The organism is Mycobacterium sp. IDUB_37 (assembly GCF_055419245.1).
The window spans coordinates 467,266-522,946 of sequence record NZ_JBVAXG010000001.1 but is presented as its reverse complement, the minus strand read 5'-3'; the positions used below and the strand labels follow the sequence as shown (position 1 = coordinate 522,946).

Genomic DNA, 55,681 nt, shown 5'->3' with positions numbered 1-55,681 from the left:
CCTGTCCTGCGAACGGTGGACAAGCGAGCGGACCATCCCAGGCCGCCGGCGTTCTTTGCCATGATCAACGCATGTTCCGGCTGATGTTCGTCTATCCCTGCATCGCACCGAACACGGGCAATGCCATCCGGACCGCGGCTGCCACCGGCTGCGAGCTACATCTGGTCGAGCCGCTGGGATTCGATCTGTCCGAACCCAAACTCCGTCGCGCCGGGCTGGACTACCACGACCTGGCGTCGGTCACCGTGCACGCGTCACTCGAGCGGGCGTGGGCGGCGCTGCCGGCCGTGCAGGTGTTCGCGTTCACCGCCAAAGCCACGACATCGTTCAGTGACGTCGAGTACCGGCCCGGCGATGTCTTGATGTTCGGTCCCGAACCCACGGGTCTGGATGCCGAGACGCTCGCCGACCCCCACATCACCAAGCAGGTGCGCATTCCGATGCTGGGTGGCCGTCGTTCGTTGAATCTGTCCAACGCGGCGGCGGTCGCCGCGTACGAGGCCTGGCGACAACACGGCTACGCCGGCTCGATTTAACGCAGGCTGGCCCGCAGCCATTCGGTCGATTCCGGCTCGACGGAGTCCAGTTGCAGTCCCGCAGCACGCAATTCGTCGATGAGTTGAGCCACCGAAAGGAATTGGAATTCAAACGGCTGGCTCCAAATTTGGCCGTCGATTTCCAGACCGAACTCGCCGGCGACCGCACCCTGGCGATTGTGGTGAATAGTCATGGTCTGCACGGTGTTCCCGCTGACCATTCGGTGGTGACCTTCGATTCGCAGTTCGAACCAGCGCGGCGATCTCCATTGCATGATGGCGGTACCGGTCGGTTTGAGGTGGTGCGCAGCGGTAGCCAAGGTGGCGCGACGAATATCGGTGTCCAGGTAGCTGAGCAGGCTGCCCGCCATCAGCACGGCATCGAATTTGTCCGGCAGCCGCAACTCTTCGAATCGGGCACGCACCGTGTGGGCTGCCCGCACATGGGCCAGCATGTCGGCGGACTGGTCGACCGCAGTGACTTGATGCCCCAGTTCGGCCAGCGGGTTCGCCAACCGGCCCGCACCCGCACCGAGGTCCAGCACCGAACTGTTGGGCGCCAACAGGCCGTCGATCAGTTCTAGATCCGGACTGGCCGGCAGCCGTGAAAAGATCTCGACCGAACTTCCATCATCGGACATCGCATTTGCGGACGGCACGCAACGATTTATACCCGCAAATACAGAAATCCGGCTCGTGCGGGGCACGGGCCGGATTTCAGGGATGGCATGCATTCGGGGGGCTGGGGTGCATGCCACCGGTGTTGTCAGGCGGCGACGTCTTCGACGACGAAAGACGGCATGGTGTAGGCGGCTTCGACCTCTTGGAAAAGAATCTCGTGGATCATGATTTCTCCTTTTGGGATCTGGGGTTTCGGGTGAGGCTTTGTTGTCACTTAGATTGCCCAACTCGATGCCTACCCGGTATCCCCCAAAAGGGGACGTCAGGGATGAATTCGTCTGTCCCCCGAATGGCGGACAAGTGCGTAGCCGAACCAGTGACTCAGTACCCGACCAAGTTCGTCGATATCGGGGGCCGACAGCGACGACGCCCAGGCCACGTAACCGTCTGGACGTATCAGCAGCGCCGTCGCCACGATGTCTCCGACTGGGCGTCCCGCGGCCACGGTGATACCGTCGGCGCCTGCCAATGCGGACGCGACTGACGCGCCGTCGGTGAGATCGACCAGCAGCGGTCTACCGTCGCGGGCGTACTCGGCAATGCGTTGGGTCCCGTGCTCGTTGGCGACGGCGAAATCCGGCACCCATCGGCCGACCAACGGGTGCTGATCCGCATCCGTCGGGTACCGGGTGTCGGCGCCGGACACCAGGTCGCCGAGGTGACCGACGACGCCGGGCTGCGTCAGCAGTTCAGCGAAAAGCTCACGCAGGGCGGTGATTTCGACACCGGGGCGGATCAGGGCCAGCTGGGCCCGGCTGTGCATGATCAACCGATCGGCCACCGGCCTGCGCTCGGCCTCATAGGTGTCGAGCAACTCGGCATCCACCCGGCCGTCGAGCACCGCCGCCAACTTCCAGCCGAGGTTCACCGCATCCTGCAGACCCAGATTCAGCCCCGGTCCGCCCAACGCGAAATGCACATGCGCGGAGTCGCCGACCAGAATCACCCGACCTACCTTGTAGCGTGCCGCGATCCGGGAGTTCATGCCACGGAACCATCGCAAATCCGGCGCAGTTCCGGGCAATTCGGCCCTCAGCGGCACATGGCCGCCGATTACGCGCTGGATGCTCTGCTCGTGTTCGGACAGCGTCAGCGGCGAGTCGGCATCGGCCTCGGCATCGGGGTGCTCACGTGGCGTGCCGTCCAATTCGATGGTGAACGCCACCGACTGACCCGCCATCACGCCCCAGGCAAAAATGCCGCCATCGGTCCGCAGTAGTTGCCGAGCGGGCAAGGCACCCGCTCCCGGGACCTGCAGCGCCCCGCTGACCGGATCGACCCAATCATCGGGCGGCAGTACCCCGAATGCCATCCGCTCGACCACGTCGTACGACGAAGTGCCATCGAACTCGATGCCAGCCAGCTTGCGCGTCAGACTGGTACCGCCGTCGGCACCGACCAGGTATTGGGCTGACAGATCGTAGCTGCCACCGGGACCCGCTACCCGCACCGTGACGCCATCGGCGTCCTGCTCGAATCCGGTGAGCGAATGTCCCCAGCGGATGTCGACGCCGCACTCGTGTGCGCGAGCCACCAGCACCTGGATCAGCCTGGGCTGTTCGACGTGCAGAATGAACATTTGAGGATCGTCCAGCCTCGAAAAATCCAGCCCGAAGGCCGCGAAGCTGGAGCCGGGCACCGGTTGCGGCGGGTCCGTGGTCGCCGCGAGTTCAGCGAACAGGCCGCGGTGGTCGAGAATCCGAACCCCTTGTCCGACAATGCCATTGGCGCGCTTGTGCGGGTTGGGCCCGGGAAGTGGGTCCAATACGACGGGCCGGTGACCTGCGATGCCCAGTTCGCAGGCCAACATAAGCCCGTTGGGGCCGGCACCCGCGATCACGACCTCGGCCATAGTTACCAAGAGTTCCAGTGCGTCAGGCTTTCGGCCGGCAGCCGCTTGGCCGGGCGGAAGTCGGTGCCTTTGGTGTAGGCGATCGGGAAGAGCCCGCCCTGGCTGTACTGCTCGTACGGGATGCCGAGGATGTCGGCCACCTTGCGCTCGCCATCACCGAGCAGATGCAGCGTCGTCCAGCAGGAGCCCAGCCCGCGTGAGCGCAGCGCAAGACAGAAGCTCCACACGGCCGGGTGCAACGACGCCCAGAACGACACACCGCCCAACGGGGACTGCACTTCCCGGCCTTCGATGCAGGGAATCAACAGGACCGGCGCCTCGTGCATGTGCTCGGCAAGGTAGCCCGCCGAACTACGCACCCGCCCCATCTGCTCGCCGCGAGCGTCGCCCTCGGCGTACTCGGGTGCCGGCGAGCTGAGGTAGGGGCCGGCATTGGCCAGGTAGACGTCTCCGATGGCCTTCTTCTGCTCCGCGTCCTCCACGAACACCCACTGCCAGCCTTGCGAGTTGGAACCGGTCGGGGCCTGCAGCGCCAGTTCAAGGCATTCCATCAGCACTTCGCGGGACACGGGCTTGTCGAAATCGAGGCGCTTGCGCACCGAGCGGGTAGTGCTCAGGACTTCATCGACGGACAGGTTGAGTGTCATAGGTGGAGGCTACCTTTGAGTTCATGAGCATCGAACTGACAGAAGAGGTTTCCAGCAGGCTCACCTCCGATTACTTCGGCTGGCTGACCACCGTCGCCAAGTCGGGGCAGCCGGTGCCGCGGCTGATCTGGTTCTACTTTGACGGCACCGATCTGATCGTCTACTCCGCGCCCGGCGCGGCCAAGGTCGCACACATCAAGGCCCATCCCCAGGTCAGCGTGAATTTGGACTCCGATGGCCAGGGCCAAGGGATCATCGTCATCGGCGGGACGGCAGCGGTGGATGCTACCGGTGTGGACTGCCGCGACGACGAACCTTATTGGGCGAAATACCGCGAGGCCGCCGACAGAGAAGGCCTGACCGACATGATGGGCGACTTCAGCGCCCGGCTGCGAATCACGCCGACGAAGGTGTGGACCACGCCGACTGGCTAGTCGTGGTCGGTCGAGATCGAGACCGTCCGCCAGTTATCGATGTCCGCTTGCAGCGCAACGATTTTGGCTTCTACCGCCGAGACGCAGTCGGTGCCCAGCAGCAGGTGCACCGGCGGCTCGGCGGCGGCCGCGATGTCAACTATTGCTGCGGCGGCCTTGATCGGGTCACCGGGCTGTTCGTGGTTGAGGTCGGCGGCGTGAACGCGCACCGCACCGGCGGTGGATTCGTAGTCGGCGATGATCGTTTCTTCGGTGCCCAGGCTGGATGCGTCGAGGAAGTCGGTGCGGAAGTAGCCCGGTTCGACGATGGTGACCCAGATGCCGAGCGGCTTGACCTCCTTGGCCAGCGCTTCGCTGAAGCCTTCCAGCGCGAACTTGGTTGAGCAGTACACGCCCCATCCGGGCGAGCCGAGCAATCCGCCGATCGAGCTGATGTTGATGATGTGGCCGGACCGTTGCCGGCGCATCACCGGCAGTACCGCGCGCTGCATGGTCAGGGTGCCGAACACATTGACCTCGTAAACGGCACGCACCGAGGCGTCCGAGGATTCCTCGACGGCTCCGAGCAGTCCACGGCCGGCGTTGTTCACCAGCACGTCGATCCGCCCGAAGGCGTCGACGGCGGCTTGAACCGCCGCCGCGGCTTGATCACCGTCGGTGACGTCGAGGTCGACGGCAAGCAGGGCGTCACCGGCATCGGGGAACGCGCTGTGGATCTGCCCGGCCCGACGCGCGGTCGCGACCACCCGGTCGCCCTGACTCAGGATCTTGCGTGCGATCTCGAGCCCGAATCCACGCGATGCTCCAGTGAGAAACCAGACCTTTGAAGTAGGCACCCGTCCTACTCTGGGGCCGCTACCGCTTGGTGTCTACTCACCGCGTAGTTCTCTAGCAAGTTCAAAGGAACTCGCGCCTCCCGCCATGGCTGTTGTCGATGCCAGGCGGGTCTAGCGTTGTACCACCTTTGGAACGATAGCGACAAGGACGCCGTAATAGTCGCCATGATCAGTGTGGTGGTGGCGGCGTCCATGCATGTAACGCTATGGGCAATGAGCTGCGCAAACATCGCGCGGCGGAGTGATTTGATGTCCCTCTTACGGGGGATGGGCTAGACCAATGGCTCGGGCCCGCGGCGCCGGCTGAAGCCGAGCTTGCGACCCGAGCTAGCGAAAGTCCCGGGACTTCGAACCGACCGCCAGGCTGATGCGGCCCAACCGCTCGGCCACGACAGTGATTGCCCCACTGGCGTTTTGCACCTGCCCACGAATCAGCAGCGCCGGCGCGGTATGTGCCAGCTTGCGATGCCGCGCCCACACCCCCGGAGTGCAGAGCACATTGACCATCCCGGTCTCATCCTCGAGGTTGACGAACGTCACCCCCTGAGCGGTCGCGGGCCGTTGTCGATGGGTCACCGCCCCGGCGATCAGCACCCGGTCACCATCGGGCACCAAGCCCAACTCGGCCGCGGGCACCACTCCCATTGCATCCAGGTCTGCTCGCAGGAACTGGGTCGGATAACTGTCCGGGGAGACGCCGGTGGCCCACACGTCGGCCGCGGCCAACTCCAGCTCGCTCATCCCCGGCAGCGACGGGATGTGTGACGAGGAGCCCACCCCAGGCAGCCGATCCGGCCGCTGCGTGGCCGCCGCCCCCGCGGCCCATAGCCCTTCCCGTCGGGACATCCCGAAGCAGCCCAACGCCCCAGCAGTTGCCAACGCTTCGGTCTGCGGCACGGAAAGCTGAAACCGGGTCGTCAGATCCAGCAGAGATCCGAACGGGCCGTTGACTTTCCGCTCGTCAGCCAGTTTTCCGGCAAGGTCGTCGCCGATATGACGGACCGCGCCCAGCCCTAGCCGCACCTCGGTTCCGGTGTTCTCCAAAGTCGCGTGCGCCAGGCTGGCGTTGACGCACGGGCCGTGCACCAGCACCCCGTGCCGTCGCGCGTCGGCCACCAATGATTGCGGCGAATAGAAACCCATCGGCTGAGCGCGCAGCAGTGCGGCACAGAACGCCGCCGGGTGATGCAGCTTGAACCACGACGAGTAGAACACCAGCGACGCAAAGGACAGCGCGTGACTTTCGGGAAAGCCGAAGTTGGCGAACGCCTCCAGCTTTTCGTAGGTCCGCTCGATCACCTCCTTGTCGGCGCCGTGCAACCTGTGCATGCCGTCGTAGAAGCGGTCGCGTAGTCGTCGCATGCGTTCGGTCGAACGCTTGGAACCCATGGCACGCCGCAACTGGTCGGCCTCGGCGGCCGAGAAGCCGGCGCAGTCGACCGCCAGTTGCATCAGCTGTTCCTGAAAGAGCGGCACGCCCAGCGTCTTTCGCAGGGCAGACTCCATGGACGGATGGTCATAGACGACGGGGTCGATGCCGTTGCGACGCCGGATGTACGGGTGTACCGATCCGCCCTGAATAGGACCGGGTCGGATCAACGCGACCTCTACCACCAAGTCGTAGAACACCCGGGGCCGCAACCGCGGCAGCGTCGCCATCTGGGCCCGCGACTCCACCTGGAACACCCCGACCGAATCGGCCCGCGACAGCATCTCGTACACCGCGGGCTCGGAGAGGTCGAGTCGGGCGAAGTCCACCTCCAGGCCTTTGTGTTCGGCCACCAAGTCTCTGGCGTAGTGCAACGCCGAGAGCATGCCCAGCCCCAGTAGATCGAACTTCACCAAACCGATTGCCGCGCAATCGTCTTTATCCCACTGCAGAACGCTGCGGTTCTCCATCCGCGCCCACTCCACCGGGCACACATCGGCGATCGGCCGGTCGCAGATCACCATGCCACCGGAGTGAATTCCCATGTGCCGAGGCAGGTTCCGGATCTGGTTGGCCAGGTCGACGACACCTTCCGGGATGCCCTCGATGTCGGCGGGCTGCCCAGACCAGTGGCTGATCTGCTTGCTCCACGCATCCTGTTGCCCCTGCGAGAAACCCAGCGCGCGCGCCATGTCACGCACCGCGCTACGACTCCGGTAGGTGATGGTATTGGCGACCTGGGCCGCGTAGTCACGTCCGTACTTGTCGTAGACGTACTGGATGACGTTCTCCCGCAGATCCGACTCGATGTCGATGTCGATGTCGGGTGGCCCGTCGCGGGCGGGCGACAAAAACCGCTCGAAGAGCAAGTCGTTGGCCACCGGATCGACAGCGGTCACCCCGAGGGCGTAGCAGACCGCGGAATTGGCCGCGGACCCTCTCCCCTGACACAAAATGTCGTTTTCCCGGCAAAACCGGGTGATGTCGTGCACCACCAGGAAGTAGCCCGGAAATTTCAGTTGCGCAATCACTTTCAATTCGTGCTCGATCTGGGCATAGGCTTTCGTGGCACGCCCGGCCGGCCCGTAGCGGTCGGCGGCGCCGATCATGGTCAACGAACGCAGCCAGCTGTCCTCGGTGTGCCCGTCCGGCACGTCAAAGGGTGGCAACTGCGGCGCGATCAAAGCCAGACCGAACGCACACTGCTCGCCGAGTTCGGCGGCCGCCGTCACCACCTCGGGACGGTGGGCGAACAGCCGGGCCATCTCCTCACCGGACCGCAGGTGCGAACCGCCCAGCGGGGCCAGCCATCCCGCAGCGCCGTCCAGAGACTGCCGGGCCCGGATCGCTCCCATCGCCATGGCCAGCCGGCGACGGGACGGATCAGCGAAATGCGCTCCGGTGGTGGCGACGACACCGACACCGAAATGCGGCGCCAACTCGGCCAGTATCGCGTTGCGTTCGTCGTCGAGCGGTTGGCCGTGATGAGTCAATTCGATGCTGACCCGCCCGGCGCCGAACCGGTCCACCAGGTCGGCCAGCGCCTGCTTGGCCGCTTCCGGACCGCCGTCGGAAAGTGCTTGACGCACAGTCCCTTTCCGACATCCGGTGAGAATGTGCCAGTGTCCGCCGGCTTCCTCGGTCAACACGTCGATGTCGTAGCGCAGCTTGCCTTTCTCACCGCCGGCCAGATGCGCTGCCGCCAACTGCCGGGACAACCGGCGGTACCCCTCGGGCCCGCGGGCCAACACCAACAGATGCGGCCCGGGCGGGTCCGGGTGCTCGGTGCGGGCAACCGACGACAAAGACAACTCGGCACCGAACACGGTGCGCACGCCTAGCTCCACCGCCGCTTCAGCGAAACGCACCGCCCCGTACAGACCGTCATGGTCGGTCAGTGCGATGGCACGCAGATCCAGCCGGGCGGCCTCCTCGACCAACTCCTCCGGCGTACTGGCCCCATCCAGGAAGCTGTACGCGGAATGCGTATGCAGCTCGGCATACGCGATGGACGAACGGCTCCGCTGCCCACGTGGTTCCGCGGTGTAGGTGCCGCGCTTCTGCGACAGCGGACCATCCTCAGCGGGGCCGGCCGGGACCTCCGTCCCGGCATGGCGCGGCTTGCCTTCGAGAACCCGCGCCATCTCGGCCCAGCTCGGCGGTCCGTGGTGCCAACCCATGCCCTAGTCTATCGAACGTTTGTTCGATAAACTAGGGCATGGGTGACGAGAACAGCTTCTGAACAGTCTTAAAACGCACGTGCAACAATTTGCGGCCAACACCGCCGCGAGTGTCATCGCCGCAGTTAAAGCCATCTTTAAGTAGAAAACATGTTCTTAACCTGCCAGACCTACCGCCGTGCAAGCTGCACCCCGATACTGGTACACATTAAAAAAAGCAGTGGGGGCCGGCAATGACGAAGCAACTGACCACGACGGACACCGGGATCTTCGGAGCAGCAGATTCGGATCAGCACTCGAGCATGGCACTAGGCGCGGTCGCCGTCGTCAACGGTGCTGTCCCCGACTACGAACTCATCAAAGAACTACTGGCAGAACGGTTTCAGCCCAGCTTCGAGCAGGCCTGTGACGTCACCCGACACGTGCAACGGGTGGCGCTCCCGGCGCCCAGTGACGAGGCGGAACTTTTTCAGGCCATCGCATACGCACTGGAACGCCCGCTCGATCTCGATCGACCACTGTGGGAGTGCTGGATCATCGAGGGTCTCAAGGACAATCAATGGGCGGTCTTGATCAAGATCCACCACAGCATCGCCGGCGACATCTCGGCCGCCCATCTGCTGACCCGACTCTGCGACGACGCCGAAAGTGACACCTTCACCAATAGCACTGCCGCCAAGCAGATTTCATCTCCGTCCGGCGACGGGCCGAGCTGGACCGACACCCTGTTGCAGGCTCCGGTCGGCGTGCTCAAGGCTGCGACGCGCGTCGTCACCGGCACCGCCACCAGTCTGGTCACCGCGGCCGGCGTGATGTGGCCGGCGGCCGATCCGGCGACCACGATGCGTCGCTACCGCACGGTGCGTATCCCCCGCGCCGCCGTCGACAGCGTGGCGCGCAAGTTCGGCGTCACCACCAATGATGTTGCGCTCGCCGCGATCACCGAAGGATTCCGCAGCGTCCTGGTGCGCAATGGCGAGCAGCCGCGCGCGGACTCCCTGCGCACCCTGGCACCCGCACTGCCTTACCTCCCCGTCGAACACATCGACCCGATTCGGCAACTACGCGCGGTGCACAGCCGGAGCCGAATCGAACACACCACTCAGCCAAGCAACGGATTCTCCCCGATCGATCTGTGCACCAAGGCCTTTCAGGCGCTGACCCGGTTGCGCCGGCAAGACATCGTGACGCTGGCCACCAACGCCCCCGGTCCGAGACAACGATTGCGGCTGTTGGGCCAACGCATGGATCGGGTGCTGCCCATCCCGCCGACGGCTCTGCAGCTGAGCACCGGGGTTGCCGTGCTCAGCTATGGCGACGAGTTGGTATTCGGCATCACGGCCGACTACGACGCCGTCCCCGACATGGAGCAGCTCGCCGCCGGCATCGAACTGGGGATGGCTCGCCTGGTGGCGCTCAGCCAGGATTCGGTCCTGCTGTTCGACCGCCGACGCAAGCGCCCGTCCCGCGCATTGCCGAACAACGCGATTCGGTGGCGGCCGTCAGCACCGCCGGTACGCGTGCGGCACTGACCCCCGACCCGACGACTAGAGATTCCCACCGTGAGAGGGTGGGACCATGTCGCTCACCATCGACCCACGCCGCCACGACGCGGTGCTGCTCGACGCGGCGTTGACCTCGTCCCCCGGTAGCAAGGCAGCATTTGTTGCCAGATTGCACGACGCCCGCGTCGGCACCGAAGCATTCGCCTCCGACGTCGGCTACCGGGCCGCCCTGCTCCAGACGGCCGGGCACCTGGCCGTGCTGCCGGGGCGGTGCGCCGTCGTTGCGTCGAGTGCGTCGTCGGCAACCGCCGCACGCGAGGCGGGATTCGCTTTGGTGATCGGGGTCGATGCCGGACACTCGGCGTCGGCTGGCGCCGACGCCGTGGTCGCCGACCTCAGCGAGATCGACGTACGAACGGGCGACCTCAGGATGTCCGAGCTTCCGGATGCCTTGCAAGCCCTGACCCTTGCCGCCGGCTTTGCCGTCCGGGCACCCGCGGTGTTCTTCGACTTCGACGGCACCCTGTCGGACATCGTGAATGATCCGGATGCGGCCAGACCCGTCGCGGGTGCGGCCGAAGCACTGCAGCGGCTGGCGGCCCGCTGCCCGGTCGCCATTCTGAGCGGCCGCGATCTCTCCGATGTCTCCAAGCGCGTCGGGCTGCCGGGCATCTGGTACGCCGGTAGTCACGGATTTGAACTGACCGCGCCCGACGGCACGCACCACCAGAACGAGGCCGCAGCGGCGGCCATACCGGTGCTGGAAGAGGCCGCGGCCCAGCTGCGCGAACGTATCGGGGCGATTCCCGGGGTTGTGATAGAACACAAGCGCTTTGGCGTGGCCGTGCACTACCGCAACGCCGCGCGGGACAGGGTCGGCGAGGTAGCCGCAGCGGTGCGCGCCGCCGGCCAGCGGGATGCGCTGCGGGTGACAACTGGCCGCGAAGTCATCGAGTTACGCCCGGACCTCGACTGGGACAAAGGGAAAACACTGCACTGGGTGATCGACCATTTACGTGGCGAGGGATCCACCCCGCTGGTCCCGATCTATCTGGGCGACGACATCACCGATGAGGACGCCTTCGACGCCGTACGCGATGGTGGCGTGCCAATCTTGGTGCGGCACAACGATGATGGCGATCGGGCCACCGCCGCGCTGTTCGCCCTGGACAGCCCCGCCGATGCTGCCGAGTTCACTGATCGACTGGCCGGCCAATTATCTGACGCAGGCGTAAATTAGGCAGCAGCACTTCACTTCTGGCGCAGTCGGCCAAAATGTCGCGAGCGGCTCGCGATGAGCGATACGCTCCCCGTCAGCCAATCGGGAGGCTGCCATGTCGGTTGTATTAGCGAGTCCGGAATTGGTGGCCGCTGCGGCCGCCGATTTGGCCGAAATCAGATCAGCGATCGGCGAAGCGACCGCGGCAGCGCTGGCCCCGACGGTGCAGGTGCAAGCGGCCGCCGCCGACGAGGTGTCGGTGGCCATCTCTGCCCTGTTCGGCGCCCACGGCCAGGCCTATCAGGCATTGAGCGCACAGGCCGGCGGCATCGGCGGCAGCGCTGGCGCCGGTCTCGGAGCTTCCGGCAGCGGCGGCGCCGGTGGGGGGCGGCGGCATCGGCGGTACCGGCGGTACCGGTTCGACGACGGGCTTCGGCGCAGCTACCGGTACAGGCGGCAGCGGTGGCGGCGGTGGCTCGGGTGACGCCGCTGCCGGTACCGCCGGCGGAATGGCCGGCGCCGGCGGGGGCGGCGGAGCGGGCGGCGCTGCCCGGGGACAGGCCGCTGTGGCTGGCGGCGGCGGCGGGGGCGGCGGGGCCGCGTCCGCCGGAAGCACTGCCGGCAACGGCGGCAATAGCGGCAATGTTGCGAACTTCTCCACCGCCCTGCCGCCCAGCGGTGGCACCGGCGGGACAGGTGGCAACGGGACCGGCGGCGGGGGTGGCGGGGGCAGCATTCTCAGCACCATTGCCGGCACCGGCGACGGCAACGCCGGCAACAGCGGCGCCGCCGGCGGCGCGGGCGGGCTCGGTGCCAATGCCGGCCCCGTTGGTAGCCCGTTCGGCAACGACGGGGGTTCCGGCGGCGGCATCGGTAAGGGTGGAGGCGCCGGCTCGCAAGGCTTCCTGAGCGGCAGCGCCGGCGAAGACGCCTAGTACCCGCCAACTCCCAATAGCCAGGGGCGGTGGGCCTGGAACGACGGCTGTGCCAGTCTTGAAGTTTGGGCGCCTGAACCCGAGCGGATAGGAGTGCGCGCTATCAGCAAGCTTGGCTTCTGGAGCATCGTCATGCTCGGAATCAATGCGGTCATCGGCGCAGGTATATTCCTGACGCCCGGTGCGGTCATCAAGCTCGCGGGTCCCCTAGCGCCAGTCGCCTACATTCTGGCCGGCGTCTTCGCCGGAATCATGGCGCTCGTCTTCGCGACGGCGGCAAGATACGTCAAAACCAACGGCGCCTCGTATGCCTATACAACGGCCGCGTTCGGTCAGCGGATCGGAATTTATGTCGGCGTCACGCACGCCATCGTCGCGTCCATCGCGTGGGGAGTTCTGGCATCGCTGTTCGTCGCAACGCTCCTCAAGGTGCTTTTCCCACAACGGAATTACGCCAACGACAGCGAGCTTTTCAGCGTAAAGACGCTGACGTTCCTGCTCTTCATCGCGGTCCTGTTGATCGTCAACATATTCGGCAACCGGGTCATCGAGTGGGCCAACGGAATCTCAACCGTGGGAAAGATGTTCGCGCTCTCCCTTTTCATCGTCGGCGGACTCTGGATCGTCGCCACCGGGCACGTCAACAAATATTCAGTGTCGGCTTCGGCGGAGGTTTTTCATCCGGCCCCCTACGCACTTTTCGGCTTCATTGAGATCGGGCAGAGCGCTCTCTCGGGGTTGGTCCTTGCCGTCATGGCGGCCCTGTACGCGTTCACCGGATTTGAATCGATCGCCAATGCCGCCGAGGAGATGCAGGATCCGGACCGAAACCTGCCGCGCGCCATACCGTTGGCGATTCTCGGCGTAGGCACCGTCTACGTGCTTGCCGTCGTGGTGGCGATGTTGCTGGGGTCGGACAAGGTCGTCAAATCCGGCGACACTGTGAAACTGGCTGCGGCGATCGACAACAACGCCTTCCGAACCGTCATCGTCCTGGGAGCGCTGGTCTCGATGTTCGGCATTAACGTCGCCGCATCCTTCGGCGCCCCGCGGCTATGGACCGCACTTTCGGACACCAAGACCTTGCCGGCGCGCCTGTCGCAGAAGAACCGATTCGGTGTCCCCATAGTCGCTTTCGCTATCACCGCGACTTTGGCCCTGGCGTTTCCCCTGGCCCTGCGGTTCGACATCGAGAGCCTCACCGGACTGGCCGTCATCGCCCGGTTCATCCAGTTCATCATCGTTCCGATCGCACTTATCGCACTGGCGCGGGACCAATCCGGAAAACACGCCGCCGTGAAGCGAAACACGTTCACCGACAAAGTGTTACCGGTGGCTGCCGTGCTGATCTCTGCCGCGCTCGCGGTGTCCTTCGACTACCGCACGCTTATCTTCACGGCGCACGGCGACGCCAACTACTTCTCGATCGTCTTGATCGTGCTCACCTTCGTCGTGGTGCCGGCAGCCGCCTACGTGCACTACTACCGGACCAACGACGATCAAGACTGGACGTACTCGACCTCACCGTCGTCGAGCACCAACCGCGGCCCCTGACCCTCGGCCCCGGAAGCCTCAGTCCGGAACAGCGCTTTGCCGGGCTCGGTCCGCCAGATCAGCGTCGAGAGCGTCTCGCCCGGGAACACCGGTTTGGTGAACCGGGCCGCGATCGAGGTGACGTTGGCGGCAACACCGCCGCCCAACTCGGCAACCAACGCACGCCCGGAGACCCCATAGGTGCACAGGCCGTGCAGGATCGGCCTGGGAAACCCGGCCAGGTTCGTGGCAAACCACGGATCACTGTGCAACGGATTGCGGTCACCGGACAGCCGATAGATCAGTGCCTGGTCCTCGCGGGTGGGCAATTCGATGCGGGCATCGGGCTCACGGTCGGGGAACTCCGGTGCCGCGGCCCGCTCCCCCTTTTCGCCACCGAAGCCACCTTCGCCGCGGATGACGAGGTTAGTGAGCGTCTCGGCGATCAGCGTTCCGGTGTCGGGATCCTTGCCCAGACCGCGCAGCATCAAAATCGCGTTCTTGCCCTCGCCCTTGTCTTGAATGTCGACGACTTCGGAGGACACTGACAGCTTTCCCGCTGCCGGCAGCGGCGCGTGCAGCCGAACGGTCTGCGAGCCGTGCAGCAGCATCGCCCAGTTGAAACTCCCGACTTTGCCCGCCGCCCCGAACGCCGGGCAGCAGATCACCGCGTAGGTCGGCAGCACCTGCTGCGGAATTTCATGGCTGTTCTCGGTGGTGAACGCCAGATCCTCGAGTCCGGCGCCGACGCCGAGCGCATAGAGCAACGTGTCCCGGTCGGTCCACTCGAACAACTGGGGCTCAGTAACGGCACCTACGGCACTCGGGTCAATCGCCATATGCGTCTCCTCACGATTGAGATGTTCGTATCTTTTCTGCAGTTAACCATCGCAAACTCTTCCCTCCGACGGTGTCGGCAGGGCAGGCTATCGCCATGGCGAAGCGAACCATGACTTGGAAGGCCTTTACAGGCTCGGCCGTGCTCCTCGCGGCGGCACTACTGAGCGCTTGCGGCGGTAGTAGCCCCGACGCACGCAGCATCACCGTGACCTTTATCCGGAATGCGCAGTCTCAAGCCAACGCCGACGGGATCATCGACACAGCGGTGCCGGGTCCGAGCCTCACCACCGACGGAAAGAACCAGGCGCAGCAGCTCGCCCATTCGGGTGGACGCGGCGACTTCGACGCCATCTACTCCTCCCCCATGGCTGCCGACCAGCAAACCGCCGGGCCATTGGCCACCGAGGTGGGCCGCCAGGTCGAGGTCCTCGCGGGCGTGCAGTCCCTCAACGCCGGTTGGTACAACGGCAAGCCCGAGTCGATGGCTAGCTCGACCTACATGCTGGCGCCGGTGCGCTGGGTGGACGGCGACATCGACACCAGCATCCCGGGCTCGGTGAGCGGTGCCGATTTCAACTCTCAGTTCACCACTGCCATCCGCAAGGTTTACGACAGCGGCAAGAACAAGCCGGTCATCTTCTCCCAGGGCACCGCGATCATGGTCTGGACGCTGATGAACGCCCAGAACGGCAAGCTCACCCTGCTGAACAGCCATCCGCTGCCCAACGTCGGCCGCGTGGTCATCAAGGGAAATCCGGTGACCGGTTGGTCGCTGGTCGAGTGGGACGGCGTCAAGAGCTTCACCTGAGCGTGCTGCTCACACCGCTCGCTCAACTCGGCACCATCAAGCTGCAGATTTGTCTGACTGCTCACAGTGGTTGACGGGGCCCGCGCGGGCGGGCCACGATGGGCTACATGCGGTATGTCGTTACCGGCGGTACCGGGTTTATTGGCCGCCGAATCGTGTCTCGTTTGTTGGACTCCCAGCCCGATGCGCAGGTGTGGGTGCTGGTTCGGCGCCAGTCGCTGGGCCGCTTCGAGCGCCTCGCCCTCGACTGGGGTGACCGGGCAAAACCCCTGGTAGGCGAACTGCCGGAGCTGAATCTGACCGAGCAGGTCATCGCTGAACTCGGCGATGTCGACCATCTGGTGCACTGCGCCGCGATCTACGACGTCACCGTCGCCGAGGCCGAACAGCGTGCCGCCAATGTGGAGGGCACCCGCGCAGTCATCGCGCTGGCCCAAAAGCTTGACGCGACTTTTCACCACGTGTCGTCGATCGCCGTCGCCGGCGATTTCCGCGGCGAGTACACCGAGGACGACTTCGACGTCGGCCAACAGTTGCCGTCGCCGTATCACCAGACCAAGTTCGAGGCCGAAGCTCTGGTGCGCGACACTCCCGGGCTGCGGTATCGGGTGTACCGCCCGGCGGTAGTGGTGGGTGACTCGCGCACCGGCGAGATGGATAAGATCGACGGCCCCTATTACTTCTTCGGTGTGCTGCGCAAGCTCGCCGCGCTGCCGTCGCTCACGCCGATGCTGCTGCCCGACACCGCCCGCACCAATATCGTTCCGGTCGACTACGTGGCGGACGCACTCGTGGCGCTCCTGCACGCCGACGGCCGCGACGGCCAGGCATTCCACCTGACCTCGCCCAAGACCGTCGGACTGCGCGGCATCTATCGCGGGGTGGCGAAGGCGGCCGGCTTGCCACCCTTGCGCGGGTCGCTGCCCCGCTCGGTGGGTACCTCGGTGCTCAAGGTCGGCGGACGCGCCAAGGTGCTGCGCAACATGGCTGCCACCCAACTCGGGATTCCCGCCGAGGTGCTCGACGTCGTCGACCTGGCCCCCACCTTCGTGAGCGAAGAGACCCAAAAAGCGTTGCAGAGCACCGGAATTCAAGTGCCCGAGTTCGCGACGTACGCGCCCAAGTTGTGGCGGTACTGGGCCGAACACCTGGATCCCGACCGCGCTCGACGCGACGATCCGCAAGGTGCGCTGGTGGGCCGGCACGTGATCATCACCGGCGCATCCAGTGGAATCGGCCGGGCTTCGGCCATCGCCGTCGCCGAACGCGGCGCGACGGTTTTCGCGCTGGCCCGTAACGGCGACGCCCTGGACCAACTGGTCGCCGACATCCGGGCCGCCGGCGGCAAGGCCTACGCCTTCACCTGCGACGTCACCGACTCCGCGTCCGTGGAGCACACCGTCAAAGACATCCTGGGCCGCTTTGATCACGTCGACTACCTGGTGAACAACGCGGGCCGGTCGATCCGACGCTCGGTAGTCAACTCCACCGATCGCCTGCATGACTACGAACGCGTGATGGCGGTCAACTACTTCGGCGCGGTACGGATGGTACTGGCGTTGCTACCGCACTGGCGGGAACGCAGATTCGGTCACGTCGTCAACGTGTCCAGCGCCGGGGTGCTGGCCCGCAACCCGAAGTACAGTTCCTATCTGCCCACCAAAGCTGCACTGGATGCGTTTTCCGATGTCGTCTCCTCCGAGACACTCTCCGACCACATCACTTTCACCAACATCCACATGCCGCTGGTTGCTACACCGATGATCGCTCCCTCGAAGCGGCTCAACCCGGTGCCTGCCATCAGTCCCGAACGCGCGGCGGCGATGGTGGTCCGGGGGCTGGTGGAGAAGCCGGTCCGTATCGACACCCCGATGGGCACTCTCGCCGAAGCCGGCAACTACTTCGCGCCCGGCATATCCCGCCGGGTCCTGCATCAGCTGTATCTTGGCTACCCTGATTCAGCCGCCGCACAAGGGATCACGGCCTCCAGCGCTCCACCTGCCGAGCGCGCGCCGACACCCCGTCGGCCGAAGCGCCCGGCGCGGGCGGTGAGCCGGGTTGGTGTGCCCCGGCCGGTCAGACGGTTGGTCCGACTGGTGCCCGGTGTGCACTGGTAGAACGGGGCCCCGCCATCGAGCAGGCGCGGTTACTTCTCGCAGGTGAACTGGTTGACATCGATATAGCCGATGCGGAACATCTTGGCGCAGCCGGTCAGGTACTTCATGTACCGCTCGTACACTTCCTCGGATTGCAGCGCGATGGCCTCGTCTTTGTGGGCTCCCAAAGCGGCAGACCAGATGTCGAGAGTTTTCGCGTAGTGCGGTTGCAGTGACTGCACGCGTGTGATGTTGAAGCCGTTCGCGGTGGCCCGCTCCTCCACCATCGGTATCGACGGCAGCCGCCCACCCGGAAAGATCTCGGTGACAATGAATTTGACGAACCGGGCGAATTCGAAGGTCAGCGGAATACCGCGCGCTTTCATCTCCAACGGGTGCAGCCCGGTAATGCTGTGCAGCAACATGATTCCGTCATCGGGCAGCAGACGGTGCGCGAGGGTGAAGAACGCGTCGTAACGTTCATGCCCGAAATGCTCGAACGCCCCGATGCTGACGATCCGGTCGACCGGCTCGTCAAACTGCTCCCAGCCCTGCAGCAGAACCCTTTTGGTACGTGGGCTGTCGGATTTCGCGATCAGTTGCTCGACGTGGTTGGCCTGGTTCTGGCTTAAAGTCAGGCCGACGACATTCACGTCGTACCTGTCCACCGCCCGCATCAGCGTGGCACCCCAACCACAGCCGACGTCGAGCAGAGTCATGCCCGGCTGCAGTCCGAGTTTGCCCAGCGCGAGATCGATCTTGGCGAGCTGCGCCTCCTCGAGCGTCATGTCGTCGCGCTCGAAGTACGCGCAACTGTAGGTCTGGGTGGGGTCCAGAAACAGCCGGAAGAAATCGTCGGACAGGTCGTAGTGAGCCTGTATTTCCTCGAAATGCGGCTTCATATCGTCCGGCATTGAGCAAGCGTAGTGCTCGATCAGGTCACCCGTTCGGCGTGCAGCGCACCTCGCAAAGAGAGGTGAGCAGCGGAAGGGTTACCGCCTCGAACCGCGTGTAGGGACTGCCGGTGCCGTCGATCTTGGACCGCAGGATCGCGCCCTCCCACGCTTCGATGATCAGTGCGGGCACCTCGCAACGCTCGGCCTGGTGCGACTGGCTGAGCGCATCGGCGAGTTGCGATTCCCACAGCTGCAGAATCGCGCGCAAACGCCGGGTCACCCGCTTGTTCTGCCCGGATACCTCTAATCCGAGGTTTCCGATCAGGCAGCTCAGGATGAACTCATCGCGCTGGTGAGTTTCCGCAATTGCGCGAAAGTACGCCCTGAACCGCTCCAACGGGGAGCGTTTCTCCTCCAGCAGACGTCCAACGTCGCGTTGCAGCTCAACCCAGTAGTACTCGAGCACATCGATCACGAACTCGTCCTTGCTGGGGAAATAGCTGTAGAACGAGCCTTTCGGGACACCGGCATATCCCGCGACGTCTTTCACACCGGTCGCTTCGACGCCGCGCCGGCGGATGAGCTGCAAGCCGGCCAAGAGCAGCTGATGACGGATGTTCGGGTTAGCGGGTCGATTCATATCCACCGCCGGGGCCTCGGTGGGCGAAACCGCGCATGATTGGCCCAAAAGCCACGTCCAGATGAAACATGCGCCATGCCTTCAGTCCATTCCGATTCCCGCTGAGCGCCCATTTACTGCCACATTCGAGCAGGAACCACATAATAACTCCGGCGCACGTCTCGAAGTCAAACGCACCAAAGAATTTGCCTTCGCGTAAGGTACCTGCGGCGTGCCGCATTCCGGCGTCAGAATGGTCAGTTTCCATCGATGCCCGACGACAGCCATCTCGTATGTACCTGCAGCACAGCTGATTTCACGGATGACACTTGATCATGCTCCGATGAAAACACCGGATTCGAGGCATGAAGGCATGGTCATTAATGCGGATAATACTTCGGCTCGTGGACATTGTGGATGGGCTTTACAAGTCGGCGCGTAATTTCAAATTCGATGAAATCTATACATGGCGCGTCAAGGGTTTAGACAGTAAATGTCAACTACATTGACAATGAACCCGCTCGTGGTCCGGTTGGCCGCCGGCCGCACGCAAGAATTTCGCAAGAGCCCGACCCTAGCGTCGACTTACGCCAAGCGACGAAGGACGGCGAATCAAAATGAGAAAACTAGTCGTGGGCTGGGCAGCCACGGTCTTGCTGCTAGGCAGTGTCGCCACAGCGGCAGATGCGGACGTTGCCCAGGCCAAGCCGGTCGTTCCGGTGCCACTGAACGCCTGGCCGGGCTGTCCGGAGAACCACCCAGAGGGTCCGTGCCACTGGTGTCCGGGCGACCCGCAGCCGCAGACCGGCAATCTTCGGGTGTATCCGGTGGTGTGGGACTGGAATATCTGCCACACCTACTACTACGTCTACTCCGGGCAAGGCAACGTGGCGCACAACATCTGGGACGGGGACAATCCGCCCGGGCCGCCACCGTGGCCGGTGGGCACCAACATCTGCCCGATTCCACCGTTCTGTCCGTAACGTTCGGGCGGCGGCGGACGAAGTTTTTACTACAGCCGACTCGTCAGCTCAAGCCCGTTGAGCCCGCCGACGCGGTGAGATTGCTTCGGAATCTGGCTATGTGTTGCGTTCGGTATGACGAAAACGGAGAAAGCATGGCCCTGACCAGTACGATCCGGCGAGGGATGGCACTCATGTGCCAAAAAAATTAGTTTTTAATTTGCACAATGGGCACCCCATTGCCTACCTTAGAATGAACTGAGAGATTCAGATCACTTTTGGCGCGACGAGGCACCAAGGCGACAGTAACCGGGGGCGCGGCCGTAGGATGGCGGCCGGACAAGAAGGGGACAATTCGTGTCATTATCACGCTCGACCACTCGGCGGACCAACCTCGTCGCTGTAAGCAATGTGCAGCCGGCAGAGGAAGAAGGCGACCGGGCGTGGGTGGCCCAGGCCCTCTGCAGGACCCAGGACCCCGACCAACTCTTCGTCAAGGGTGCCGCGCAGCGGCAGGCCGCGAGCATCTGCCGCCACTGCCCCGTCATGCAACCGTGCGCGGCCGACGCGCTCGACAACCGCGTGGAGTTCGGCGTCTGGGGCGGAATGACCGAACGGCAGCGCCGGGCCCTGCTCAAAGAGCACCCCGAGGTCGTCTCCTGGTCTGACTTCTTGAACCGCCGTAAGACCCGTTCAACCGGCACCGGCGGCTAACAGCGCGGCAACAACTGCCTCCTCCTTTCTGTCACTCGTAAATCCCCTCGAGATACCACCTCCTCTGCCGGTAGCACAGCAACAAAGCGCGCTCGCTCTCCAACAGCACCTGGGCACGAGCCACGCGAGCGCCGGCCGCCGCTTCCGGATCCCACCACCGCTCATCCACGGGCCATGGTCCGGCCCACCAGCGCAATTCGTCGTCGCGGCCTCCCCATCTACCGGGAACGGTCAGTCGCACCGGGTCGGCGGAGAACATCCCCCGACTGGTCACCCGGATCGGATTGCCTTGCGCATCGAGCAGTTCCACCGGGTCATCGACCAGCACCGACGGCGACGGCTCAGGCAGTTGGCCAGGCCAGGGCGCAGTTGGGTCGAACTGCGGAATCGGCTCGTCACCCAGCGGGGTCAATGTGATGCGCTCGGCGGGCCCGCGGCCACCGGACAGCACCGGTACCTGCACGGCCTCCGGACCGAGCAGGCCCTGAACCCGTACCAGCGCTCGTCGGGCTCGAAGCCTGTCTTCCTCGCCGAGACCACCCCATAGCGGCAACTGCAGCGCTTCGGCCGAGACCACCTCGACGGCCTGCAACCGCAACAGCGTGACCGGCGCATCCAGCGGTCGACCACGCGCGATCCGATGGCTCAACCACCCGTCCAGTTGCCAGCGCACCCGGTCGGCGGTGGCGTCCTCGGTCAACGGCTCGGCACACCGCCACACTCGGCTCAGCTCTTCGCCGGTGGCGGTGACTGCGTGAATGGCAAGTCGGGTGCATCCCACCCCGGCGGCCAGCAGCGCCTGATGCAGCGTGGCAGCCAGCGAGCGTCCGGCGAAGGCCGCGGCATCGACCCGGTCGATCGGTGGATCGCAGTCCAGCACGGCGTCAAGTTCCGACGGCGGCTCACGCCCGGAGGGTCCACGGTCCGGCTCGCCGCGGGCAAATCGGTGTGCGGCAACCGCGTCGGTTCCGAATCGGGATGCGACGTCGGTGCGAGACAGCGCGGCGAACTGCCCCAGGGTGCGAATCCCCATCCGCCACAACAGATCCGTCAGCTCAGTACGCCCAGGACCGGACAGGCTCGGCTCGGTGGCGAGCTGACGGATCGACAGCACCGACAAGAACCGCGCGTCCTGACCCGGCTCCACGACGCGCCCCGCACGCGCGGCGAAGACCGCGGTGGACAACCCGTCGGCGATCCCGGCCTGACACTCCGCACCCGCCGCGGCCACCGCGTCGATCAACCGCTCAGCGGCCTCCTGCTCGGACCCGAAAAACCTGGCCGCCCCGCGCACCTGCAGCACCACAAGCCCGGGCCGCAGCACCTCGACGCGGGGGACCAAATCTTCCACCGCAGCGATCACCCCTTCGAAGTAGCGGGCGTCGCGATCTGCATCAGCAGCCGCGATGTGTAGTTGCGGGCACCTGGCCGCGGCCTCCCGGCGCCGCAACCCGCGCCGCACGCCGGCCGCGCGAGCCGTCGCCGAGCATGCGATCACCCGGTTCGCCACAGTGACCGCGACCGGGTCCGTTCCGGACAGGCCCGTGGCGGCCGCCGCCGCGACCGCAGGCCAATCCATGCACCAGATCGCCAAAACCCGAGAAGAGCCGGGGGAAGAAGCCATCAGGGTCAACCAGTATGAATTCGGCCGACCTGCCGGCCGCACCCGCTGACCTGAAGCCGAACCTCGCTGATGCGCCCGAACCCAGGACGACTTCCCGCACTTATCTCGTAGCCACAGACCCGGGCTTCCAATCGCGTCGACGCCCCTTCCCAGTCGCCGTCGGTGACCAGCACGGTGCAACCCTTTTGACGGGCACGGGCAACCACGACCCGCGCCCGTGTCCGCGTCACCCGACGCCCACCCAGGCCGAGTACCACCAGATCCATGCCGTCAATGAGCACCGCGGCCACTTCCATCGGATCGCTTCCGGGATCCGGTATCACCGCGAGCCGACTCAGATCGGCCCCCATTTCCACGGCAGCCAGCAACCCGATATCCGGGTGGCCGACGATGGCGACATTGCCTCCTTCCGCCGTCACCGTGGCCACCATGCGCAGCAGTAGTGACCGTGCCCCCGACAGCACCGCTACCGTCCCCCGCGGCAAGATGGTGGGGTCCGTCTCCGGCAGCAGATCCCCGGTGGGGGCTGCGACCCTTCCGGACATCGCTTCCATCCGCCTGCGCAGCGATTCGATCTGGTCAGCGCGATTTTCCCGGGGGCGTTCGGAGGCCCGTTCGGAAGCCAGAGCCGCGGTCATAACAGCCTCCCGGCACTCGATCTGTTCGAATATATGTTCGATTGAGTCGAGTAAACACCGGCCCTCCGACAACCGTCAAGCAACGCGAGAGGCTGCTATATGCCCTCGTTGCTGGTGTGGTTTCTGGTATGTAATGGGGTGGTTTCGGGGCCGGCACACTCAGCCCAGCACCCGCACCGGCACGTTGTTCCAGCCGATGACATTGGTCATGGCCACCCGCCGGAGCCCCTCCTGCACGACCGTGTAGCGCGGCATGTGATCCAGCAGCTTGTCCAGGGCGACGGCACTCTCCATCCGGGCTAACGCGGCACCCAGGCAGCTATGCACCCCGTATCCCAATCCCAGATTCTGCGCCCGGCTGCGGTCCCGGTTGATGTCGAAACTATCCGCGTCAGTGAACGCCCGCTCGTCCCGGTTTGCCGAACCCACGCACAGCAGGACCGGCTTTCCGGCCGGAATCGTGGCGCCATGCAGTTCCACGTCTTTCATGCTGTACCGCACCAGGTACTGGGCGGGCGCCTCCCAGCGCAGCAACTCCTCCACCGCGGCAGGTATGCGACTGCGGTCATCGAGCAGCATCTGCCATTGATCGGGATGCTCGTCGAACGTGACCACGGCATTGCCCAGCAATTTGGTCACCGTCTCGGCGCCTGCCCCGCCCAGCATCGACGCAAAGCCGGCGATCTCGACGTCATCGAGCTTCGTCGGCACCCCGTCGCGTTCGACTTCGACGGCGATCAGATCGCTGATCATGTCGTCCTGCGGATCGGCGTGCCGCTCCTGAATGATGTTGTAGTACATCAACCCGGTCTCGATGCCGGCCGCGATACCCTCTTCAGGCATCTCGATTTTTCCGAACTCCCGCTCCAACTGCTTGTCCAAGAGCAGTCGGACCTGCTGCCGAAGCTCCGCAGGCACGCCGAGCATCTGGGCGATCACTTCCACCGGAAACAACGCCGAAAAGTCTTGCACCACATCGAATTCTTCGGGGTCCGCCGCGGCGAGAAATCGATCGATCTGTTCGACGACCAGCCGTCGTTGGCGCTCGACGGCGCGCGGAGTGAATACCTTGTTCACCAGGCTGCGCATCCGGCGGTGTTCGGGCGGATCCATCATGATCATCAACGGCGGCACCGGATTACCGGACTGCACCATCGCGAGATCGATTCCGCGCGACGACGAGAATGTTTCGAAGTCTCTGATCGCAACCGAAACGTCGACATGCCGGGTCAGCGCATAGAAGTCGTATTTCTCGCTGTAGTAGACGGGCTCCTCGTCACGCATCCGCCGGTAGGTGGCGTACGGGGCCTCGAAGAAATCACGAGAAAACGGATCAAAGACAACCTTCGACGTGGTCAACGCGTCCTCCTGGACTGCAGTTCTGAACGGGACGTCCGACCGGCGGGGAGACCGGCAGCAGCGCGGATCTGCCGGCGCACCGCCGCCGGGTCGGCATCTGGGAATATGTAGTGGCTCAATCCGATTCGCGCAATTGCACCCGCAAGGTCACTGGCGCTCACCGCCGCATCGAAGCCGCCCTCCCGCGCACATTTCGCCAAGACCACCAGCAGCCTTTCGTGGATCATGGGCAGCGCCCGGGCCATCTGTTCATGGGCGAAGCCCGGCTCCAGGTCCAACTGACGCCCGGGCGGTTGATCCTCGACAAATGTCGCCACGACGTCGAGGGCGGCTTCGAGTCGCGCGACTCCGGTGACATCGATCAGAGCACGTTCCATTGCCGCATCGAACCGCCGTCGTTCCTGTTTTCCCAGCGCATCGATCAGGTCTTCTTTGGATACGAAGTAGCGGTAAATGGTCGGCCGCGACACCCCGGCCGCCGCAGCCACGTCCGACAACGACAACTTACGTGCGCCCGTCCGCAGCACGAGCCGACGGGCCGCGTCGAGTATTCGATCGGTCAGATCGCCGTGATCCGAACGGGTTTGGCGCGGCTCGGCGACAGGCACGACCATAGCTCCTGGTTTCAGTCCGGTACTCAAGCCGACACCGGGTCGAGTCGTCCGAGTTCACGCAGCCACGGGATCAGCAGGCGCAGTCCGTCGTCGAACGATATCGGGTCATAGCCCAGGCGCCGAGTGGTCGGGTTGTCGTTCGCCCTGGGCTTGCGAACGTCCTTGGCAGCGGCCGCCGCAATGGCCATCAGGGTGGGACCGAATTCGGCCGTCAATTTGTCCGGATCGGACCGGTAGTCCAGATCTTCGACGCGGTGCTCGATTCCGGCGATCTCGCAAGCCCGATTGATCCCGGCGGCGGTGCTGATGGTGTCCTGCGGTTGACCGATCAACAGGTAACGCTCACCGGCTACCCCGCGGTCCAGTGCCGCGATCGAACCCTTCGCGACATCTCTGCCGGCCAGCCAAGTCATCGGAAATGCAAGGTAGCGCTTGATCTTTCCGCGCATACCGGCCAACAGCACCCTGTTGAAGCTGGTGCGGTGCAGAGCCCTCGCCGCAACCAGGCCGGGTCCGAAAATCGCGCCGGGATGGCAGGTCAACACGTCTTCACCCGCGGCGGCGCGCTGGTGGGCGTCCAGGAAGGCGGCGAGCTTGGTAACCGTGTAGGGATCACCCGGCGGATGTGCGAGGACGGGGCTTCTTCGAAGTCGACGCCGGTGTTCATATTGATGAACGTGGCTGTACTCAGCGCGACGACCCGACGCATACCAAGGGTTTTCGCGGCATCCAGCACATTGGTGGTGCCGACCATGTTGACGGCTTTGAAGTCGTCGAGGTCCTGACTGGCCCCACCGAGCAGCGCCGCGCAGTGAACAGCCGCCTCGGCGCCCTTGGCTGCGCGCAGCACATCGTCGGCATCGCTGATGTCACCTTTGACCAATTCGACGCCGATTCCGGCCAGCGCGGCAGCCTCCTCCGGCTCGCGAACCAACGCGCGGACGTGGTCACCACGTTCGATCAGCTGTTCACAGACATTGCCGCCGGTCTGCCCGGTGGCGCCGGTGACGAAGATGGTGCTGGGCATGGCCTGACCCTTCGCTGAGTTACAAATACAACATATACCGTAATTCTTGTAAACCCTGAACTGGAAATACCTTATGCTTAACTCATGCCGCTCGATCCAGCAAGCATCCTTCTGACTGACCGTGTAGCAGTTGTCACCGGAGGTGGCGCCGGCATCGGCCGCGGCATCGCCGCGGGGCTGAAGGCATTCGGCGCCAAGGTCGCTATCTGGGAACGCCATCCCGAAACGTGCGCATCGGCCGCCGACGAGATCGGCGCGCTGGGTATCCACACTGATGTCCGGGACAGCGCCGGGGTCGACGCCGCACTCGCGCAGACCGTCGCCGAACTCGGACCCGTCTCGATCCTGGTGAACAACGCCGGCGGAGTCTTCTGGTCGGGGATTCTCGAAACCAGCGAGAACGGCTGGGATGCGCTGTACAAATCCAATCTGCGCCACGTCTACCTGTGCACCCAACGGGTGGCCCGCGGCTTGGTCGAGCAGAAGTTGCCGGGCAGCATCATCAGCGTCACTTCCATCGAAGGTGTCCGCGCCGCACCGGGTTACGCGACCTACGCCGCCGCCAAGGCCGGGGTCATCAACTACACCAAGACCGCGGCCCTCGAACTCGCCCCAAACGGCATCCGGGTCAACGCCTTGGCCCCGGACATCACCTTGACCGAAGGCATCATGCAAATCGCACCCCCGGGTTCTGAGAAACGTTTCGGCCTGACGGTTCCGATGGAGCGCGCGGGCCATGTCGACGAGATGGCAGGCGCAGCAGTGTTTCTCGCGTCCGACATGTCCAGCTACATCACCGGGCAGACGATCCACGTCGACGGCGGCACCCATGCCGCGAGCGGTTGGTATCACCATCCCGAGACCGGCGCCTACGCGCTCGGGCCCACCAGCCTCTAACCCCTCCGGGGCACGACTCGCTGACGCCGCAGGAGCAAGTGGCCGTGGAATTCCTGGACCGCCTGTCCAGCGATCACCGTTCGATCGACGACGAGTTCTACCGAAGGCTGGGTGCGCATTTCACCGCCGCGCAGATCGTCGAACTCGGCTTCACCTTCGCCTCGACGATGGGACTGCACCGCTTCCTGCACACCCTCGACGTCTACGGCGACTCACTCCCCGTCATCGACTACTCCCCCGACCAGGTTGACTCCGCGGCGAGTCACTGAGCACAGCCGCGATCACTTCGGACGCGACTCCGAGCCCGCATGGAGCGTCCGTCAACGTCACGTGTCGACGCGTGAGACTCTGCCTTGTGCGAACGCGCCGAGCTTCCCTACTAGTGGTCGCCATGGCAGGGGCGTGTGTGCTGACCTCGACCGCAGCTCCGGCTGGCGGGGATCCGGCGCCGTGCCACCCGGCGGAACTGTTTGCCACCGACGACACCGACGGCGAGCTGCGACTGTTCGAGCTACAAGCCGACGCGACGCTCGCCCTCAACCGAGTGACCGTGACGGGTTCGACCCTGCTGGACGGGGTCTTCTGGTCGGACGAGTTGCAGCAGGCCACCGCTGAGCGGGCGCGCCAGTTTCATCTCTGCGTCGTCGACGAACCCACATTGCGCTCCGCCGCCGAGGCGTTACGACAGCAGTTCCACCAACAAGCGGTACTGACCTTCCACTACCTGCCCGAGAATGCGGCCGGAACCAACGCGGTCACCATCACCGTTCCCGGCGTCGACGTCGCCCGCTTTCGCGATGCGTTCGTGGCGAATTCCGTTGCACACCAACGGCTGCTGGGCGGATCGGTCACCACTGACGACCACACGCTGATCCTGGTCGCCGATAAGGATGACCTCGACACGGCCCGCCGACTCGTCGACGAGGCCGGCGGCGACTGGGCGCGCGCCACCCTTGCGTCAGGCGACCGCGAGTTCGTCAGATAGCGGCGCCGGCGCCCGTCGGGACGGCATATGGCGTCGGGACCGGGACCCCCGGCATGTACCGCTCGAACAGTGACGTGGCAATGTCCGCGACTTCATCGCTGAGCGGATACATGTGGCGATACTGCAAAACCTGCTTGCCGATGAGCCCGAGCCGTTCGTGGAACGACGGCACCCGAGCGGGATTCAGCAGCGGATTGTTGAACGGACGGCAATCGGCGCGCTGGAACTCGAAGGCGGCGCTCATCCGCGGGGCCGTACCCAGTCGGCTACCGCGCCCGCCCCAGTGCAGAACCGCCTGATTCCAGGCGAGCATGGAGCCGGCCGTCGCCGGCAGAGCCCGGATGTCCTGCGGCTTGTAAACGGTGGTGTTGTCCTCCCCGTCCCATCGACGTTCCTTGAATCGGTCGTCGAGGTGGGCGGGCAGCATGTACATGCAGCCGTTGAGCGGGGTGGCGTCGCTGAACGGAATCCACACGGTCAGCGTGTGCGGCGAGTTGTCGTCATCCAGGGTTTTCATACACCGGTCGCGGTGCGGGCCCCAGCCCACAGCGTTCTCGCTGGGGTTGACATGCCAGACCCAAAAGTCCGGGAGCGCCAGATAACCCTCGCCGAGCGCAGAGCTCAGGAAGCGTGAAAGACCCTGGAACGCGAGCCACAACTCGTCATAGACGAACGCGAACGCCAGCGGAATCCCCCGCTGGAAGAGTGTTGATATGGCGTAACGGATCGGTGCGGTGGTCGCCGCGGACAGCGCGTCGGGAACTTGGACGTAGCCTTCGCGCTTCAGGTCGGCGATCAGCGGGTTGGTCTCGCCGAACGCGGCGGGGCGGGAAAAACCGCCGGCCTCGATCGACAAACCCGGGCACAGCTCGCCCCAGAATTCGCGACGCTCTGCCTGAGCAGCCGAAAGCGTACCGATCATCGCGATATCGTATCGCAGCCTCGAGAGCTCCGTGAGCCCTTGAACTGCTGGTCTCAGGCTTACGGGCTTAGGTCGGAGCTACTCCCACTCGATGGTCCCCGGCGGCTTACTCGTGACGTCCAGCACCACCCGGTTGACCTCGCGGACCTCATTGGTGATCCGGGTCGAGATGCGCTCGAGCACCTCGTAGGGCACCCGGGTCCAGTCGGCGGTCATCGCGTCCTCACTGGACACCGGACGCAGCACGATCGGGTGCCCATAGGTGCGCCCGTCGCCCTGCACTCCGACCGAGCGCACGTCGGCCAACAACACCACCGGGCATTGCCAGATCTGGTTGTCCAGGCCCGCCGCGGTCAACTCCTCACGGGCGATCGAGTCCGCGTGCCGCAACGTCTCCAATCGCTCGGCAGTGACTTCGCCGACGATCCGGATGCCCAGGCCCGGCCCCGGAAATGGTTGGCGCGCAACGATTTCCTCCGGCAGGCCCAGCTCCCGCCCGACCGCACGCACCTCGTCCTTGAACAGCAAACGCAGCGGCTCGACGAGTTTGAACTTCAGATCGTCGGGCAGTCCCCCGACGTTGTGGTGGCTCTTGATGTTCGCGGTGCCGCTGCCACCGCCGGATTCCACCACATCCGGATACAGCGTGCCCTGCACCAGGAACTCGACGTCCGAACCCCCGGAATGCCCATCGGCTAGAAGGTCGCGCACCGCGCCCTCGAATGCCCGGATGAACTGGCGACCGATGATCTTGCGTTTGCCCTCGGGGTTGCTCACGCCCGATAGCGCCGCGAGAAAGGTGTCCGCCACATCGACAGTGACCAACTTGGCGCCCGTCGCGGCAACGAAGTCCCGCTCCACCTGTCCTCGCTCGCCGGCCCGCAGCAACCCATGGTCGACGAAGACGCAGGTCAACCGGTCGCCGATGGCGCGCTGCACCAGCGCGGCGGCTACCGCCGAGTCCACGCCGCCGGACAACCCGCAGATCGCGTGCCCTGGACCATTCCGGTCGATCTGCTCGCGCACCTGATCGACCAGCGCGTTGGCGATGTTGGCCGGCGTCCATTCGGCCCCGATCCCGGCGAACTCGTGCAGAAAACGGCTCAGCACCTGCTGCCCGTGCGGGGTGTGCATCACCTCCGGGTGGTACTGCACACCGGCCAGGCCACGCTCGCGGGCCTCGAAGGCCGCCACCGCGGCGCCGGCGCTGCTGGCCACCACCTCGAAGCCCTCCGGTGCCACCGTGACCGCGTCCCCGTGGCTCATCCAGACCGGCTGGGTCGCAGGTAGGTCCGAATGTAGATCGCCACCAACGACTTCCAGCTCTGTGCGGCCGTACTCACTGGTGCCGGTGTGAGCCACGGTTCCGCCGAGCGCCTGCGCCATGGCCTGAAACCCGTAGCAGATACCGAACACCGGCAAACCGAGGTCGAACAACGCGGGATCCAGCCGCGGAGCACCCTCGTCGTAGACACTGGACGGCCCACCGGACAGCACCAGCGCCAGCGGATTGCGGGCCTTGATCTCTTCTATAGACGCGGTGTGCGGGATGACCTCGGAGAACACCCGCGCTTCACGGATCCGACGAGCGATCAGTTGCGCATACTGTGCACCGAAATCGACCACCAACACGGGTCGCGGCGACGCTGATTCCACGACACCCGAGCTTAGTGGCTGTCGGTGCCCGCTCTTACCCCACCGTCCAGAGCCGGCCTGCCATCCGGAGCCGACCACAAGACTTTGCGGAAAACCAACCCGGCAACCGTCAACCCACCAGTGACCAAAAACATTGCAATAAAGCGCCTTTCACGCGCACCTATTGGCAAGTCCAGATAGCCGGGAAGCGAAGGCTGCCGCGGGATTCGACCAGTCACCCTCAAGCGGTAACATCCATTCCGTTAGTCAGGGGTGACTAGGGGCGATGGGGGATTCAGTGCGGGTTTCCGGGAAAGTCGTGCGATTCGATGAAGTACGCGGTTATGGGTTCATCACCCCAGATTTCGGCGGTGATGACGTGTTCCTGCACGCCAACGACCTAGAGATAGAAAAGCACCTCGCGAAACGCGGCGCTGCGGTGTCGTTCGAAGTCGAAGAGGGCGACCGGGGCAAGTTCGCCACCCACGTCCGCCTCTCGGTCGACGCGCCGTCATCCCGGCCCGCCCCCAGAGATGACGACGACAGCGCAGGCGGCGACGACTACTTCGACGTGCTCACGTCCGAAGAATTCCTGCACATCGCCACCGAGAGACTGCTGCTGATAAGCCCGCCGCTGACCGGCGAACAGATCCTCGCCGTGCGGAACAGCTTTGAGCAGTTGGCCCGCAAACAAGGATTGATTGATTCTTAGTCGCTGCGGGCAAACTGCCCGCAGAGGGAGGTCCCAATGCTAGGTCTGCCCGACAAGATCCGAGCATGTCTATTCGATCTCGACGGTGTGCTCACTGATACCGCCGGCGTACATACCAAGGCGTGGCAAGAGATGTTCGATGCATTCCTGTCCGAACGCGCCGAGCACGACGGAGAGGAGTTCGTCCCCTTCGACCCGGACGCCGATTACCGCAAGTACGTAGACGGTAAGAAGCGCGAGGACGGGGTGCGGTCGTTTTTGGAGAGCCGGGATATCGAACTGCCCGACGGCGATCCCGACGATGACGGTGACAAAGAGACGGTGTACGGCCTCGGCAAACGAAAGAACGACATGTTCCAGAAGGTGCTGCATAAGGACGGCGTCAAGGTTTTCGAGGGGTCACGACGGTATCTGGAAGCTGTCACGGACGCAGGATTAGCTGTGGCCGTTGTGTCTTCGAGCGCCAACACTCGTGACGTGCTCGAGATCACCGGATTGGACCAATTCGTCCAGCAGCGAGTGGATGGCGTGACGCTGCGCGAGGAGAACATCGCCGGCAAACCGGCCCCCGATCCTTACCTGCGCGGAGCGGAGTTACTCGACGTGGAACCCGATGCCGCAGTGGTGTTCGAAGACGCCATATCCGGCGTGCAGGCCGGCCGGGCGGGTAACTTCGGGTACGTGGTGGGAGTCGATCGAGTGGGTCAGGCTGAAGATTTGCGGAGCAACGGTGCCGACGTGGTGGTCACGGACTTGGCAAACCTGCTCACCGAAGACAAGTCATGATCTCTGAGGACACCTTCCCGGTAGAACCGTGGCAGGTTCGCGAAACGCGACTCAATCTGAAATTGCTGGCCCAGTCGGAATCCGTTTTCGCCCTGTCCAACGGTCACATTGGACTGCGGGGAAACCTCGACGAGGGTGAGCCCTACGGCCTGCCGGGCACCTATTTGAACTCGTTCTACGAAAAGCGTCCGCTGCCCTACGCGGAGGCGGGATACAGCTATCCCGAAGCCGGCCAGACCGTCGTCGACGTCACGAACGGCAAGATCCTGCGACTGATGGTCGACGACGAGCCGTTCGATGTCCGCTATGGCGAATTGCTGGACCACGAAAGGACTCTCGACTTGCGGGCCGGCACCCTGACCCGCTGCGCACACTGGCGATCCCCCACCGGCAAGCAGGTCAAGGTCACGTCCACCCGGCTGGTGTCTCTGGTGCACCGCAGCGTGGCGGCGATCGAGTATGTGGTCGAGGCGATCGACGACTTCTCCCGAGTCACAGTGCAGTCCGAACTCGTCGCCAACGAAGACCAGCCGCAGACCTCCGACGACCCGCGGGTGTCGGCCATCCTGGAGAACCCACTGGAGGCCGTCGACCACGAAAGCACCGGCTGCAAAGCACTTCTCATGCACCGCACCCGCAGCAGTGCGCTGATGATGGCCGCCACCATGGACCACGAGGTTGAGGTCGAGGGACGCTACGAGATCACCAACGACGCGCGCGCCGATCTAGCGCGAACGACGTTCATCTGCGGTTTGCGCCCCGGCCAGAAGCTGCGCATCGTCAAATACTTGGCGTACGGCTGGTCCAGCCTGCGCTCCCGTCCGGGATTGCGCGACCAGGCCGCGGCAGCCTTGACCAGCGCGCGCTACAGCGGTTGGAAGGGCCTGCTCGAGGGACAACGGGCGTATCTTGATCTGTTCTGGGAGTCGGCCGATGTGGAGGTCGAGGGCGATCCGGAAAGCCAGCAGGCGGTGCGGTTCGGGCTGTTCCACCTGTTGCAGGCCAGCGCCCGCGCCGAGCGTCGGGCCATTCCCAGCAAGGGACTGACCGGCACCGGCTACGACGGCCACGCCTTCTGGGACACCGAAGGTTTCGTGCTGCCGGTACTCACCTACACCGTCCCGCATGCGGTAGCCGACGCATTGCGTTGGCGTGCTTCGACTTTGGACCTTGCGAAGGAGCGGGCCGCCGAACTCGGCCTCGAAGGCGCCGCCTTTCCCTGGCGCACCATTCGAGGCCAAGAGTGTTCGGCCTACTGGCCGGCGGGTACCGCGGCCTGGCACATCAATGCCGACATCGCCCTGGCCTTCGACCGCTATCGCACCGTCACGGGCGACGTATCACTGGAAGAGGAGTGCGGGCTACCGGTGCTGGTCGAGACCGCCAGGCTATGGATGTCGGTCGGCCACTACGACCGCAACGGCCTCTGGCATCTGGACGGCGTCACCGGCCCCGACGAGTACACCGCAATTGTCCGTGACAACGTCTTCACGAACTTGATGGCCGCGCACAATCTGCGCTCTGCCGCGGACGCTTCGGGTCGGCATCCCGACAAAGCGAGCGCCCTCGGCGTCGACACCGAGGAGATGGCGGCCTGGCGCAATGCGGCCGATGCCGTCAACATTCCCTACGACGAGGAACTGGGCGTCCACCAGCAGTGCGAAGGATTCACCACCTTCGCCGAGTGGGACTTCGAATCCAACTCCACCTACCCGCTGCTGCTGCACGAGCCGTATGTGCGGCTCTATCCGGCGCAGGTGATCAAACAGGCCGATTTGGTGCTGGCCATGCAGTGGCAGAGCCACGCCTTCACGCCAGACCAGAAAGCCCGCAACGTCGACTATTACGAGCGCCGGATGGTGCGCGACTCGTCGTTGTCAGCCTGCTCACAGGCGGTGATGTGCGCCGAGGTCGGCCACCTGGAACTTGCGCACGACTACGCCTACGAGGCCGGGCTGATCGACCTTCGCGATCTGCACAGCAACACCCGCGACGGCTTGCACATGGCATCGCTGGCCGGAGCGTGGATGGCGTTGGTCAACGGCTTCGGTGGATTGCGTGACGACGCGGGCATCCTGTCCATCGACCCACAGCTGCCCGACGGCATCTCACGATTGCGATTTCGGTTGCGCTGGAAAGGCTTTCGACTGCTGGTCGATGCCGACCACGAGAACGTCACCTACACACTGCATCACGAATCCGGCGATGAGCTGGACATCGAACACGCCGGCGAGAAAGTCACATTGACCACGGAGTCGTCGTCGACGTTCGCGGTGCGGCCGCGTAAGTCGCTGCTACCGCCCCCGCCACAACCGCCGGGCCGCGAGCCATATCATCGCAGGAGCGCGGGCCGGCCCGCGCCGAGCTAGGACGTCGTCTCCGGTTCCAGCACCACCCGGACGTAGACTTTGCGGCCGGACTCGTCGACGAACCAGGCATTGCGGAAATCGTCGTGCGTCAACGCGCGCAAACGATTCAGGAAATCTCCGAACGTGCCTTGTTCGGTCAGGTCCAGCTGGCGAAGTTGTTCGAAGTCCTTTTTGAAGTTGAGGTTGCCCTCGCCCACCATCGGTGTGGCCTGATAGCTACCGTCGCGAATGGCTTCGAAGTGTTCGAGCACGAGTTGGCGCTCGATATTGATCAATCGGGCGTAGACGGATCCCGAGGAATCCCACGGTTCGATCAAGCATTCTTGCTGGGCGATTATCGGCCCGTGATCCAATTCCTCGTCGATCTCGTGGATCGTCACACCTACCTGCTGCCCGTTGATGATCGAAAAGACCTGCGGATACCAACCGCGGTTACTGGGGTTGAAACCCGGATGCACATTCACACATCGGATGCCCTCGATCAAGGCGGGCGGAAACTTCTGCTTGCAATGCAAAGACAGCAGCAGGTCATACTTTTCGACGACCTCGCCGGCCCGTTCGGTGATGTTCAGCCGCGCCACATCCGGCAGCCTGCCGTGCTGGGATTGGTAGACGTCAATGCCGTCGTGCTTGGCTTGCAGTTCGACAGCCAGCGCATGGGCGTGCGGATTGTCAGTCAGAATCAGTGTTTTCATCACGATCCCGTGCTGAACCCCCCGCCCAACCGGGCCAGCCCACTTCAGGGCTGGACGGTTCAAGAATCGACGAGGACTCGGCGAGTATCACCTGACGCAGGTCGGCATCCGACAACTCCTCCAGCCCTGTCGCCGAGCGCAGCATCGGTTCGAACAATCGCCAACCGAGTTGCAGCGCAAGGGCATTGGCGACCGCGAGCCGGGCGGCGGCCTCCTCCTCGTGGCGGGTACGCGCATAGTCGAGCAGTGGGACCACGTTGGGAAATCGGGTTTGCAACTGCTCCGCGGAATATCCGTCGAGCAGGGCTCGAGCCCACACCCGCATCTGCCGGTCCAGCGCTCGTTCCAACTCATCGGCGGGCGCCTCGGACTGCAACAGTTCGGTGAGATTCGAACCCAGGTACTCGAGGACCGCCCCCACCAGCTGTTCCTTGGCGCCGAAGTGGCGGAAGACCAGTCCGTGATTGACCTTGGACCGGGCGGCGATGTCACGGATCGAGGTCGCCGACGGACCGCGCTCGGCGAAAAGTTCGGCGGCGGCTTGTAGGACCGCGGCCGCCACTTCCTCCCGCCCGGTGGGAATCGTGCCGCGCGAAGCGCTCTCCGACGGGGTAGCCACCCGCCTACGTTAGCCGAAGCAGTCGGATGACTACATTGCGCCGCCCGCCTTCCGACCCCGCCGATCAGCCTCCATCCGTAATCGCTAGTTGTTCTAACTTTTCCCTTGCCCAGAGTGTAGTCATTTGACTACACTCACTCTAAGTAGTCGCTTGACTACGCCATTTCCGCAAAGGACGACAGTCATGACAGACCAGATAGCAGTGCAGAAGCTGGGTAGCCGGATCGGCGCCCAGATCGATGGAGTCCGCCTCGGCAGCGACCTCGACCACGCCACGATCGAGGAGATCCGGGCCGCGCTTCTCGCCCACAAAGTGATCTTCTTCCGCAGTCAGCAGCACCTCGACGACGCCGAGCAACTCGCCTTCGCCGGCTTGCTGGGCACCCCGATCGGCCATCCGGCGACCACTGCGTTCGGGTCGGACGCCCCGGTCATCACGCCGATCAACTCCGAATTCGGCAAAGCCAACCGCTGGCACACCGACGTCACGTTCGCGGCCAATTACCCGGCGGCCTCGATCCTGCGCGCGGTGACGTTGCCCGGCTATGGCGGGTCGACCCTGTGGGCAAACACCGCGACGGCATACGCCGAACTACCGAAGCCGCTGAAGTGCCTCGTCGACAACCTGTGGGCGCTGCACACCAACCGCTACGACTACATCACCGCTGAGTCGGTCAGAGAGAAGACCGACCTGCAGCGCGCGTTCCGCGACGCCTTCGAAAAGCCCGACTTCCGCACCGAGCACCCGGTGGTGCGGGTGCATCCCGAAACCGGTGAGCGCACCCTGGTCGCCGGCGATTTCGTGCGTGGCTTCGTCGGGCTGGACAGCCAGGAGTCGAGCGCGATGTTCGAGCTGCTACAACGACGAATCACTGTGCCCGAGAACACTATTCGCTGGAATTGGCAGCAGGGCGACGTGGCTATCTGGGACAACCGGGCGACCCAGCACCGCGCGGTCGACGACTACGACGACCAGTACCGACTGATGCACCGGGTCACCCTGATCGGCGACGTGCCCGTCGATGTGCACGGGGAGCGCAGCCGGGTGATTAGCGGCGCCCCGCTGGCTCTTGCCGGCTAGCGTCGCGATCGCAAGCGCGGCGCAGCCGGGCGCAGCGGGTCGCGACCATCGGACGGGCTAGCCCGTCCTGCTGACCGGATCGATCGGCAGCCAACGCAACGCACCGGGAGCGTCGGCGGGTACCACCGGCCGCTCCGGCTCGATCGGTTCCACCCGCCGGTAGAAATCACCCTGTAGCGGCCGCTCGTCGTTCTGGCCCTTGTTCGGCCAGAGCGACGCGGCCCGCTCCGCTTGGGCCGCGATGGACAGCGACGGGTTCACCCCGAGGTTCGCTGAGATCGCGGACCCGTCGACGACGAACATCGTCGGGTAGCCGTAAACCCGGTGGTAGGGGTCGATGACCCCGTTGGCCGGACTGTCTCCGATCGCCGCACCGCCGAGGAAGTGCGCGGTCAACGGGATGTTGAACAGCTCGCCCCAGGTGCCGCCTGCCACGCCGTCGATCTTTTCGGCGATGCGGCGAGTCACCTCGTTGCCAACGGGGATCCAGGTCGGGTTCGGCTCGCCATGGCCCTGCTTGCTGGAAAACCAGCGGACGCCGAGCTTGCCCCGCTTGGTGAACGTGGTGATCGAATTGTCCAGGTGCTGCATGACCAGCGCGATCACGGTGCGCTCACTCCACTGTTTGGGGTAGAGCATCCGCGCCATCAGCTTCGGGTTTTCCCGGGCCTGCCGCGCCAGCTGCCGCCAACGCGGCACGTCGGTGCCCTGCTCTCCGGTGCCGTCGGTCATCAGCGTCTGCAGCAGCCCCATCGCATTGGAGCCCCTGCCATACCGGACCGGCTCGACGTGCGTGTCGGGGGTGGGGTGTATCGACGAGGTGATCGCCACGCCGTGGGTCAGATCGAGGTTGGGATCCACATTCAGCGTGGCCGCGCCGACGATCGATTCCGAGTTGGTCCGGGTGAGCACGCCCAACCGGTCCGACAGGCGCGGCAACTTGCCCTTGTCGCGCATGTTGAACAGCAGATGCTGAGTGCCCCAGGTGCCGGCCGCGAGAATCAGGTGCGAGGCGGTGTAGGTGTGCCGGTCCCGGCGTACCCAGCTGCCGGTCTTAACGGTCTTGACCTCCCACAGCCCGTCCGACCGCTGCTCGAAGCCCTTCACCGTCGTCATCGGAATCACTTCGGCCCCAGCCGATTCCGCGAGTCCGAGGTAGTTCTTCACCAGCGTGTTCTTGGCCCCGTGCCGGCAGCCTGTCATACAGCAACCGCACTCCAGGCAGCCCGTTCGCGCCGGTCCCGCGCCACCGAAGAAGGGGTCGGGCACGGTCTCGCCCGGTGTCTGGGTGCCGTCGGGACCGAAGAACACTCCGACCGGAGTCGGCACCCAGGTGTCGCCGCAGCCCATCTCATCGGCGACCTCTTTCACGACGCGGTCGGCGTCGGTGAAGGTCGGGTTGTAGACGACGCCCAGCATGCGCTGTGCCTGCTGGTAATGCGGCATCAACTCGTCACGCCAGTCGGTGATGTGCTTCCACTGCTGGTCATTGAAGAACGGGTCCGGCGGGATGTAGAGCGTGTTGGCGTAGTTGAGTGACCCGCCACCCACCCCGGCGCCGGCCAGGATCATCACGTTTTTCAGCGGATGGATGCGCTGGATGCCGTAGCAGCCGAGCTTGGGTGCCCACAGGAACTTTCGCAAATCCCAGGAGGTCTTGGCGAAATCCGAGTCGGCGTACCGGCGACCCGCCTCCAGCACTCCTACCCGATAGCCCTTCTCCGTCAGACGCAGCGCGCTGACACTCCCCCCGAATCCCGAACCGATGATCAGGACGTCGTAATCCGGCTTCATCGGTGCAGTATGACCCGCTTTACACCGGCCCTACCAGTAAGCCACCCCTAAGTCCGATGGTCGCGACCCGCTGCACCCGGCTGCGCCGCGCTTGCGATCGCTCCTAAGTCGCCACGCAGATTCAGTCGGCGATTGGTCGGTGGTGCCCGGCAGCTCAGCCGGAGACGGTCAAACCGACTTTCTGGAATTCCTTGAGGTCGCAATATCCGGCCTTCGCCATCGCCCGCCGCAGCCCACCGACCAGGTTCAGCGTGCCGAACGGGTCGTCGGACGGGCCGTTGAGGATCCGTTCCAGCGGCGGCCGCTCGCCGACGGCGATCTGCAGCAGAGCCCCGCGCGGCAGCGAGGGGTGTGCGGCGGCGGACGGCCAGAACCAACCGTCACCGAGTGCCTCGGCGGATTCGGCCAGCGGCGTGCCCAGCATCACCGCGTCCGCCCCGCACGCAATGGCTTTGGCCAGCTCACCGGAGTTGTGAATATCGCCATCGGCCAGCACATGTACGTAGCGGCCGCCGGTCTCGTCGAGGTACTCGCGCCGCGCCGCCGCAGCGTCGGCGATCGCGGTGGCCATTGCCACGTTGATGCCCAGCACTTCGTCGGTGGTGGTGACGCCGCGGGTGGCGCCGTAGCCGACGATGACGCCTGCCGCGCCGGTGCGCATCAGGTGTAGGGCGGTGCGATGGTCTTGCACGCCGCCGGCGACGACCGGAATGTCCAGTTCAGAGATAAAGGTCTTCAGGTTCAGCGGCTCACCGTCGCTCGCCACCCGTTCGGCGGAGACGATGGTGCCCTGGATGACCAGCAGATCGACACCGGCCGCGACCAGCACCGGCGTCAGCGCCTGGGCGTTCTGTGGGCTGACCCGTACCGCGGTGGTGACGCCGGCCTCGCGGATGCGGGCGACCGCGGCCCCGAGTAGATCCGGGTTCAGCGGGGCGGCGTGCAACTCCTGCAGCAGCCGAATCGCCGCTGACGGTTCCGGCTCCTTGCTGGCTGCCTCGACGAGTTGGGTGACCTTGGACTGCACGTCAGCGTGCCGGCCAACCAAGCCCTCGGCGTTGAGGACGGCGAGCCCGCCGAGCCGACCGAGCTCGATGGCGAACTCCGGCGACACCAACGCATCCGTCGGGTGGGCCAGTACCGGTATTTCAAACCGGTAAGCGTCGAGCTGCCACGCCGTCGAGACGTCTTGCGACGACCGGGTGCGCCGCGACGGCACGATATTGATTTCACTGAGTTCATAAGTGCGGCGGGCAGTGCGGCCCATGCCGATCTCGACCATGTCGGTATCCAGTTGCGCTTGAGCTTGCGTTATCGGGCGTAATAGTTAGGTGCTTCGACAGTCATCGCGACGTCGTGTGGATGGCTCTCTTTGAGGCCCGCGGGCGTGATCCGGACGAACTGCGCTTGCTGCAGCACCTCGATGGTGGGCGCGCCGGTGTAGCCCATCGCTGCGCGTAGGCCACCGGTCAGCTGGTGAATTACCGAACCGAGCGGGCCGCGGAACGGTACGCGACCCTCGATGCCCTCCGGCACCAGCTTGTCTTCGGAGAGCGCATCGTCGGCGAAGTAGCGGTCCTTCGAGAAGGACTTGGCTCCGCCGCGTCCCTGCATGGCGCCCAACGACCCCATCCCGCGGTAACTCTTGTACTGCTTGCCGTTGACGAAGATCAGCTCGCCCGGCGCCTCGGCGGTGCCCGCGAGCAGCGAGCCGAGCATCGCGGTCGAGGCGCCGGCGGCCAGAGCCTTGGCGATGTCGCCGGAGTACTGCAGACCGCCGTCGGCGATCACCGGCACTCCGGCGGGCCGGCATACCGCGACGGCTTCCAGAATCGCCGTGATCTGAGGTGCGCCGACACCGGCCACGACCCGGGTGGTGCAGATCGAACCCGGCCCCACACCGACCTTCACCGCATCGGCGCCGGCGTCTACCAGAGCGGCGGCGGCCGAGCGGGTAGCGACATTGCCGCCGACCACATCGACGCGGTCGCCGACCTCGAGCTTGAGCTTGCTCACCATGTCGAGTACCAGCCGGTTGTGCGCGTGCGCGGTGTCCACCACCAGCACGTCGACACCGGCGTCGACCAGCATCATCGCCCGGACCCAGGCGTCGCCACCGACGCCGACTGCGGCACCCACCAACAGCCGACCGTCGCTGTCCTTGGTGGCCAGCGGGTGCTGCTCGGTCTTGACGAAGTCTTTGACGGTGATCAGCCCGGTCAGTCGGCCGTGGCCGTCCACGATCGGCAGCTTCTCGATCTTGTTGCGGCGCAGCAGGCCCAGCGCGGCCGACGCACTGACGCCCTCCTGCGCGGTGATCAGCGGAGACTTGGTCATCACCTCGGCAACCGGCCGGGACTGGTCGACTTCGAACCGCATGTCGCGGTTGGTGATGATCCCGACCAACGATCCGTCGTCGTCGACGACGGGCAGGCCGGAGATCCGGAACCGCGCGCAGAGCGCGTCGACCTGGGCCAACGTGTTGTCGGGGCGGCAGGTGACCGGATCGGTGACCATGCCCGCTTCGGACCGTTTCACCGTCTCGACCTGGCTCGCCTGCTCGGCCACGGGCAGATTGCGGTGCAGCACGCCCATACCGCCGGCCCGGGCCATCGCGATCGCCATCCGGGACTCGGTGACCGTGTCCATGGCCGAACTGACCAGCGGTACCTTCAGCCTGACGCGCTTGGTGAGCTGGCTGGACGTGTTCGCGGTCGCCGGCACCACGTCAGAGGCCGCCGGCAGCAGAAGGACGTCGTCGAAGGTCAGACCAAGCATCGCGATCTTGTGCGGATCGTCACCGCCAGTTGGCACTGCCTCACTCGCCAGGCCCCCTAGCGGAGCATCGCGCACGTAGGGGCTACCGACCAGGTCGGAGCTTTCTTCCAGGTGGGACATGCCACGCGACATCCGTGCGGCCTCCATATGCATGCTCGGGTGAGATGACCCATCCTATCGGCTCCCCGAGGCTGCCCAACCCATAGCCATTGCATGGATTCCGCGAGGTGACGGCCTGCGGATGGCGGCGACCCGCTTCACCCGGCTCCGCCTCTTGGTGACGACCCGCTTCACCCGGCTCCGCCTCTTGGTGACGACCCGCTGCGCCCGGCTTCGCCTCTTGATGGCGACCCGCTTCACCCGGCTCCGCCTCTTGATGGCGACCCGCTGCGCCCGGCTTCGCCGCGCTTGCGATCGCCACGGCCACGCTTGGATCGCCACGGCGCGCCTCGGCGAAATCTGGCGTATCACTACCCGCCTGCGTACTGTAGAGGCGTGCGTGACCACCTCCCGCCGGGTTTGCCGCCCGATCCTTTCGCCGACGACCCCTGCGACCCGTCGGCCGCGTTGGAGGCTGTCGAGCCGGGCCAACCCCTCGACCAGCAAGAACGGATGGCCGTCGAAGCTGACTTGGCCGACCTTGCTGTGTACGAAGCGTTGTTGGCGCACAAGGGAATTCGCGGTCTCGTGGTCTGTTGTGACGAGTGCCAGCAGGACCACTATCACGACTGGGACATGCTGCGCGCCAACCTGCTGCAACTGCTGATCGACGGGACGGTGCGCCCGCACGAGCCGGCCTACGACCCCGAACCAGACGCGTACGTCACCTGGGATTACTGCCGGGGATACGCCGACGCCTCGCTCAACGAGGCGACGACAGACGCGGACGGATTCCGCCGCCACCTCTAGGTGGTTCTTGCATCTCAGCGATCGACAGGGCTTCGTGCTGTCGCAGCCCCGTGGACCTAAGGCTTCGGGCTTGTCGGGATCGGTGCACCCGGCGTGGCCGGCCCTGAAGGCGCCGCCGCCGGCGTCTCGGTGGTGTCCGTCTGACCCCGATGCCGGTGTTTTGCTTTCGTCGTTGTGGTCGGCGTGTCTGTCGGTGACGGCGCTGCCGACGGCGTGGGTGTCGCCACAGAGGACTTCGGCGCGGTCGTCGTCGGCGTCGGGCTCGGCGAGGAACTCGGCAGTGTTGTTGGCGACGTGCTGGGCTTGGGTGGCGTTGTGGTCACTACCGGTGCCGAGGTCGTAGGAGCCGGCGCGACGGTACTGGTGCGCTGGTTCGGCGGCGGTGCCACGGACGGGGGCTGCGGTCGGCCGCTGGGCGCAAGCGGCGGCGTCAAACTCGGAGCCAACGGCGGCGTCAGACTCGGGGCTAGCGGCGGCGTCAGTTGGTTTACCGGCGCCTGGACGGTCGGCGCAATAACTTCCGGATTGGGTTGCGACGCCGGCTTCGACGCCTTCGGGTCGTGCTTTTCGACCTTGGTGTTCAGCTGATTGACCTCGTCGAGCAGACCCTGCCGACGGCTGCCGTCGTTGACGCTCTGCAGTGCGCTGCTCACCTCGTTCAGCTGACTCTGCGCCTGGTCCCACTGGCCCTGGGCAATCATCTGCTCGGCCTTGGCCAGATCGGCCTTGGCCGACAACTCGATTTGGTCGTCACTGACCCGCGGTTCGTTGAACATCATCGCGTGCAGGCCGTACAACAAGTCGCCAGGACGGGCGTCGGCCACCACGGCGCCGAACCCACTGAGCATCAGCAGCGTCGCAGCCACCGACCCGACGGCGGCCAGGCCGCGGTGACCCGTCCGACGGTCGCGCATACCTTCGCGCAGCGCCTCTTCGGCCTCCTCCTGCGACACCAAGGCACTTGCCGGCGGCCACCGAAGATCATCACGCCAGTCGCCGAGCAGCAGGGCCAACGCGTGGTCTTCGATGTCGTCGCCATCGCCGAGGCCGACATGTGCACGTGCGGCCAGCGCGTTCAGCAGTAGGTCGGTCTGGGCCAGCTCGTCCAATACAGGCTGGTCCCCACGGGCATTACCGGAATCCGATCCTTGATTACGCATAGTCACCTGCCGCGACGATTTCGTCTTTCAACCGTTGGAGTGCGCGGTGCTGAGCCACCCGAACCGCGCCTGTAGTGCTACCGACCGCCGCGGCGGTCTCCTCGGCGCTCAGGCCGACAACTACTCGGAGGATGAGAATCTCGCGCTGCTTGGCCGGCAAGATCTCGAGCAGATCATTCATCCGGCTGACCGAATCGGCCTCGATGGCCCGCTGTTCCGGGCCCGCATCCACTGACCGGCGCTCGGGAACCTCTTCTGCCGGATAGGCCAGATCACGACCCGCGGCGCGGTGCGCGTCGGCAACCTTATGAGCGGCGATGCCGTAGAGAAACGCCAGGAACGGCCGTCCTCGATCCCGGTAACGTGGCAGCGCCGTTATGGTGGCCAAGCACACCTCCTGAGCCACGTCGTCTGCGGACAGACCGCCCCGATCGACAGTGCCTACTCGCGCTCGGCAATACCGCACGACGATCGGACGAATCGTCTCCAGCACCTCCCGAAGCGCATTTCGATCCCCTGCAGCGGCCGACACGACCACAGCGTCGAGACGTTCACCCTGCATTGTCATCGACGGCGGTTTCTCCAAAGTCACGGACGGGATACATCCCGGGCTAACTTGCTGCTCGACAGTAACGTCCGGACAGAAATTCAGGCGGTACGCCAGATTCCTCCCAAACGTTGCACCTCACCTGCGCAAATATCCCGAATTTTGGCGTGTTCGGGCAGTACTTGTTCCTCAACCGTGACGCTTCCGGTATCCACTAGCAAGCAAGAGAGCGCCCAACGCAGCGGGATCAGTCCTAACGGCTCGGTGGCCTGCAATGCCGCACGGGCCACCGAGCGCGCCCGCGTGATGTTCCCGGCACTGCACAGCGCGGCCGCGAGCACCACATCACTCTTCACCCGGTGCCGCGCTGAGCCGCCGGTCATATCCCGGGCCAACTCGACGGCCTCCTCGGCGCGGCTGACGGCGGTTGGGCCATCGCCGGACACCATCGCCAGCTCGGCTCCCACCCATCGCCGGCGTACCGCCAGCCGGTCGGCGGTCCGCGCCGGCAACCCGCCTGACGCGAGGGCCGGTTCCAGCAGCGCGTCGGCGCGGGTCAACAACGTCGTCGCAGCGGCGAACCGCCCGATGCCCAACGCATCGGCCGCAAGCCCGACCAGCGCGTCGGCGCCGGCCTCCGGATCGTCGCCGGCCAATGCGAAAGCGCGGCCATCCCAGCCGCGAGCCCGGGTGTGCCAGCCCAATTGCCGCAGCAACGATCCGTGCGTGCTGTGCGCCAGCGACGCCAGCGGGCCGGCTTTGAGCTGCCGCCGCAGCATCGCCAGGTCGGCGTAGGCGCTGCCGTACCGACCCTGGCCCCCGGCGGCAACGGCACGCAGCCATAGTTCGCGTGGCGTGGTCGCGTTCGGCAGCGGCCAGACATCGGGGCGGCCGCCGAAAGCCGCATCCTGCAGCGATGTTTCACTCACAGTGATAGTTGCACCTTCGACTGAATTTCATTGCGGACTTGGAACGACCATGGTAAACGCAAGCGGCACAACGACTGTCCCGCATTGCGGGGCGTGCGAACAGCACGGTCGCCGACCACTGGAGGTCGGCAAGTTTTCGGCCAGATGCCGGGTCTGCCCCTGATGGCCGTGCGCTCGACGCGCGCGAGTCGTCGGTGCATGGGACACTCAGACGTTGGCGTGACCTGTGCTTGCGCCTTGACAGACCCCGAAGTAGGAACCACCGCTCCAACGGCAGAACTGCAACGAGTTCCAATCACCGTGATATCTGCACCGCGTCGGTAAATAGTTTGTGCGCTCTGTGTTACCGGAATATTACTCACGGGCAGTTGTGCGCCAATTACAGCTGGCCCACAGCACCCCTGTGACCTGGTAAAACGTTATAACAGCATGATCCCGTTAGCACATCTAGCCTTCGGCAATAGCGTGACAGATGAACGCGAAGTTAATTCTCCTACAACGGGCAAGTATTTCGCCACATACCGCGCCTATTGACGGAAATTCGTTAGCGCCCCTAGCGTCTATGTTGTTCGGTGTAGTCATCGATGACGCCACGCCAATTCAGTTGCACAACGCGTCCGTTCGCGAGCCTGCCCATCTCAGGTGTGCCATGCAGAGAGGGAATCAGCTATGCCACAGCCGGAGCAGCTACCTGGACCCAACGCCGACATCTGGAACTGGCAGTTACAGGGTTTGTGCCGCGGTGTCGACTCATCGATGTTCTTCCATCCCGACGGTGAGCGTGGCCGTGCGCGCATGCAGCGCGAGCAGCGCGCCAAGGAGATGTGCCGTCGCTGCCCCGTGATCGACGAGTGCCGCACGCACGCGCTGGACGTCGGCGAGCCCTACGGAGTTTGGGGTGGGTTGTCCGAAGCCGAGCGCGACATGTTGCTCAAAGGCTCCATCGGACGCAATCGCGGTATCCGCCGCTCGGCATAGTTGCTGCAGGACGACGCAGGCCCGGGGTGATTTACCCCCGGGCCTGCGTTTCTTTGTGCCCCCGCCGTACCGACGACCAGGTACCGATGAACGGGACTAGGTCTGCGCCCACGCAATGCTCTGGGCGACGATCCAGACATGACTAATCTTTCTGACTACGGGCCGTGGGCGGTAGTGGCGGGCGGGTCAGAAGGTGTCGGCGCCGAATTCGCAACCCAGCTGGCCCACGCCGGTGTCAATCTCGTACTGATCGCCAGGAAGTCAGCGCCGCTAACCCAGACCGCCACGGCGTGTCGCCGCCGCGGCGTCGAAGTCCGCACTGTGCCGCTCGATCTGACTGCCGCAGAAGCTGTTTCGCAGATCGTGGCCGAGACCTCGGACCTCGAGGTCGGTCTCTTGATCTACAACGCCGGTGCCAATACCTGCAGTGAGCACTTCCTCGACGGCGACCTGGCCGAATTCGGACGGGTGATCGACCTGAACATCGGCACCATGCTCGCGCTGGTGCAGCACTTCGGCCGCTCGATGCGGCAGCGCCGCCGCGGCGGCATCCTGATGGTCGGATCGATGGCCGGCTATCTGGGCTCGATGCGTCACACCGTTTACGGCGGGGTGAAAGCGTTCGGTCGCGTATTCGCCGAAAGCCTGTGGCTCGAGCTACGCGAATACAACGTCGATGTGCTTGAACTGGTACTCGGCGTCACCCGCACCCCGGCAATGGAGCGGGTTGGCCTGAACTTCGATGTGCCCGGCATGCGCGTCGCCGAACCTGCGGACGTGGCCCGCGAGGGCCTTGCTCAACTTCGCAATGGACCTGTCCATGTGGCCGGCGGCAATGGCGACGATGTTGCGCGACGCAACGATCCCGACCGGGCCAAGGTCGTCCTGGGCACTCACCGCTTCATGCAAAAGCTGATGGGGCCCTCCAAGATCGGGATAAGAGATCGGAAACCTGTTGACTGACGAACGATTAGCCGAGCTCGAGCGGCGCTTACAACGCATCGAGGACGAACGGGCGATCGAGCGTTTGATCGCCTCGTACGGCCCCCTCGTCGACGCCGGGGACGCCGAGGCGGCCGCCCACCTCTGGGCGACCGACGGCAGCTACGACGTCGAAGACTGGAAGATGCACAGCCGCGCCGACGTGGCCGCGATGGTGCGCTCGGACGCCCACCAGGGATTGATCCGACGCGGTTGCTGCCATTTCCTCGGACCCGCTGTCGTGACCGTCAACGAAGACGACGCGGTGGCCGTCTGCGAATCGCTGCTGGTGGTCCATCGCGGCGAACGCTTCGTCGTAGCACGCGGGGGTGCTAATCACTTTGCGTTGCAACGCATCGAGGATCGTTGGCAGATCGTGGCACGAACCACGCGAGCACTGGACGGCAAGGCCGAGGCGCGGAGCCTGTTGGCGACCGGAGTGGCGGGGCGATGAGCGGGCAACTCAACGGGAAAGTGGCGCTGGTGACGGGAGCCGGCGCGGGCATCGGCGCCGGCATCGCCTGTCGGTTTGCCGATGAGGGCGCGAAAGTGGTTGTTGCCGAACTCGATCCGGATGCGGGCCGAACCGTCTCCGAGCAGGTCGGCGGCGTGTTCGTCGCCACCGACGTCTCGGACCGCGCACAGGTCGAAAATGCCGTGCAAACCGCACTTTCGGAGTTCGGCTCGATCGACATCCTGGTGAACAACGCCTGGGGCGGCGGCGCGATCGGCCGGGTCGAGAAGAAAACCGACGAACAACTGGCACAGGGCATCGCCGTCGGTTACTACGGCCCCTTCTTTGCGATGCGGGCCGCGTTCCCACATATGAAAGAACGGGGCTGGGGCCGGGTCATCAACATGTGCAGCCTCAACGGCGTCAACGCCCACATGGGCTCGCTGGAGTACAACGCTGCCAAAGAGGCTTTGCGCGCGCTGACCCGCACCGCCGCCCGCGAATGGGCGCCGACAGGCGTGACCGTCAACGCGATCTGCCCGGCGGCCAAGAGCCAGGCTTTCTTTCGGGTCATCGGCGAACACCCGGAACTGGAAGCGCTCGCCGATGCGGCCAACCCGATGGGGCGGATGGGCGACCCGTATGACGATATCGCTCCGGTAGCAGTGTTTTTGGCCAGCACCGGCTCGAGCTACCTGACCGGCAATACGCTGTTCGCCGACGGCGGCAGCCACATCAACGGCTCGCCGTGGGCACCCGATCTCGACGCCGGGTGAACCTGAATCACTCCCACATCCCCGCCATCAGCAGTCGGCAGGCCCGCCGGACATCGGAAACTGCTTGCCTAGAATCCAATTCACCACCGACCGTCCAGGTCAGGATGCCGAAGGTCACCTGTTCCACCAACCGCGCGATGCCATCCTGTTCGGCGGTGGGACTGCGTACACCGGCCGTCCGCAGAATGAGTTCGCGCATCGAATAGTCCGACGTGGCGTCGGATCGCGCGCGCACGGCCTGTGTCGAGGTGATCATCGCGTGCGCCAGGTGCGGATGCTCGAGCATAGCGGTGCAGGCGTCGCCCATCAGGTCGGCGACGTCTGACCCAGGATCACCCGAAGTCGGTTCTGGCTGAACGAGATTCAATACCTGCGCAGACAGGATCGCGGCGAACACGTGATACTTGGACGGGTAGTACCGGTACAGGGTGCGCAGGGCGACGCCCGCCGTCGCCGCGATTTCTTGCGCGGAGATTCGCTCGATGTCGCGATCGGCACCCAATCGGGCCGCGGCACGCAGGATCGCGTCTTGCCTAGACTCCTGGGTCTTGGTGACCGGAGTCGCGGGAGCGCGGCGCTCACCGATGCGCGGCATGCCGCAAGCTTTGCCGGACCCGGGCTGCCGCCGCCCGCACCAACGGCTTGTACGACTCGAGGGAGACAGTCGCGGGTACGACGACGCCTACCGCCGCTCGGGCATTGATCGGTGCCGCCACCGATCCCAACGCGGGACCGTAGTCGCCGATCCGGTGCACTACCTCGTTGCGGCGGATCCGATGCAACTCGAAACCCAGTTCACCACTGAGAGTTTCGTCGACTTTGGCGGCACGCAGGTGGTCCAGCACCTGCTCGGGCTTCAGCATGGCCAGCACCGCAACCCCCAGACTGGTCCGGTGCGCGATGGCGCGACTCCCGACCTGCGTGGGAACTGCAATGGCGGTGTCACCCAGCTTGTCCAGGTGCATGATGTGCCCGCGGTCGAGCACGCCAAGATGCACGACCCCGGCGGTGCGGTTCTGCAGTTGGCTCAGCACCGGCGCGGCGGCGGATCGCAACCGAAGGTCGGCAGCGTCACCCCATGACATCGCGCGCCGGCCGAGTAGGTATCCGCGTTCGGAATGCGCTGCCCAGTCCAGGCGCACCAAGTGCTCGAGGATGCGATGGGTTGTGGAGCGCGGCAGTCGGGCACGCGCCGCGACGGAGTCGAGGCCCAAACTCGTCGAGCCATCCAGAACATCGACGATCGCCGTGATGCGGTCGACCATCGAGGACCCGGCTCCAGTCACGGCAGCCGTCATGCGCCACCACCCATCAGAGGCACGAATTGCTAACGAGAATTGATTCTACATAATCGCCACGACCGAGGGTGACGCGGCCGAGCGAATGTTGACCAAATATCTGTTCCGCAGTAGAGATAACTATGCGAACTTCGATCCACCTTCGGTGACCACGTGACCACGTCCGTCGGAGACGACCAAGATCTTCCCGTCATTCCGAGACCGCGATCCGCAAGCTGCCCGCTGGCGCCGCCACCGGAATTCGCCGAATGGCGGGACTCCGCGGGTCTGCGACGGGTGATGTGGCAGGGCAGGCCGACCTGGTGCCGGTGACTTGGTGAGTACTGCGCCCGAAGTCAGGCCTCGATCAGGCCTGGACCAGTGGCCGCAGCGCCTCGCCGACCTCGGTGACGATGCCCGGCGTGTACCCGTGCGTCGGGAGATTGATGATCAGGCCGTCGATGCCGACGTCGAGCACCCGCCGTTTGATCTCGTCGGCGATCTGATCTGGAGTCCCGATGACCGCCCGCCCGCCGCGCGCCTCGCCGATGTCCGGAGTCGCTCCGTCCCTGTCGACCACTACCGTCAGCAACGAGCTGGTCTCCAAAGTTGCCGGATCACGGTCGATTTCGCCGCAACGTTGCTGCAGCACCTTCAGCTTGGCCGGCAGGGCGTCGATGTCGGCGATGATGTTGAGGTGGTCGGCGTAACGAGCGGCAAGCCGGAAGGTCTTCTTCTCACCGCTACCGCCGAGCATGACCGGGATGTGATCCCGATAGCGGGGCTCGTTGATGGCGCTCTCGGTGCGATACCACTTTCCGGCGAAGCTGGGACGCTCGCCATGAAACATCGGGAGGATGATCTGCAGCGCCTCCTCGAGTTTCTCGAACCGCTCTGTGAAGGTGTCGAAGTCGAAACCGAGTTGTTGGTGTTCCAGCTCGAACCAGCCCGCCCCCAGGCCAAGGATTCCACGTCCACCGCTGACGACATCCAGAGTCGTCATTGCCTTCGCCAGCAGGGTGGGGTTGCGGTAAGTGTTGCCGGTCACCAGAGCGGACAGCTGCACCTTCTCGGTGGCGGTGGCCAGCGCGCCCAGCGCCGTGTAGGCCTCCAGCATGGGTTCGTCGGGTTCCCCCAGTCCGGGCAGTTGATAGAAGTGGTCCATCAGCAAGACGGTGTCGAATCCCACGGCCTCGGCCTCTCGGGCCTGAGCGATGACGGCAGGAAACAATTCGGCGACCGGCGTGCCGTAGGAGAAGTTGGGAATTTGCAATCCAAGGCGAATAGTCACGCTCAGGTGCAACGCCACCGGACGCGGATAACATTCCGCGATTACAGACAAGTCCGCAGATGTTCTTCCGCGCTGGCGTGAAATGCTTTCAATGACAGGGCTTTCGGTGCGATCGCATCCGCCCCGTGGTACATGCCCGCAACGGTGACCAGGGTGCACGGCACGCCGTCGGCCTGCAGTCTGGTGGCGTAGTCGACGTCCTCGTCGTGGAACAAGTCGAGCTCACCTACCCCCACCCAGGCCGGGGCCAGCCCGGAGAGGTCTGCACGTCGCGCCGGTGCCGCGTACTGCGGCGCGTCCGACATCCGCGGTTCACGGCCCAGGTAACTGGTCCAGCCAAATCTGTTGGACGCGGGCGTCCACACGAACCTGCCACGTCCGGCGTGGTCCTCCCGCAGCACAGCGCGGTCGTCGAGCATCGGATATACCAGCACCTGAGCCCTACCGGCTGGCGCCCGAACATCCATTTCCGGCCGGCCTCGACGACTGCATGGCCGCGTTGCGGTGGGGCCAGTGCCGGTGGCGGCCTGGCCGCGGCGGTCGCCCAGCGTAGCCACGACGAGGGCATCCCGTTGCGCGCTCGGTGACGGACACGCCGCGGCCCGACGGCGTACAGATCCGCGAGTTCATTCTGAACAGCGGCAGCAGCCGGCGACTTCGCGTTTCAGGCAGGAACGCCAGCAAGGGATTTCGCAGATCTGATGCCACCTCGGCCATGGCCTCCCGCGCGGCGATATGCCGTCGCGCCGCTGCCACTGCCACCGTCACAGCGGCCACCGCTGCGAGTCGCTTCACGGGGGCAGCCTAACCCGCTGTGACCCACTACGCTCAGAGCCGAGTCTGGCACCGACCCGGGAGCACCAATGAGCAGCGCCGCATCCCAAGGCCCGACGGCCGCCTCGACCTGGCTGGCTTTGGGCGGATGCCCGATCAGCGACGAGGTTCTCGAATGGCCGCCCGATTTGTTCGCGCTCACCGACGTGATATTGGACGTCACCCAGGCGTACCGATTTGTGTTGTCCCCTCCCGGAGACGCCACCTGGCCGCCCGAACGGTTCGGCAATTGGGCGCAGGCCGTCGAAGATGCGGGCCGTGATTGGAGTGGTTGGGTCGAGAATCCCGACGGCGCTGCCCTACCCGAGTTGCTCGCGCGGCAATGGGCGATCTTTCGCGAGCAGGTGCCGATGCCGCTCGAGCAGCTCGCCGACGGCCGCCAATGGCCGATGTGCGAGGCGCTGCTGACACTGCATGCCATTGCCGACGAGGCCTGCGCCGGGTTGGGAGTGGCACTGGCTCGGCCCGGCGATCTGGGAGCGGTCTATCGTGCCCGTGGACGCGAGCTGTTGGCCAGGACCGGATCGGTGGCGCGGATCCACCCACAGGTCCTACGGGTGTTACCGAAGGTGCGCACATCGCCGAACGGGACCGCGTTGGGCGCGTTTTCGCGCTACGCGTGTGTGCACCGTCCCGGCGCGCAGGTCCGGTGGTCGAAGATTCCCGCCCGGCACCGCGGCACCGATCCGCAAGCCGAGTACGCCAACGTGCTGTTGCTGCCCTGGCCGATGCGGGTACGGGAGTCGGACTTTCGGCCGGTCGAGGGTTCAGTACGCAGGCTCACCGACGAGCCCTATGGCTATTTCGAGTTCGCGCCGGCCGAGCGAATGGACCTAGATCTGTTGGACCGCACGGTCCTTGCGGCACGCGACGAGGTCTCCAGCGTCGATGTGGTGGTCCTACCGGAGAGCGCTGTCGACGAGAGCGAGATCGAGGGTATCGAAGCCGTTCTGGACCGCCACGGTGTGACGATGTTGATGACCGGTGTCCGCCAGCCCGCCCCCCAACCGGGGCGGTTGCCGGGCAACTGGGTGCATCTCGGTGTCAGCCCGATACTCGAAAAACGCGTCGCAGCAACGGGATCGAACCGTGAGCAGTGGTTCCACGTTCGCCAGAACAAACACCATCGATGGTCGCTGGACAAGTCCCAGATCTACCAGTACCACCTGGGCGGTGCTCTGCATCCGCACATCCTGTGGTGGGAAGCGATGGACGTCGCGCGTCGGGAGGTGCAGATCGTCGAACTCGGCGAGGAACTGACTCTCGTCTGCCTGGTGTGTGAGGACCTCGCCCAGCGCGACGACGTCGCGGAGGTGGTCCGATCCGTCGGCCCGACAATGGTTTTCACGCCGCTGCTGGACGGTCCGCAGCTGACCTCACGCTGGGCGGCCAGGTACGCCAGTGTGCTCGCCGACGACCCAGGCTCCGCGGTCGCGACGTTGTCGGCCTACGGCATGGTGCAGCGGTGCCGTCCGCCCGGTCAATCGTCGTCGCCGGTGGTCGGGTTGTGGAAGGACCCGGTTCGCGGAATTCGCGAGGTTCCATTGGAGGCCGGCGCCCACGGTGTCTTGCTGACGATCTGTGGCGAACGCGCGCTGCGCCGCACCGCCGACGGGCGTAAGCCCATCGACAACGCCATCCACTATTTCGACGTTTCCGTGCACCAGATACACGCCACGCCAACGGGTTCCGGGGCACCTCCGGTACCCGACGCCCCGCCGCTGCCGCGCGCACTCGAAGTCGAGGACCTGACGGTCCTGACCGGTTGGGCCCAGGCTGTGGCAGAAGCACTCGGGCAATCCCCGCAGCGCGTGGCCGGTCTGCTGGATGAGGCGCGTCCCGGCGCGGCCTGGCGAACCGCACTCAACGTCGCTGAGCCGTCGCCACAACTCGGCGAGGCGCTCGACATCATCTCCGAGGTGGTGCGAACAAGCACGCCCGATGACGGTCCGCTGACACTCGATGCGCTGATTGCGGCGACGGGTCAGAACCGTTCGGACGAAACGAGACTCGTCGCATTGGTTCGGCGGGTGCTGCGGTCAACACTAGAACAGCGGCGCAGCAGACTGGCGCCCCAATAGGAGGAGAGTCGCGTGACAACCGAGGGCACGGTAACCGTAACCGAGTCAGGTTCGGGCACCTACACACAACAGATCACCGCCGGCAACCACCAGCTGATTGCCGACGAGCCAACGCCGATCGGCGACGACGACGGTCCGACACCGTACGATCTGCTGCTCGCCGCGCTCGGAGCGTGTACGTCGATGACGGTGCGGATGTATGCCGACCGAAAGGGCTGGCCACTGGAACAGGTTCGAGTGACGTTGCAGCATAAACGGATTCACGCGCAGGACTGTGCCGACTGCGAGACCACCAAGGGCTTCATCAGCCAAATTGATCGCGACATCGAATTGACCGGCGACCTCGACGACACTCAGCGGCAGCGGTTACTCGACATCGCCGATCGTTGCCCGGTTCATCAGACCCTGACTTCGGAAATCCACATCACCACGACCTTGGCAGGCGGTTAGACCGTCGACTTCTCCAGAACGTGCACCCCGCACGCGGAACCGAGTCCGATCACATGGGCCAGGCCAACTTTGGCATCGGCGATCTGACGCTCGCCGGCCTCGCCGCGCAGGTGGTGACAGATCTCCCAGACGTTCGCGATGCCGGTGGCCGCGATCGGATGGCCCTTGGATTCCAGCCCGCCGGACACGTTCACCGGGGTCGAACCGTCGCGCCACGTCGCGCCCGAGTTGAAGAAGTCCGCCGCGCCGCCCTCTTCGCACAGCATCAGGTTGTCGTAGTGCACCAGTTCGGCGGTGGCGAAGCAGTCGTGCAGTTCGACGAGGTCGAGGTCGGCGGGCCCGATCCCGGCCTGCTCATAGGCGATGGTCGCGGCTTTGCGAGTGAGGGTGTTGACGTTCGGCAACACCTGGCAGCCCTCTTCGTAGGGATCGGTCGTCAGGACAGACGCCGACACCTTCACCGCACGCCTGCGCTGCTCGAGCGACAGCGTCTTCAATATCTCTCCGCTGCACACCACGGCGGCCGCGGCACCGTCACAGTTGGCCGAACACATCGGGCGTGTATTCGGGTACGCGATCATGACGTCGCTCATGATCTGCTCCAGGCTGAACCGCTTCTGGTACGAAGCAAGCGGATTCAGGGTGGAGTGAGCGTGGTTCTTCTCGCTGATCTTGGCGAACAACTCAAAGCTGGTGCCGCCGTATTTGTGGCCGTATTCCATCCCGATCTGAGCGAAGACGCCCGGCATCGTCTCGGTGCCGATCCTGCCGTCAATCCCCGCCACCGCTCCATACCGGCCCGCCGGCGTCCAGGTGTCGGCGTCCTTCTTCTTGGCTCCGCCTGCCAGCAGGCCGGCACCCGCGAGTTTCTCGACGCCGACCGCCAGGCCGTAGTCCACCTCCCCCGCCTTTACGGCCATGATCGCGGTGCGCAGTGCGGTGGCACCGGTCGCGCAGGCATTGGCGACGTTGTACACGGGAATGCCCGTCTGACCGATCTGTTTTTGAAGTTGTTGGCCGATACCGGCATTCGCGTTCATCAGATTGCCGGCGGCGATCACACCGATGTCGGCCATGGTGACCCCCCCGTCGGCGAGCGCACCCGTGGCGGCCTCGGCCGCCAAGTCCACGGTGTCCAGTTGCGGGTGCTTGCCGAACTTGGTCATGTGGATGCCGAGGATCCAGACCTCACTACTGGCGCTCATCTCTGCTCCTGTTGCTCGTTGCCGGCCGGCTCGAAGCCGAAGCCGACCGCCACGGTTCCCTCGGAGTCGGTGCCGATCGAGTGGGTGGCCAGACGGACTTTCATGCCGTCGAAAACGTGCGCCGGATCGGGTTCGACGTTGATGAGGTTGGCGCGCACCTGGGTTCCGTCGCAGTCGACCACCGCAGCCACGAACGGGGTCGGAATCCCGGGCGCTGCGAACGCGACGATGGTGAATGCGCGCACCGTGCCTTCGGTCGCGATCGGAACGGTCGCGAATTCCGAGGCGAAGCACTTTGCGCACGCGTTACGCCGGTCGAAGAACCTGGCTCCGCAGTTGGCGCATTCCTGCGCGATCAGATGCGGATGGTCCCCGTCCAAGACCAGATAGTCGACCAGCGGTATCTGTCCGGCCATGGGCACCTCCGTCGTTGGATCCTTCGACGGTAGCGCTTGTGCAGAATGCCGATCGGTTGGGCCCTGGTCCCGATGGTCGCGATCCGCTGCGCCCGGCTTCGCCGCGCTTGCGATCGCGCCTACGCTTTGACGGCAA

The 55,681-nt window shown here is 65.0% G+C and carries 55 protein-coding genes and 3 pseudogenes (1 of these 58 cut by a window edge); 26 read left to right on the top strand and 32 right to left on the bottom strand.

The window, feature by feature from the left end; genetic code table 11:
- The first annotated feature begins 71 nt into the window (after positions 1–71).
- Positions 72–536, top strand: a complete 465-nt coding sequence (locus tag ACZY1I_RS02520) for a tRNA (cytidine(34)-2'-O)-methyltransferase (protein ID WP_463752691.1) — start codon at positions 72–74, stop codon at positions 534–536.
- Here the strand turns inward: ACZY1I_RS02520 and ACZY1I_RS02515 are convergent.
- The 4 genes from ACZY1I_RS02515 to ACZY1I_RS02500 all read right to left on the bottom strand — a co-directional run bounded on the left by ACZY1I_RS02515 (position 533) and on the right by ACZY1I_RS02500 (position 3,716).
- Positions 533–1,195 carry a class I SAM-dependent methyltransferase gene (locus ACZY1I_RS02515; RefSeq protein WP_463752690.1) on the bottom strand — a complete coding sequence of 221 codons (663 nt, stop codon included), beginning with the start codon at positions 1,193–1,195 and terminating at the stop codon, positions 533–535. The genes ACZY1I_RS02520 and ACZY1I_RS02515 overlap by 4 nt on opposite strands.
- 107 nt (positions 1,196–1,302) lie before the next feature.
- Positions 1,303–1,431, bottom strand: a complete 129-nt coding sequence (locus tag ACZY1I_RS02510) for a hypothetical protein (RefSeq protein WP_463752689.1) — start codon at positions 1,429–1,431, stop codon at positions 1,303–1,305.
- Between the two features lie 48 nt (positions 1,432–1,479).
- Positions 1,480–3,069 carry an FAD-dependent monooxygenase gene (locus ACZY1I_RS02505; protein WP_463752688.1) on the bottom strand — a complete coding sequence of 530 codons (1,590 nt, stop codon included), beginning with the start codon at positions 3,067–3,069 and terminating at the stop codon, positions 1,480–1,482.
- A gap of 2 nt (positions 3,070–3,071) precedes the next feature.
- Positions 3,072–3,716: a nitroreductase family protein gene (locus ACZY1I_RS02500; RefSeq protein ID WP_463752687.1), complete on the bottom strand. Its 645-nt coding sequence runs from the start codon at positions 3,714–3,716 to the stop codon at positions 3,072–3,074.
- A gap of 23 nt (positions 3,717–3,739) precedes the next feature.
- Here ACZY1I_RS02500 and ACZY1I_RS02495 point away from each other — a divergent pair, with 23 nt between their 5' ends.
- Entirely contained in the window at positions 3,740–4,150 is a 411-nt protein-coding gene (locus ACZY1I_RS02495) for a TIGR03667 family PPOX class F420-dependent oxidoreductase (protein ID WP_463752686.1), read from the top strand.
- Here ACZY1I_RS02495 and ACZY1I_RS02490 read toward each other — a convergent pair.
- Both ACZY1I_RS02490 and ACZY1I_RS02485 read right to left on the bottom strand, forming a co-directional pair.
- Positions 4,147–4,986, bottom strand: coding sequence for an oxidoreductase (locus tag ACZY1I_RS02490; RefSeq protein WP_463752685.1), 840 nt, complete (start codon positions 4,984–4,986; stop codon positions 4,147–4,149). The two genes, ACZY1I_RS02495 and ACZY1I_RS02490, sit on opposite strands and share 4 nt — an antisense overlap.
- A 327-nt stretch (positions 4,987–5,313) precedes the next feature.
- A complete protein-coding gene (locus ACZY1I_RS02485) occupies positions 5,314–8,595 on the bottom strand; it encodes an error-prone DNA polymerase (protein WP_463752684.1) in 3,282 nt (1,093 codons plus the stop codon).
- A 233-nt stretch (positions 8,596–8,828) separates the two neighbouring features.
- Here ACZY1I_RS02485 and ACZY1I_RS02480 point away from each other — a divergent pair, with 233 nt between their 5' ends.
- From ACZY1I_RS02480 to ACZY1I_RS02460, 5 genes and pseudogenes are all read left to right on the top strand, one after another.
- Positions 8,829–10,127, top strand: coding sequence for a wax ester/triacylglycerol synthase domain-containing protein (locus ACZY1I_RS02480; RefSeq protein ID WP_463752683.1), 1,299 nt, complete (start codon positions 8,829–8,831; stop codon positions 10,125–10,127).
- Positions 10,128–10,173: 46 nt separating this feature from the next.
- Positions 10,174–11,340 (top strand): trehalose-phosphatase, encoded by a 1,167-nt coding sequence (gene otsB / locus ACZY1I_RS02475; protein WP_463752682.1) that lies wholly within the window; start codon positions 10,174–10,176, stop codon positions 11,338–11,340.
- A gap of 94 nt (positions 11,341–11,434) precedes the next feature.
- Positions 11,435–11,641 (top strand): annotated as a pseudogene (locus tag ACZY1I_RS02470) (PE family protein); the annotation flags it as partial.
- Between the two features lie 58 nt (positions 11,642–11,699).
- Entirely contained in the window at positions 11,700–12,254 is a 555-nt protein-coding gene (locus ACZY1I_RS02465) for a hypothetical protein (protein ID WP_463752681.1), read from the top strand.
- A gap of 93 nt (positions 12,255–12,347) precedes the next feature.
- Positions 12,348–13,808, top strand: a complete 1,461-nt coding sequence (locus ACZY1I_RS02460) for an APC family permease (protein WP_463752680.1) — start codon at positions 12,348–12,350, stop codon at positions 13,806–13,808.
- On the opposite strand, the gene ACZY1I_RS02455 is transcribed toward ACZY1I_RS02460, so the two are convergent.
- Entirely contained in the window at positions 13,754–14,626 is an 873-nt protein-coding gene (locus tag ACZY1I_RS02455) for a MaoC/PaaZ C-terminal domain-containing protein (protein ID WP_463752679.1), read from the bottom strand. The two genes, ACZY1I_RS02460 and ACZY1I_RS02455, sit on opposite strands and share 55 nt — an antisense overlap.
- A 95-nt stretch (positions 14,627–14,721) precedes the next feature.
- Here ACZY1I_RS02455 and ACZY1I_RS02450 point away from each other — a divergent pair, with 95 nt between their 5' ends.
- Entirely contained in the window at positions 14,722–15,435 is a 714-nt protein-coding gene (locus ACZY1I_RS02450) for a histidine phosphatase family protein (protein ID WP_463752678.1), read from the top strand.
- A 107-nt stretch (positions 15,436–15,542) separates the two neighbouring features.
- Positions 15,543–17,552: an SDR family oxidoreductase gene (locus ACZY1I_RS02445; RefSeq protein WP_463752677.1), complete on the top strand. Its 2,010-nt coding sequence runs from the start codon at positions 15,543–15,545 to the stop codon at positions 17,550–17,552.
- Positions 17,553–17,581: 29 nt separating this feature from the next.
- Here ACZY1I_RS02445 and cmaA1 read toward each other — a convergent pair whose 3' ends face one another.
- Positions 17,582–18,445: a cyclopropane mycolic acid synthase CmaA1 gene (gene cmaA1 / locus ACZY1I_RS02440; RefSeq protein ID WP_463752676.1), complete on the bottom strand. Its 864-nt coding sequence runs from the start codon at positions 18,443–18,445 to the stop codon at positions 17,582–17,584.
- 25 nt (positions 18,446–18,470) lie between these two features.
- A complete protein-coding gene (locus ACZY1I_RS02435) occupies positions 18,471–19,067 on the bottom strand; it encodes a TetR/AcrR family transcriptional regulator (RefSeq protein WP_463752675.1) in 597 nt (198 codons plus the stop codon).
- A gap of 596 nt (positions 19,068–19,663) precedes the next feature.
- On the opposite strand from ACZY1I_RS02435, the gene ACZY1I_RS02430 reads away from it, so the two are divergent.
- Both ACZY1I_RS02430 and ACZY1I_RS02425 read left to right on the top strand, forming a co-directional pair.
- Positions 19,664–20,029: a hypothetical protein gene (locus ACZY1I_RS02430; RefSeq protein WP_463752674.1), complete on the top strand. Its 366-nt coding sequence runs from the start codon at positions 19,664–19,666 to the stop codon at positions 20,027–20,029.
- A gap of 390 nt (positions 20,030–20,419) precedes the next feature.
- Entirely contained in the window at positions 20,420–20,722 is a 303-nt protein-coding gene (locus ACZY1I_RS02425) for a WhiB family transcriptional regulator (RefSeq protein WP_463753471.1), read from the top strand.
- 31 nt (positions 20,723–20,753) lie between these two features.
- Here the strand turns inward: ACZY1I_RS02425 and ACZY1I_RS02420 are convergent, their stop codons facing one another.
- From ACZY1I_RS02420 to ACZY1I_RS02395, 6 genes are all read right to left on the bottom strand, one after another.
- A complete protein-coding gene (locus tag ACZY1I_RS02420; protein WP_463752673.1) occupies positions 20,754–22,346 on the bottom strand; it encodes a DNA polymerase Y family protein in 1,593 nt (530 codons plus the stop codon).
- A 5-nt stretch (positions 22,347–22,351) separates the two neighbouring features.
- Positions 22,352–22,984 (bottom strand): hypothetical protein, encoded by a 633-nt coding sequence (locus ACZY1I_RS02415; RefSeq protein WP_463752672.1) that lies wholly within the window; start codon positions 22,982–22,984, stop codon positions 22,352–22,354.
- 159 nt (positions 22,985–23,143) lie between these two features.
- Complete coding sequence (locus ACZY1I_RS02410; protein WP_463752671.1) at positions 23,144–24,343, bottom strand: cytochrome P450; 1,200 nt, start codon at positions 24,341–24,343, stop codon at positions 23,144–23,146.
- Complete coding sequence (locus tag ACZY1I_RS02405; RefSeq protein ID WP_463752670.1) at positions 24,340–24,957, bottom strand: TetR/AcrR family transcriptional regulator; 618 nt, start codon at positions 24,955–24,957, stop codon at positions 24,340–24,342. Before ACZY1I_RS02405 ends, ACZY1I_RS02410 begins: the two co-directional genes overlap by 4 nt.
- Positions 24,958–24,980: 23 nt before the next feature.
- A complete protein-coding gene (locus ACZY1I_RS02400) occupies positions 24,981–25,502 on the bottom strand; it encodes an NAD-dependent epimerase/dehydratase family protein (protein ID WP_463752669.1) in 522 nt (173 codons plus the stop codon).
- Positions 25,496–25,984: an NAD(P)H-binding protein gene (locus ACZY1I_RS02395; RefSeq protein WP_463752668.1), complete on the bottom strand. Its 489-nt coding sequence runs from the start codon at positions 25,982–25,984 to the stop codon at positions 25,496–25,498. Before ACZY1I_RS02395 ends, ACZY1I_RS02400 begins: the two co-directional genes overlap by 7 nt.
- 84 nt (positions 25,985–26,068) lie before the next feature.
- Between ACZY1I_RS02395 and ACZY1I_RS02390 the strand changes: the two genes are divergently transcribed.
- The 3 genes from ACZY1I_RS02390 to ACZY1I_RS02380 all read left to right on the top strand — a co-directional run bounded on the left by ACZY1I_RS02390 (position 26,069) and on the right by ACZY1I_RS02380 (position 27,866).
- Positions 26,069–26,881 (top strand): SDR family NAD(P)-dependent oxidoreductase, encoded by an 813-nt coding sequence (locus ACZY1I_RS02390; protein ID WP_463752667.1) that lies wholly within the window; start codon positions 26,069–26,071, stop codon positions 26,879–26,881.
- 38 nt (positions 26,882–26,919) lie between these two features.
- Positions 26,920–27,150 carry a carboxymuconolactone decarboxylase family protein gene (locus ACZY1I_RS02385; protein ID WP_463752666.1) on the top strand — a complete coding sequence of 77 codons (231 nt, stop codon included), beginning with the start codon at positions 26,920–26,922 and terminating at the stop codon, positions 27,148–27,150.
- 122 nt (positions 27,151–27,272) lie between these two features.
- The gene (locus ACZY1I_RS02380; protein WP_463752665.1) at positions 27,273–27,866 is read left to right on the top strand and encodes a hypothetical protein; all 594 of its coding nucleotides are present in this window, start codon (positions 27,273–27,275) and stop codon (positions 27,864–27,866) included.
- On the opposite strand, the gene ACZY1I_RS02375 is transcribed toward ACZY1I_RS02380, so the two are convergent.
- Entirely contained in the window at positions 27,859–28,788 is a 930-nt protein-coding gene (locus tag ACZY1I_RS02375; RefSeq protein ID WP_463752664.1) for a phytanoyl-CoA dioxygenase family protein, read from the bottom strand. The two genes, ACZY1I_RS02380 and ACZY1I_RS02375, sit on opposite strands and share 8 nt — an antisense overlap.
- A 78-nt stretch (positions 28,789–28,866) precedes the next feature.
- Positions 28,867–30,444 (bottom strand): glutamine-hydrolyzing GMP synthase, encoded by a 1,578-nt coding sequence (guaA, locus tag ACZY1I_RS02370; RefSeq protein WP_463752663.1) that lies wholly within the window; start codon positions 30,442–30,444, stop codon positions 28,867–28,869.
- Positions 30,445–30,709: 265 nt separating this feature from the next.
- Here guaA and ACZY1I_RS02365 point away from each other — a divergent pair, with 265 nt between their 5' ends.
- The 3 genes from ACZY1I_RS02365 to ACZY1I_RS02355 are packed head-to-tail and all read left to right on the top strand — an operon-like array spanning position 30,710 to position 34,290.
- Positions 30,710–31,135: a cold-shock protein gene (locus ACZY1I_RS02365; RefSeq protein ID WP_463752662.1), complete on the top strand. Its 426-nt coding sequence runs from the start codon at positions 30,710–30,712 to the stop codon at positions 31,133–31,135.
- Between the two features lie 36 nt (positions 31,136–31,171).
- Entirely contained in the window at positions 31,172–31,921 is a 750-nt protein-coding gene (locus ACZY1I_RS02360; RefSeq protein WP_463752661.1) for a beta-phosphoglucomutase family hydrolase, read from the top strand.
- Entirely contained in the window at positions 31,918–34,290 is a 2,373-nt protein-coding gene (locus ACZY1I_RS02355; protein ID WP_463752660.1) for a glycoside hydrolase family 65 protein, read from the top strand. Before ACZY1I_RS02360 ends, ACZY1I_RS02355 begins: the two co-directional genes overlap by 4 nt.
- Here the strand turns inward: ACZY1I_RS02355 and ACZY1I_RS02350 are convergent.
- Entirely contained in the window at positions 34,287–34,985 is a 699-nt protein-coding gene (locus ACZY1I_RS02350) for a dTDP-4-amino-4,6-dideoxyglucose formyltransferase (RefSeq protein WP_463752659.1), read from the bottom strand. The two genes, ACZY1I_RS02355 and ACZY1I_RS02350, sit on opposite strands and share 4 nt — an antisense overlap.
- Positions 34,986–35,040: 55 nt before the next feature.
- Positions 35,041–35,604, bottom strand: a pseudogene (locus ACZY1I_RS02345) (TetR/AcrR family transcriptional regulator); the annotation flags it as partial.
- A gap of 184 nt (positions 35,605–35,788) precedes the next feature.
- Between ACZY1I_RS02345 and ACZY1I_RS02340 the strand changes: the two are divergent.
- Positions 35,789–36,685 carry a TauD/TfdA dioxygenase family protein gene (locus ACZY1I_RS02340; RefSeq protein ID WP_463752658.1) on the top strand — a complete coding sequence of 299 codons (897 nt, stop codon included), beginning with the start codon at positions 35,789–35,791 and terminating at the stop codon, positions 36,683–36,685.
- A 57-nt stretch (positions 36,686–36,742) separates the two neighbouring features.
- Here ACZY1I_RS02340 and ACZY1I_RS02335 read toward each other — a convergent pair whose 3' ends face one another.
- From ACZY1I_RS02335 to guaB, 3 genes are all read right to left on the bottom strand, one after another.
- Positions 36,743–38,479: a GMC oxidoreductase gene (locus ACZY1I_RS02335; RefSeq protein WP_463752657.1), complete on the bottom strand. Its 1,737-nt coding sequence runs from the start codon at positions 38,477–38,479 to the stop codon at positions 36,743–36,745.
- Between the two features lie 154 nt (positions 38,480–38,633).
- Positions 38,634–39,761, bottom strand: a complete 1,128-nt coding sequence (locus tag ACZY1I_RS02330; protein WP_463752656.1) for a GuaB3 family IMP dehydrogenase-related protein — start codon at positions 39,759–39,761, stop codon at positions 38,634–38,636.
- A 29-nt stretch (positions 39,762–39,790) separates the two neighbouring features.
- Positions 39,791–41,389: an IMP dehydrogenase gene (gene guaB / locus ACZY1I_RS02325; protein ID WP_463752655.1), complete on the bottom strand. Its 1,599-nt coding sequence runs from the start codon at positions 41,387–41,389 to the stop codon at positions 39,791–39,793.
- A 363-nt stretch (positions 41,390–41,752) separates the two neighbouring features.
- Here guaB and ACZY1I_RS02320 point away from each other — a divergent pair, with 363 nt between their 5' ends.
- Positions 41,753–42,166: a DUF5319 domain-containing protein gene (locus ACZY1I_RS02320; RefSeq protein WP_463752654.1), complete on the top strand. Its 414-nt coding sequence runs from the start codon at positions 41,753–41,755 to the stop codon at positions 42,164–42,166.
- A gap of 56 nt (positions 42,167–42,222) precedes the next feature.
- On the opposite strand, the gene ACZY1I_RS02315 is transcribed toward ACZY1I_RS02320, so the two are convergent.
- From ACZY1I_RS02315 to ACZY1I_RS02305, 3 genes are all read right to left on the bottom strand, one after another.
- On the bottom strand, positions 42,223–43,326 hold the full coding sequence (locus ACZY1I_RS02315) for an anti-sigma-D factor RsdA (protein ID WP_463752653.1): 1,104 nt from the start codon (positions 43,324–43,326) through the stop codon (positions 42,223–42,225).
- On the bottom strand, positions 43,319–43,894 hold the full coding sequence (locus tag ACZY1I_RS02310) for a sigma-70 family RNA polymerase sigma factor (RefSeq protein ID WP_463753470.1): 576 nt from the start codon (positions 43,892–43,894) through the stop codon (positions 43,319–43,321). Before ACZY1I_RS02310 ends, ACZY1I_RS02315 begins: the two co-directional genes overlap by 8 nt.
- An 80-nt stretch (positions 43,895–43,974) precedes the next feature.
- Positions 43,975–44,802, bottom strand: a complete 828-nt coding sequence (locus ACZY1I_RS02305; protein ID WP_463752652.1) for a hypothetical protein — start codon at positions 44,800–44,802, stop codon at positions 43,975–43,977.
- A 669-nt stretch (positions 44,803–45,471) separates the two neighbouring features.
- On the opposite strand from ACZY1I_RS02305, the gene ACZY1I_RS02300 reads away from it, so the two are divergent.
- The 4 genes from ACZY1I_RS02300 (at position 45,472) to ACZY1I_RS02285 (ending at position 47,991) form a co-directional block, all read left to right on the top strand.
- On the top strand, positions 45,472–45,780 hold the full coding sequence (locus tag ACZY1I_RS02300) for a WhiB family transcriptional regulator (protein ID WP_463752651.1): 309 nt from the start codon (positions 45,472–45,474) through the stop codon (positions 45,778–45,780).
- 138 nt (positions 45,781–45,918) lie between these two features.
- Positions 45,919–46,743, top strand: a complete 825-nt coding sequence (locus tag ACZY1I_RS02295) for an SDR family NAD(P)-dependent oxidoreductase (RefSeq protein ID WP_463752650.1) — start codon at positions 45,919–45,921, stop codon at positions 46,741–46,743.
- Positions 46,736–47,215: a nuclear transport factor 2 family protein gene (locus tag ACZY1I_RS02290; protein ID WP_463752649.1), complete on the top strand. Its 480-nt coding sequence runs from the start codon at positions 46,736–46,738 to the stop codon at positions 47,213–47,215. Before ACZY1I_RS02295 ends, ACZY1I_RS02290 begins: the two co-directional genes overlap by 8 nt.
- Positions 47,212–47,991: an SDR family NAD(P)-dependent oxidoreductase gene (locus tag ACZY1I_RS02285; RefSeq protein WP_463752648.1), complete on the top strand. Its 780-nt coding sequence runs from the start codon at positions 47,212–47,214 to the stop codon at positions 47,989–47,991. The genes ACZY1I_RS02290 and ACZY1I_RS02285 overlap by 4 nt, the downstream gene beginning before the upstream one ends.
- Positions 47,992–47,998: 7 nt before the next feature.
- Here the strand turns inward: ACZY1I_RS02285 and ACZY1I_RS02280 are convergent, their stop codons facing one another.
- The 4 genes from ACZY1I_RS02280 to ACZY1I_RS02265 form a co-directional block, all read right to left on the bottom strand.
- A complete protein-coding gene (locus tag ACZY1I_RS02280) occupies positions 47,999–48,586 on the bottom strand; it encodes a TetR/AcrR family transcriptional regulator (protein ID WP_463752647.1) in 588 nt (195 codons plus the stop codon).
- Positions 48,570–49,289 carry an IclR family transcriptional regulator gene (locus ACZY1I_RS02275; RefSeq protein ID WP_463752646.1) on the bottom strand — a complete coding sequence of 240 codons (720 nt, stop codon included), beginning with the start codon at positions 49,287–49,289 and terminating at the stop codon, positions 48,570–48,572. Before ACZY1I_RS02275 ends, ACZY1I_RS02280 begins: the two co-directional genes overlap by 17 nt.
- 346 nt (positions 49,290–49,635) lie before the next feature.
- Positions 49,636–50,559 (bottom strand): LLM class F420-dependent oxidoreductase, encoded by a 924-nt coding sequence (locus ACZY1I_RS02270; protein WP_463753469.1) that lies wholly within the window; start codon positions 50,557–50,559, stop codon positions 49,636–49,638.
- 41 nt (positions 50,560–50,600) lie between these two features.
- A complete protein-coding gene (locus ACZY1I_RS02265) occupies positions 50,601–50,978 on the bottom strand; it encodes an alpha/beta hydrolase fold domain-containing protein (RefSeq protein ID WP_463752645.1) in 378 nt (125 codons plus the stop codon).
- Between the two features lie 23 nt (positions 50,979–51,001).
- Between ACZY1I_RS02265 and ACZY1I_RS02260 the strand changes: the two are divergent.
- From ACZY1I_RS02260 to ACZY1I_RS02250, 3 genes and pseudogenes are all read left to right on the top strand, one after another.
- Positions 51,002–51,125 (top strand): annotated as a pseudogene (locus tag ACZY1I_RS02260) (alpha/beta hydrolase fold domain-containing protein); the annotation flags it as partial.
- Between the two features lie 297 nt (positions 51,126–51,422).
- The gene (locus tag ACZY1I_RS02255; protein WP_463752644.1) at positions 51,423–53,474 is read left to right on the top strand and encodes a hypothetical protein; all 2,052 of its coding nucleotides are present in this window, start codon (positions 51,423–51,425) and stop codon (positions 53,472–53,474) included.
- A 12-nt stretch (positions 53,475–53,486) separates the two neighbouring features.
- Positions 53,487–53,924, top strand: coding sequence for an OsmC family protein (locus ACZY1I_RS02250; RefSeq protein ID WP_463752643.1), 438 nt, complete (start codon positions 53,487–53,489; stop codon positions 53,922–53,924).
- Here ACZY1I_RS02250 and ACZY1I_RS02245 read toward each other — a convergent pair.
- From ACZY1I_RS02245 to ACZY1I_RS02235, 3 genes are all read right to left on the bottom strand, one after another.
- The gene (locus tag ACZY1I_RS02245) at positions 53,921–55,129 is read right to left on the bottom strand and encodes a thiolase family protein (RefSeq protein WP_463752642.1); all 1,209 of its coding nucleotides are present in this window, start codon (positions 55,127–55,129) and stop codon (positions 53,921–53,923) included. The genes ACZY1I_RS02250 and ACZY1I_RS02245 overlap by 4 nt on opposite strands.
- Positions 55,126–55,545 carry a Zn-ribbon domain-containing OB-fold protein gene (locus ACZY1I_RS02240; RefSeq protein WP_463752641.1) on the bottom strand — a complete coding sequence of 140 codons (420 nt, stop codon included), beginning with the start codon at positions 55,543–55,545 and terminating at the stop codon, positions 55,126–55,128. The genes ACZY1I_RS02245 and ACZY1I_RS02240 overlap by 4 nt, the downstream gene beginning before the upstream one ends.
- A 119-nt stretch (positions 55,546–55,664) precedes the next feature.
- Positions 55,665–55,681, bottom strand: partial view of an FAD-binding oxidoreductase gene (locus ACZY1I_RS02235; RefSeq protein ID WP_463753468.1) — the end only. Its footprint extends 1,855 nt past the window's final position; 17 of the gene's 1,872 nt are visible here — the last part of the coding sequence; the start codon falls outside the window, past its right edge; the stop codon is at positions 55,665–55,667.

Excerpts from the sequence above, each read along its gene's own strand:
- ACZY1I_RS02240 (WP_463752641.1), bottom strand. The coding sequence starts at position 55,545 with ATGGCCGGACAGATACCGCTGGTCGACTATCTGGTCTTGGACGGGGAC.
- ACZY1I_RS02500 (WP_463752687.1), bottom strand. The coding sequence starts at position 3,716 with ATGACACTCAACCTGTCCGTCGATGAAGTCCTGAGCACTACCCGCTCG.
- ACZY1I_RS02390 (WP_463752667.1), top strand. The coding sequence starts at position 26,069 with ATGCCGCTCGATCCAGCAAGCATCCTTCTGACTGACCGTGTAGCAGTT.
- ACZY1I_RS02340 (WP_463752658.1), top strand. The coding sequence starts at position 35,789 with ATGACAGACCAGATAGCAGTGCAGAAGCTGGGTAGCCGGATCGGCGCC.
- ACZY1I_RS02380 (WP_463752665.1), top strand. The coding sequence starts at position 27,273 with ATGGCAGGGGCGTGTGTGCTGACCTCGACCGCAGCTCCGGCTGGCGGG.
- ACZY1I_RS02430 (WP_463752674.1), top strand. The coding sequence starts at position 19,664 with ATGAGAAAACTAGTCGTGGGCTGGGCAGCCACGGTCTTGCTGCTAGGC.
- ACZY1I_RS02255 (WP_463752644.1), top strand. The coding sequence starts at position 51,423 with ATGAGCAGCGCCGCATCCCAAGGCCCGACGGCCGCCTCGACCTGGCTG.
- ACZY1I_RS02360 (WP_463752661.1), top strand. The coding sequence starts at position 31,172 with ATGCTAGGTCTGCCCGACAAGATCCGAGCATGTCTATTCGATCTCGAC.
- ACZY1I_RS02365 (WP_463752662.1), top strand. The coding sequence starts at position 30,710 with ATGGGGGATTCAGTGCGGGTTTCCGGGAAAGTCGTGCGATTCGATGAA.
- ACZY1I_RS02275 (WP_463752646.1), bottom strand. The coding sequence starts at position 49,289 with ATGACGGCTGCCGTGACTGGAGCCGGGTCCTCGATGGTCGACCGCATC.
- ACZY1I_RS02450 (WP_463752678.1), top strand. The coding sequence starts at position 14,722 with ATGGCGAAGCGAACCATGACTTGGAAGGCCTTTACAGGCTCGGCCGTG.
- ACZY1I_RS02455 (WP_463752679.1), bottom strand. The coding sequence starts at position 14,626 with ATGGCGATTGACCCGAGTGCCGTAGGTGCCGTTACTGAGCCCCAGTTG.
- ACZY1I_RS02350 (WP_463752659.1), bottom strand. The coding sequence starts at position 34,985 with ATGAAAACACTGATTCTGACTGACAATCCGCACGCCCATGCGCTGGCT.
- ACZY1I_RS02265 (WP_463752645.1), bottom strand. The coding sequence starts at position 50,978 with ATGCTCGACGACCGCGCTGTGCTGCGGGAGGACCACGCCGGACGTGGC.
- ACZY1I_RS02520 (WP_463752691.1), top strand. The coding sequence starts at position 72 with ATGTTCCGGCTGATGTTCGTCTATCCCTGCATCGCACCGAACACGGGC.
- ACZY1I_RS02355 (WP_463752660.1), top strand. The coding sequence starts at position 31,918 with ATGATCTCTGAGGACACCTTCCCGGTAGAACCGTGGCAGGTTCGCGAA.
- cmaA1 (WP_463752676.1), bottom strand. The coding sequence starts at position 18,445 with ATGCCGGACGATATGAAGCCGCATTTCGAGGAAATACAGGCTCACTAC.
- ACZY1I_RS02415 (WP_463752672.1), bottom strand. The coding sequence starts at position 22,984 with ATGACCGCGGCTCTGGCTTCCGAACGGGCCTCCGAACGCCCCCGGGAA.
- ACZY1I_RS02480 (WP_463752683.1), top strand. The coding sequence starts at position 8,829 with ATGACGAAGCAACTGACCACGACGGACACCGGGATCTTCGGAGCAGCA.
- guaB (WP_463752655.1), bottom strand. The coding sequence starts at position 41,389 with ATGTCGCGTGGCATGTCCCACCTGGAAGAAAGCTCCGACCTGGTCGGT.
- ACZY1I_RS02395 (WP_463752668.1), bottom strand. The coding sequence starts at position 25,984 with ATGCCCAGCACCATCTTCGTCACCGGCGCCACCGGGCAGACCGGCGGC.
- ACZY1I_RS02245 (WP_463752642.1), bottom strand. The coding sequence starts at position 55,129 with ATGAGCGCCAGTAGTGAGGTCTGGATCCTCGGCATCCACATGACCAAG.
- ACZY1I_RS02375 (WP_463752664.1), bottom strand. The coding sequence starts at position 28,788 with ATGATCGGTACGCTTTCGGCTGCTCAGGCAGAGCGTCGCGAATTCTGG.
- ACZY1I_RS02300 (WP_463752651.1), top strand. The coding sequence starts at position 45,472 with ATGCCACAGCCGGAGCAGCTACCTGGACCCAACGCCGACATCTGGAAC.
- ACZY1I_RS02295 (WP_463752650.1), top strand. The coding sequence starts at position 45,919 with ATGACTAATCTTTCTGACTACGGGCCGTGGGCGGTAGTGGCGGGCGGG.
- ACZY1I_RS02315 (WP_463752653.1), bottom strand. The coding sequence starts at position 43,326 with ATGCGTAATCAAGGATCGGATTCCGGTAATGCCCGTGGGGACCAGCCT.
- ACZY1I_RS02495 (WP_463752686.1), top strand. The coding sequence starts at position 3,740 with ATGAGCATCGAACTGACAGAAGAGGTTTCCAGCAGGCTCACCTCCGAT.
- ACZY1I_RS02330 (WP_463752656.1), bottom strand. The coding sequence starts at position 39,761 with ATGGTCGAGATCGGCATGGGCCGCACTGCCCGCCGCACTTATGAACTC.
- ACZY1I_RS02485 (WP_463752684.1), bottom strand. The coding sequence starts at position 8,595 with ATGGGTTGGCACCACGGACCGCCGAGCTGGGCCGAGATGGCGCGGGTT.
- ACZY1I_RS02445 (WP_463752677.1), top strand. The coding sequence starts at position 15,543 with ATGCGGTATGTCGTTACCGGCGGTACCGGGTTTATTGGCCGCCGAATC.
- ACZY1I_RS02420 (WP_463752673.1), bottom strand. The coding sequence starts at position 22,346 with ATGGCTTCTTCCCCCGGCTCTTCTCGGGTTTTGGCGATCTGGTGCATG.
- ACZY1I_RS02335 (WP_463752657.1), bottom strand. The coding sequence starts at position 38,479 with ATGAAGCCGGATTACGACGTCCTGATCATCGGTTCGGGATTCGGGGGG.
- ACZY1I_RS02285 (WP_463752648.1), top strand. The coding sequence starts at position 47,212 with ATGAGCGGGCAACTCAACGGGAAAGTGGCGCTGGTGACGGGAGCCGGC.
- ACZY1I_RS02435 (WP_463752675.1), bottom strand. The coding sequence starts at position 19,067 with ATGAATCGACCCGCTAACCCGAACATCCGTCATCAGCTGCTCTTGGCC.
- otsB (WP_463752682.1), top strand. The coding sequence starts at position 10,174 with ATGTCGCTCACCATCGACCCACGCCGCCACGACGCGGTGCTGCTCGAC.
- ACZY1I_RS02505 (WP_463752688.1), bottom strand. The coding sequence starts at position 3,069 with ATGGCCGAGGTCGTGATCGCGGGTGCCGGCCCCAACGGGCTTATGTTG.
- ACZY1I_RS02405 (WP_463752670.1), bottom strand. The coding sequence starts at position 24,957 with ATGGTCGTGCCTGTCGCCGAGCCGCGCCAAACCCGTTCGGATCACGGC.
- ACZY1I_RS02310 (WP_463753470.1), bottom strand. The coding sequence starts at position 43,894 with ATGACAATGCAGGGTGAACGTCTCGACGCTGTGGTCGTGTCGGCCGCT.
- ACZY1I_RS02280 (WP_463752647.1), bottom strand. The coding sequence starts at position 48,586 with ATGCCGCGCATCGGTGAGCGCCGCGCTCCCGCGACTCCGGTCACCAAG.